The organism is Shimia marina (assembly GCF_001458175.1).
Lineage (GTDB): Bacteria > Pseudomonadota > Alphaproteobacteria > Rhodobacterales > Rhodobacteraceae > Shimia > Shimia marina.
The window spans coordinates 54,256-110,579 of sequence record NZ_CYPW01000027.1 but is presented as its reverse complement, the minus strand read 5'-3'; the positions used below and the strand labels follow the sequence as shown (position 1 = coordinate 110,579).

The 56,324-nt window shown below is 58.4% G+C and carries 57 protein-coding genes, 1 tRNA gene and 1 riboswitch (1 of these 59 running past the window's edge); of the genes, 20 read left to right on the top strand and 38 right to left on the bottom strand.

What is annotated here, in order from left to right; genetic code table 11:
* Positions 1–549: the 5' portion of a DUF6151 family protein gene (locus SHM7688_RS13225; RefSeq protein WP_058240417.1), read on the bottom strand. 57 nt of this gene lie to the left of the window's left edge; only the first 549 of its 606 coding nucleotides appear in the window; it begins with the start codon at positions 547–549; the stop codon falls past the left edge of the window.
* Positions 550–551: 2 nt separating this feature from the next.
* A complete protein-coding gene (locus SHM7688_RS13220; protein WP_058240416.1) occupies positions 552–1,982 on the bottom strand; it encodes a Glu/Leu/Phe/Val family dehydrogenase in 1,431 nt (476 codons plus the stop codon).
* Positions 1,983–2,410: 428 nt separating this feature from the next.
* On the opposite strand from SHM7688_RS13220, the gene SHM7688_RS13215 reads away from it, so the two are divergent.
* From SHM7688_RS13215 to SHM7688_RS13205, 3 genes are read left to right on the top strand one after another with little or no spacing between them, the layout of a single operon-like run.
* A complete protein-coding gene (locus SHM7688_RS13215) occupies positions 2,411–4,120 on the top strand; it encodes a TadE/TadG family type IV pilus assembly protein (RefSeq protein ID WP_058240415.1) in 1,710 nt (569 codons plus the stop codon).
* Positions 4,117–4,653 carry a TadE/TadG family type IV pilus assembly protein gene (locus SHM7688_RS13210; protein WP_058240414.1) on the top strand — a complete coding sequence of 179 codons (537 nt, stop codon included), beginning with the start codon at positions 4,117–4,119 and terminating at the stop codon, positions 4,651–4,653. The genes SHM7688_RS13215 and SHM7688_RS13210 overlap by 4 nt, the downstream gene beginning before the upstream one ends.
* Before the next feature lie 3 nt (positions 4,654–4,656).
* On the top strand, positions 4,657–5,241 hold the full coding sequence (locus SHM7688_RS13205) for a TadE/TadG family type IV pilus assembly protein (RefSeq protein WP_058240413.1): 585 nt from the start codon (positions 4,657–4,659) through the stop codon (positions 5,239–5,241).
* An 8-nt stretch (positions 5,242–5,249) separates the two neighbouring features.
* Here the strand turns inward: SHM7688_RS13205 and SHM7688_RS13200 are convergent, their stop codons facing one another.
* From SHM7688_RS13200 to SHM7688_RS19900, 7 genes are all read right to left on the bottom strand, one after another.
* Positions 5,250–5,759, bottom strand: a complete 510-nt coding sequence (locus tag SHM7688_RS13200) for a hypothetical protein (protein WP_058240412.1) — start codon at positions 5,757–5,759, stop codon at positions 5,250–5,252.
* A gap of 21 nt (positions 5,760–5,780) precedes the next feature.
* Complete coding sequence (locus SHM7688_RS13195) at positions 5,781–6,824, bottom strand: aldo/keto reductase (RefSeq protein WP_058240411.1); 1,044 nt, start codon at positions 6,822–6,824, stop codon at positions 5,781–5,783.
* Between the two features lie 104 nt (positions 6,825–6,928).
* Entirely contained in the window at positions 6,929–7,888 is a 960-nt protein-coding gene (gene speB, locus SHM7688_RS13190) for an agmatinase (protein ID WP_058240410.1), read from the bottom strand.
* Positions 7,889–8,019: 131 nt separating this feature from the next.
* The gene (locus SHM7688_RS13185) at positions 8,020–9,915 is read right to left on the bottom strand and encodes an acyl-CoA synthetase (protein WP_058240409.1); all 1,896 of its coding nucleotides are present in this window, start codon (positions 9,913–9,915) and stop codon (positions 8,020–8,022) included.
* Between the two features lie 226 nt (positions 9,916–10,141).
* Complete coding sequence (locus tag SHM7688_RS13180) at positions 10,142–11,929, bottom strand: ABC transporter transmembrane domain-containing protein (RefSeq protein WP_058240408.1); 1,788 nt, start codon at positions 11,927–11,929, stop codon at positions 10,142–10,144.
* A gap of 217 nt (positions 11,930–12,146) precedes the next feature.
* Positions 12,147–12,220 (bottom strand) — tRNA-Gly (locus SHM7688_RS13175).
* A gap of 126 nt (positions 12,221–12,346) precedes the next feature.
* Complete coding sequence (locus SHM7688_RS19900; protein ID WP_188128101.1) at positions 12,347–12,490, bottom strand: hypothetical protein; 144 nt, start codon at positions 12,488–12,490, stop codon at positions 12,347–12,349.
* 45 nt (positions 12,491–12,535) lie between these two features.
* Here SHM7688_RS19900 and SHM7688_RS13170 point away from each other — a divergent pair, with 45 nt between their 5' ends.
* Positions 12,536–13,441: a GNAT family N-acetyltransferase gene (locus SHM7688_RS13170; protein WP_058240407.1), complete on the top strand. Its 906-nt coding sequence runs from the start codon at positions 12,536–12,538 to the stop codon at positions 13,439–13,441.
* 77 nt (positions 13,442–13,518) lie between these two features.
* Here the strand turns inward: SHM7688_RS13170 and kynU are convergent, their stop codons facing one another.
* The 6 genes from kynU to xdhA form a co-directional block, all read right to left on the bottom strand.
* Positions 13,519–14,712 (bottom strand): kynureninase, encoded by a 1,194-nt coding sequence (kynU, locus tag SHM7688_RS13165; RefSeq protein WP_058240406.1) that lies wholly within the window; start codon positions 14,710–14,712, stop codon positions 13,519–13,521.
* Positions 14,713–14,714: 2 nt separating this feature from the next.
* A complete protein-coding gene (locus SHM7688_RS13160; RefSeq protein ID WP_058240405.1) occupies positions 14,715–15,554 on the bottom strand; it encodes a tryptophan 2,3-dioxygenase in 840 nt (279 codons plus the stop codon).
* A gap of 233 nt (positions 15,555–15,787) precedes the next feature.
* Positions 15,788–17,077, bottom strand: a complete 1,290-nt coding sequence (gene guaD / locus SHM7688_RS13155) for a guanine deaminase (protein WP_058240404.1) — start codon at positions 17,075–17,077, stop codon at positions 15,788–15,790.
* A 30-nt stretch (positions 17,078–17,107) separates the two neighbouring features.
* On the bottom strand, positions 17,108–17,947 hold the full coding sequence (xdhC, locus tag SHM7688_RS13150) for a xanthine dehydrogenase accessory protein XdhC (protein ID WP_058240403.1): 840 nt from the start codon (positions 17,945–17,947) through the stop codon (positions 17,108–17,110).
* Positions 17,944–20,256 carry a xanthine dehydrogenase molybdopterin binding subunit gene (xdhB, locus tag SHM7688_RS13145; RefSeq protein ID WP_058240928.1) on the bottom strand — a complete coding sequence of 771 codons (2,313 nt, stop codon included), beginning with the start codon at positions 20,254–20,256 and terminating at the stop codon, positions 17,944–17,946. The genes xdhC and xdhB overlap by 4 nt, the downstream gene beginning before the upstream one ends.
* 11 nt (positions 20,257–20,267) lie before the next feature.
* Complete coding sequence (gene xdhA / locus SHM7688_RS13140; protein ID WP_058240402.1) at positions 20,268–21,719, bottom strand: xanthine dehydrogenase small subunit; 1,452 nt, start codon at positions 21,717–21,719, stop codon at positions 20,268–20,270.
* Between the two features lie 173 nt (positions 21,720–21,892).
* Here xdhA and SHM7688_RS13135 point away from each other — a divergent pair, with 173 nt between their 5' ends.
* A complete protein-coding gene (locus SHM7688_RS13135; protein WP_058240401.1) occupies positions 21,893–22,798 on the top strand; it encodes a LysR family transcriptional regulator in 906 nt (301 codons plus the stop codon).
* 44 nt (positions 22,799–22,842) lie between these two features.
* On the opposite strand, the gene SHM7688_RS13130 is transcribed toward SHM7688_RS13135, so the two are convergent.
* The 5 genes from SHM7688_RS13130 to SHM7688_RS13110 form a co-directional block, all read right to left on the bottom strand.
* Complete coding sequence (locus SHM7688_RS13130; protein WP_058240400.1) at positions 22,843–23,847, bottom strand: GGDEF domain-containing protein; 1,005 nt, start codon at positions 23,845–23,847, stop codon at positions 22,843–22,845.
* A 5-nt stretch (positions 23,848–23,852) separates the two neighbouring features.
* Positions 23,853–24,440 (bottom strand): heme NO-binding domain-containing protein, encoded by a 588-nt coding sequence (locus SHM7688_RS13125; RefSeq protein WP_058240399.1) that lies wholly within the window; start codon positions 24,438–24,440, stop codon positions 23,853–23,855.
* 61 nt (positions 24,441–24,501) lie between these two features.
* Positions 24,502–26,253: a DUF4153 domain-containing protein gene (locus tag SHM7688_RS13120; RefSeq protein ID WP_058240398.1), complete on the bottom strand. Its 1,752-nt coding sequence runs from the start codon at positions 26,251–26,253 to the stop codon at positions 24,502–24,504.
* 203 nt (positions 26,254–26,456) lie between these two features.
* On the bottom strand, positions 26,457–27,149 hold the full coding sequence (locus SHM7688_RS13115; protein WP_058240397.1) for an HAD family hydrolase: 693 nt from the start codon (positions 27,147–27,149) through the stop codon (positions 26,457–26,459).
* A gap of 123 nt (positions 27,150–27,272) precedes the next feature.
* A complete protein-coding gene (locus SHM7688_RS13110) occupies positions 27,273–27,557 on the bottom strand; it encodes a DUF3572 domain-containing protein (RefSeq protein ID WP_058240396.1) in 285 nt (94 codons plus the stop codon).
* 84 nt (positions 27,558–27,641) lie between these two features.
* Between SHM7688_RS13110 and SHM7688_RS13105 the strand changes: the two genes are divergently transcribed.
* The gene (locus tag SHM7688_RS13105; protein WP_158500700.1) at positions 27,642–29,063 is read left to right on the top strand and encodes a diguanylate cyclase; all 1,422 of its coding nucleotides are present in this window, start codon (positions 27,642–27,644) and stop codon (positions 29,061–29,063) included.
* 132 nt (positions 29,064–29,195) lie between these two features.
* Here the strand turns inward: SHM7688_RS13105 and SHM7688_RS13100 are convergent, their stop codons facing one another.
* From SHM7688_RS13100 to SHM7688_RS13085, 4 genes are all read right to left on the bottom strand, one after another.
* On the bottom strand, positions 29,196–29,711 hold the full coding sequence (locus tag SHM7688_RS13100; protein WP_058240394.1) for a periplasmic heavy metal sensor: 516 nt from the start codon (positions 29,709–29,711) through the stop codon (positions 29,196–29,198).
* Between the two features lies 1 nt (position 29,712).
* Positions 29,713–30,099: a hypothetical protein gene (locus SHM7688_RS13095; protein WP_058240393.1), complete on the bottom strand. Its 387-nt coding sequence runs from the start codon at positions 30,097–30,099 to the stop codon at positions 29,713–29,715.
* Positions 30,092–30,676 carry an RNA polymerase sigma factor gene (locus SHM7688_RS13090; protein WP_058240392.1) on the bottom strand — a complete coding sequence of 195 codons (585 nt, stop codon included), beginning with the start codon at positions 30,674–30,676 and terminating at the stop codon, positions 30,092–30,094. The genes SHM7688_RS13095 and SHM7688_RS13090 overlap by 8 nt, the downstream gene beginning before the upstream one ends.
* A gap of 80 nt (positions 30,677–30,756) precedes the next feature.
* A complete protein-coding gene (locus SHM7688_RS13085; RefSeq protein WP_083499059.1) occupies positions 30,757–31,350 on the bottom strand; it encodes an EF-hand domain-containing protein in 594 nt (197 codons plus the stop codon).
* Positions 31,351–31,607: 257 nt separating this feature from the next.
* Between SHM7688_RS13085 and SHM7688_RS13080 the strand changes: the two genes are divergently transcribed.
* Together SHM7688_RS13080 and SHM7688_RS13075 are read left to right on the top strand one after the other, a co-directional pair.
* Positions 31,608–31,988, top strand: coding sequence for a DUF983 domain-containing protein (locus tag SHM7688_RS13080; RefSeq protein WP_058240927.1), 381 nt, complete (start codon positions 31,608–31,610; stop codon positions 31,986–31,988).
* Positions 31,989–32,028: 40 nt separating this feature from the next.
* Positions 32,029–32,736, top strand: coding sequence for an NUDIX hydrolase (locus SHM7688_RS13075; protein ID WP_058240390.1), 708 nt, complete (start codon positions 32,029–32,031; stop codon positions 32,734–32,736).
* A 17-nt stretch (positions 32,737–32,753) separates the two neighbouring features.
* Here the strand turns inward: SHM7688_RS13075 and SHM7688_RS13070 are convergent, their stop codons facing one another.
* Positions 32,754–33,656 carry an EamA family transporter gene (locus SHM7688_RS13070; protein WP_058240389.1) on the bottom strand — a complete coding sequence of 301 codons (903 nt, stop codon included), beginning with the start codon at positions 33,654–33,656 and terminating at the stop codon, positions 32,754–32,756.
* Positions 33,657–33,747: 91 nt separating this feature from the next.
* On the bottom strand, positions 33,748–33,951 hold the full coding sequence (locus SHM7688_RS13065; protein WP_058240388.1) for a DUF2061 domain-containing protein: 204 nt from the start codon (positions 33,949–33,951) through the stop codon (positions 33,748–33,750).
* A 112-nt stretch (positions 33,952–34,063) separates the two neighbouring features.
* Between SHM7688_RS13065 and SHM7688_RS13060 the strand changes: the two genes are divergently transcribed.
* Positions 34,064–34,921 carry a helix-turn-helix domain-containing protein gene (locus tag SHM7688_RS13060; RefSeq protein ID WP_058240387.1) on the top strand — a complete coding sequence of 286 codons (858 nt, stop codon included), beginning with the start codon at positions 34,064–34,066 and terminating at the stop codon, positions 34,919–34,921.
* 13 nt (positions 34,922–34,934) lie between these two features.
* Here SHM7688_RS13060 and SHM7688_RS13055 read toward each other — a convergent pair whose 3' ends face one another.
* The 6 genes from SHM7688_RS13055 to bcoG all read right to left on the bottom strand — a co-directional run bounded on the left by SHM7688_RS13055 (position 34,935) and on the right by bcoG (position 40,674).
* Positions 34,935–35,288 (bottom strand): DUF5368 domain-containing protein, encoded by a 354-nt coding sequence (locus SHM7688_RS13055; protein WP_058240386.1) that lies wholly within the window; start codon positions 35,286–35,288, stop codon positions 34,935–34,937.
* A gap of 10 nt (positions 35,289–35,298) precedes the next feature.
* Complete coding sequence (locus SHM7688_RS13050) at positions 35,299–36,618, bottom strand: NAD(P)/FAD-dependent oxidoreductase (RefSeq protein ID WP_503167634.1); 1,320 nt, start codon at positions 36,616–36,618, stop codon at positions 35,299–35,301.
* Between the two features lie 88 nt (positions 36,619–36,706).
* On the bottom strand, positions 36,707–37,468 hold the full coding sequence (locus tag SHM7688_RS13045) for an SDR family oxidoreductase (protein WP_058240385.1): 762 nt from the start codon (positions 37,466–37,468) through the stop codon (positions 36,707–36,709).
* Positions 37,465–38,940: a carnitine 3-dehydrogenase gene (locus SHM7688_RS13040; protein WP_058240384.1), complete on the bottom strand. Its 1,476-nt coding sequence runs from the start codon at positions 38,938–38,940 to the stop codon at positions 37,465–37,467. The genes SHM7688_RS13045 and SHM7688_RS13040 overlap by 4 nt, the downstream gene beginning before the upstream one ends.
* Positions 38,941–38,995: 55 nt before the next feature.
* Positions 38,996–39,553, bottom strand: coding sequence for a lipocalin family protein (locus tag SHM7688_RS13035; RefSeq protein ID WP_058240383.1), 558 nt, complete (start codon positions 39,551–39,553; stop codon positions 38,996–38,998).
* A gap of 206 nt (positions 39,554–39,759) precedes the next feature.
* Positions 39,760–40,674, bottom strand: a complete 915-nt coding sequence (gene bcoG / locus SHM7688_RS13030; RefSeq protein ID WP_058240382.1) for a 3-dehydrocarnitine:acetyl-CoA trimethylamine transferase BcoG — start codon at positions 40,672–40,674, stop codon at positions 39,760–39,762.
* A 74-nt stretch (positions 40,675–40,748) separates the two neighbouring features.
* Here bcoG and SHM7688_RS13025 point away from each other — a divergent pair, with 74 nt between their 5' ends.
* Positions 40,749–41,723 (top strand): GlxA family transcriptional regulator, encoded by a 975-nt coding sequence (locus SHM7688_RS13025; protein ID WP_058240381.1) that lies wholly within the window; start codon positions 40,749–40,751, stop codon positions 41,721–41,723.
* A gap of 42 nt (positions 41,724–41,765) precedes the next feature.
* On the opposite strand, the gene SHM7688_RS13020 is transcribed toward SHM7688_RS13025, so the two are convergent.
* The 5 genes from SHM7688_RS13020 to cobO are packed head-to-tail and all read right to left on the bottom strand — an operon-like array spanning position 41,766 to position 44,991.
* Positions 41,766–43,214 (bottom strand): cobyric acid synthase, encoded by a 1,449-nt coding sequence (locus tag SHM7688_RS13020; RefSeq protein ID WP_058240380.1) that lies wholly within the window; start codon positions 43,212–43,214, stop codon positions 41,766–41,768.
* A 1-nt stretch (position 43,215) separates the two neighbouring features.
* Complete coding sequence (locus tag SHM7688_RS13015; RefSeq protein WP_058240379.1) at positions 43,216–43,560, bottom strand: Lin0512 family protein; 345 nt, start codon at positions 43,558–43,560, stop codon at positions 43,216–43,218.
* A complete protein-coding gene (locus SHM7688_RS13010; protein WP_058240378.1) occupies positions 43,557–43,904 on the bottom strand; it encodes a Lin0512 family protein in 348 nt (115 codons plus the stop codon). The genes SHM7688_RS13015 and SHM7688_RS13010 overlap by 4 nt, the downstream gene beginning before the upstream one ends.
* The gene (locus tag SHM7688_RS13005; RefSeq protein ID WP_058240377.1) at positions 43,901–44,371 is read right to left on the bottom strand and encodes a metal-dependent hydrolase; all 471 of its coding nucleotides are present in this window, start codon (positions 44,369–44,371) and stop codon (positions 43,901–43,903) included. The genes SHM7688_RS13010 and SHM7688_RS13005 overlap by 4 nt, the downstream gene beginning before the upstream one ends.
* 2 nt (positions 44,372–44,373) lie before the next feature.
* On the bottom strand, positions 44,374–44,991 hold the full coding sequence (gene cobO / locus SHM7688_RS13000) for a cob(I)yrinic acid a,c-diamide adenosyltransferase (protein WP_058240925.1): 618 nt from the start codon (positions 44,989–44,991) through the stop codon (positions 44,374–44,376).
* Between the two features lie 40 nt (positions 44,992–45,031).
* A riboswitch (cobalamin riboswitch) is annotated at positions 45,032–45,247 on the top strand.
* Positions 45,248–45,325: 78 nt separating this feature from the next.
* Here cobO and SHM7688_RS12995 point away from each other — a divergent pair.
* From SHM7688_RS12995 to cobJ, 7 genes are read left to right on the top strand one after another with little or no spacing between them, the layout of a single operon-like run.
* Positions 45,326–45,709, top strand: a complete 384-nt coding sequence (locus tag SHM7688_RS12995) for a DUF1636 family protein (RefSeq protein WP_058240924.1) — start codon at positions 45,326–45,328, stop codon at positions 45,707–45,709.
* Entirely contained in the window at positions 45,706–46,809 is a 1,104-nt protein-coding gene (cobW, locus tag SHM7688_RS12990; RefSeq protein ID WP_058240376.1) for a cobalamin biosynthesis protein CobW, read from the top strand. Before SHM7688_RS12995 ends, cobW begins: the two co-directional genes overlap by 4 nt.
* A gap of 6 nt (positions 46,810–46,815) precedes the next feature.
* On the top strand, positions 46,816–50,106 hold the full coding sequence (gene cobN, locus SHM7688_RS12985; RefSeq protein WP_058240375.1) for a cobaltochelatase subunit CobN: 3,291 nt from the start codon (positions 46,816–46,818) through the stop codon (positions 50,104–50,106).
* Entirely contained in the window at positions 50,103–51,236 is a 1,134-nt protein-coding gene (locus tag SHM7688_RS12980) for a ferredoxin-like domain-containing protein (protein WP_058240374.1), read from the top strand. Before cobN ends, SHM7688_RS12980 begins: the two co-directional genes overlap by 4 nt.
* The gene (locus SHM7688_RS12975; RefSeq protein WP_058240373.1) at positions 51,236–51,865 is read left to right on the top strand and encodes a precorrin-8X methylmutase; all 630 of its coding nucleotides are present in this window, start codon (positions 51,236–51,238) and stop codon (positions 51,863–51,865) included. Before SHM7688_RS12980 ends, SHM7688_RS12975 begins: the two co-directional genes overlap by 1 nt.
* A complete protein-coding gene (gene cobI / locus SHM7688_RS12970) occupies positions 51,862–52,593 on the top strand; it encodes a precorrin-2 C(20)-methyltransferase (protein WP_058240372.1) in 732 nt (243 codons plus the stop codon). The genes SHM7688_RS12975 and cobI overlap by 4 nt, the downstream gene beginning before the upstream one ends.
* Entirely contained in the window at positions 52,590–53,354 is a 765-nt protein-coding gene (gene cobJ / locus SHM7688_RS12965) for a precorrin-3B C(17)-methyltransferase (RefSeq protein WP_058240371.1), read from the top strand. Before cobI ends, cobJ begins: the two co-directional genes overlap by 4 nt.
* Before the next feature lie 26 nt (positions 53,355–53,380).
* Here cobJ and SHM7688_RS12960 read toward each other — a convergent pair whose 3' ends face one another.
* The gene (locus SHM7688_RS12960; RefSeq protein ID WP_188128102.1) at positions 53,381–54,115 is read right to left on the bottom strand and encodes a cobalt-precorrin-6A reductase; all 735 of its coding nucleotides are present in this window, start codon (positions 54,113–54,115) and stop codon (positions 53,381–53,383) included.
* Here SHM7688_RS12960 and SHM7688_RS12955 point away from each other — a divergent pair.
* The 3 genes from SHM7688_RS12955 to cobM all read left to right on the top strand — a co-directional run.
* Entirely contained in the window at positions 54,114–55,310 is a 1,197-nt protein-coding gene (locus tag SHM7688_RS12955; RefSeq protein WP_058240370.1) for a bifunctional cobalt-precorrin-7 (C(5))-methyltransferase/cobalt-precorrin-6B (C(15))-methyltransferase, read from the top strand. The two genes, SHM7688_RS12960 and SHM7688_RS12955, sit on opposite strands and share 2 nt — an antisense overlap.
* On the top strand, positions 55,307–55,684 hold the full coding sequence (locus SHM7688_RS12950) for a cobalamin biosynthesis protein (protein ID WP_058240922.1): 378 nt from the start codon (positions 55,307–55,309) through the stop codon (positions 55,682–55,684). Before SHM7688_RS12955 ends, SHM7688_RS12950 begins: the two co-directional genes overlap by 4 nt.
* Positions 55,681–56,324 (top strand): precorrin-4 C(11)-methyltransferase (cobM, locus tag SHM7688_RS12945; RefSeq protein ID WP_083499058.1); only part of this gene is annotated, 644 nt, incomplete at its 3' end. The genes SHM7688_RS12950 and cobM, both read left to right, overlap by 4 nt.

The following is a 56,324-nucleotide window of genomic DNA, read 5'->3' as shown; positions in this document are numbered from 1 at the left end:
CGCGCCCTCTGCATCAAACAGCGGGGTCTGACGTGACCGCCCCTGCAAGAGCGCTGACACATGCCGGGCCAGCACATGAAAGCCAGCGCGGTTGAACCCGTACTCCTTCAACGAAGGCGATCCCATTGGCGCATCCTGCGTGCGCACCACCGCGATCACCTTGCCGATCACTTTTGCAAGCTTGGTCTCCGCTGGGGGGGCCATGGAGGGCACCCAAACCCCCATAAAGGCCAATTTGGTATGCGCCATCGTTGCAAACATCGGCGTGTTGCAACAGCCCGCATACCAGCGCATCAATCCGCGCGGAGACAAGCGCAGACAGGCGAGATGCTCCTGTCCTTTGGTCAGGGTCAAATGCGCCGGGGTGGTGTGAAATATATCGCTGCCAGCGCGTGGCAGAAGCTGATCCTCCGCCCCCAGTACCCGTGCCGCTGTCTGGCAGTCCTGACAGTGACAGTGAATATGTGAGCCCGTTCTCGGGCTCACATTTTGGAGTAAGGCCTCAAACGCTCCACAATTACATTTCAGCGGAACGTTTGTGCCTGCCATGTTTACAATCCTTTGGCTCTGTAGCTCGCGGCCACTTTGTCGATGGAGACAAGATAGGCCGCCGTGCGCAGATCTTCCACATCTGCCCGCTCATGCCAGACATCTCGCATGGATTGATAGGCGATCCGCATGGTATCATCCAGCCCCGACCGCACCAGCTCAAGCTCACCAGCCCCTTTCAGGTACTTTTGCTTGAAGCCATCGGTCAGCGTATATTGACCGCCCAGCGCCGCGCTGATTTTCTCCAGCTCATCCACGACCAGCTGGTGGCGCGACTCTTCCTGACGGCGCTGCATCCGGCCAAAGCGAATGTGGCTGAGGTTTTTGACCCACTCAAAATAAGACACGGTCACACCACCGGCGTTGGCATACATATCCGGGATGATCACGGTGCCTTTCTTGCGCAGGATATCATCTGCGCCGGCTGTGATCGGGCCGTTGGCGGCTTCGATGATCAGCGGCGCTTTGACGTTGGCTGCGTTCTGAAGGTTGATGACCCCTTCCAGTGCCGCAGGCACAAGAATATCGCACTCTTCCTCAAGCACCACTGCGCCGTCACGCGTGAAGGTCGCATCCGGGAATCCAGACACGCCACCATGCTTCATCAACCACTGCTGCACCGCATCCACATCAATGCCATTGGCATTATAAAGGGCCCCGTCCCGCTCAATGATGCCGACAATTATGGCCCCATCTTCTTCGCTCAGGAATTTGGCAGCGTGATAGCCCACATTACCAAGCCCCTGCACAATGACGCGCTTGCCGTCCAGCGACCCTGTCAAACCCGCCTTCTCTACATCCCGCGGATCCCGGAAGAATTCACGCAACGCATATTGCACACCACGACCCGTCGCCTCGACGCGCCCGGAAATACCGCCAGCATTGAGCGGCTTGCCGGTCACACAGGCGCGCGCATTGATGTCGGTGGTGTTCATCCGCGCATATTGATCCGCAATCCAGGCCATCTCACGTTCACCGGTGCCCATATCGGGCGCGGGGACGTTCTGGGAGGGGTGGATCAGATCACGCTTGGCCAGCTCATAGGCAAAGCGGCGGGTGATCTGTTCCAGTTCGTGCTCATCATATTTGCGCGGATCAATGCACAGCCCGCCTTTGGAGCCACCAAACGGGGCTTCCACAAGCGCACATTTATAGGTCATCAGCGCCGCCAGCGCTTCCACCTCATCCTGATTTACACTTGGCGCAAAGCGGATCCCACCTTTGACAGGCTCCATATGCTCACTGTGGACAGAGCGATAGCCCGTAAAGGTCTGGATCTGACCCCGCAATCGCACACCAAAACGCACAGTGTAAGTGGCATTGCAAACACGGATCTTTTCCTCCAAGCCCGGCGGCAGATCCATCAGCGCAACCGCACGGTTGAACATCAGATCCACACTTTCACGAAAGCTCGGCTCTTTGATTGGGCTCATCATTTTCCTCCAGATAAGCATCAAACTGCGACTCACCGTCACACACATGACCTTAAGGAACAGTAAGAGCACTTGAGCTCAAGTGACGAAAGGTAAATTAGCGTGATCTCGCCTGTTCCAGTTGTTCACAGACAGGAAACAGAACTCCTCAAGCCCCCTGAACTGTTCACAACCACATATTTTAAAACGATAAAATTTTCCTTAACGTCTAGGTAATCACTTTTTTACGCCTCAATTCCGCCCCAATCACAAAACATACCGAATGATGATGAGGACCGCTCTGACACAAGGATTAAAAGGGCCCTCGTCACAATGAGGTGCGTGAAATGATACTGTCTTCGATCTCTGCTGTAAGCAAATTGCCAACGTCGTGCTTGACATCAGTTAAGGCGCTCAGCGCGCGATTCCGAAAAGAAGATGACGGTGTCATGGTTGGCTTTGCTGTCATCTTGGTGATCATGATGGTGATGCTCGGAGGTCTCGGCGCAGACATCATGCTCGCAGAGATGAAGCGCACGCGCCTGCAACACACTCTGGACCGCGCAGTTCTGGCGGCGGCAGATCTGGATCAGACCCGCCCAGCCGACGAAGTTGTCGAAGATTATTTTGAAAAATCTGGCGTCGAGTACAAATCTGTGGATGTCTCATCCGAAACGACCGCCTCACATACCACCGTGACCCGCCGCAGTGTCACCGCCACCGCCGCCGTTGATGCCTACCTGCGCCACAGTCAGGTGGGTGCCCGGTTCAAAAACCTTTGGAGACCACAACCCTATACAGGCGACCGACGAATTCTGCCCGCCTTCTCCGTGGGTGCCGGAGGTACCGCAGTGGAACAGATCGGCAATGTCGAAATCTCCATGGTGCTGGATGTGTCCGGCTCCATGGATAGAAACAGCCGCCTTTCAAACCTGAAAATCGCCGCCCGCGAGTTCATCGACACGATGGATGACAACACCGAGGATGGCACGCTTTCGATTTCCATCGTGCCCTATGCCACACAGGTCTCACTTCATGAGGATCTGTTTGGTCAATTGCGCACCACAGGCGACAATAAATATTCCAACTGTATCAACTTCAGCGGCAACGACTTCCACAGTACGGGCATCAATATGGACGCAACCTATCAGCGGACCATGCACTTTGACCCGTGGTACCGCTATGACAATCGCGATGCGACACCCGAACCGGTCAATAACATGCCGGTCTGCGAATTTGCCCGCGACCGCGAAATCATGGTCCTTGGTGACGACCGCGAGCAGCTCAAAAACTACATCACGGCGCTTGATGCAGACGGCAACACTTCCATTGACATCGGCATGAAGTGGGGCACGGCTTTGCTTGACCCCTCGTTGCGGCCCGCAATTGAGCAATTGGTCAACGGTGGCATGGTCGCCCGCGAGTTTGAAGACCGCCCCTACGACTATGGCACAAGAGATGCCCTCAAGATTGTCGTGCTCATGACCGACGGTCAAAACACCAGCCAATATTATATCCGCGACGGCTACCGCAGCGGTGACTCCAATGTCTGGTACAATGAACAAGAAGATTTTTACTCGGTCTATGTGGGGCAAGACGAGTGGGATGAAGACAATGATGGCAACTATCAGGAACCCCTATTTTTCTGGCCATCAACACAGCAATGGCGCAACTGGGCTTATGGCGAAGGCTCCTATGACACCACAGAAACCTCTTGGGAGTGCCGTTCCTACCGTCGCAATGGATCCTGCCGCCGCTATCGCAAAGTGACCAAAACCGTCACCGTCAACGAACCAGGACACGCGGAGATCATCACCTACCCCGACCTCTGGGCCTACACGACCAGCTCATGGATCGCCGAATATCTCTACCGCCCTTTCATGGGATCGAATTCCGCCTATAACGACTGGCACTATGGTGTGCGCTCAAGCCATGGGACATCCACCAAAGACGCGCGCACACGCAATATCTGTGATGCCGCAAAACAGGCCGGCATCATCGTCTTCACCATCGGCTTTGAAGCCCCCAGCAGCGGCCAGGCTGTCCTGAAAGACTGTGCCAGCTCTGACAGCCACTATTTTGATGTGGATGGTCTAGAAATCCGTCAGGCCTTTGCAACCATCGCCACCTCAATCCGTCAGCTGAGGTTGACCCAATGATGCGCCGCCTGCTTCAAAAGATCAGATCTTTCCATCTGCGCGATGATGGCACGGTTACGGTTCAATTCGTAATCATGTTCCCCTTCTACATGGGGCTGTTCATGTCCTCCGTTGAACTGGGCCTGATGACCCTGCGCTATTCCTATCTTGAGCGGTCTCTGGATATGGTCGTGCGTGATATTCGCCTGTCTACAGGGGCGCCCATCACCCATGATGCAATCGTTTCAGAAGTCTGCGCCCGCGCGGGTGTGATCCCAAGCTGTTCCGAAAAGCTGAAACTGGAAATGGTCATCCGCGATCCACGCAACTGGGTAGATCTGCCCGCAGAAACTGTCTGCACCGACAGCTCTGAGGAGGCACAGCCTGTGACCGTTTTTGAGGGTGGACGTGAAAATGATATGATGGTGCTGCGCGCCTGTGCCAAAGTCACCACGATCTTCCCGGGCTCGTGGATCGGCTCCGCCCTGCAAAGGGACAACAACGGGGACTATGCCCTTGTGGTATCAAACGCCTTTGTTCAGGAGCCTCGCTAAGCCATGATCACGTCGATCCTTCGCAAAATTCGTGATTTTCGCAAAGACACACGCGGCACCGTGGCCGTCGAGACTGTGGTCATGTGGCCCGGCCTTTTCCTGGCGATGCTGGCGATGGCCGTGCTGTTTGACGCCTATCGCGCGCGCTCAACCACCGAAAAGGCGGCCTTCGCCATTTCCGATATGCTGTCACGTGAAACTGCGGCCGTGAACCACGACTATCTGAATGGTGTGCATTCCCTCTTCGACCAAATCTCGACCCTGCGCAGTGGTCATGATCTGACTGTGAGCCTTGTCACATGGGATGTCATCAATCGCACCCACCAATTGGTGTGGTCACACTCCATTTCCCGCGATGGGGACCGGGATGAAACGTCATGGGATAATGCAGACATGCTCGCCATGAGTCAGGACCTGCCAACGCTGGTGAACGGAGAGAGCCTGATTGTTGTTCAAACCCAAAGCGTCTTCTCCCCACCTGTGATCATGAAACGCTGGTGGGGAGAAAACTGGAACGGCTTTCCGATGAACACCCTTGTGTTCACCCGCCCGCGCTTTGTGTCAAACCTCGCCTGGAGCGATGCCTAACCACGACATCACTGAGCGGCCTGGCCACGCTCCACAAGCAAGGCTTCCAGAATTTGAGCCATGGTTTTGGATTGTGAGCCCGGCGTCACACCGCCAATCCCAACGCGACGCCCCCAGGCCCACCACATGCCCGGCTGCCATCTGCGTGAACGCGCTGTGCTGAGCAACAAGCTGAATCCATTGGAGGGCTTGAGGTCAAACATGCCGCGCTTAACCCCCACGATGGCGTCAAGCTTTGCGATCTCTTCCCCCTGATCGGTGAAGAGCCCTGCATGGGTGAGTTGAATGACCCTTTCTGTCGCCCGCCGGGTCTTTTCTGCCAGCAACAGCACAAGCACCCCAAGCACCAACAGAAACACCTGCCAGAGCGGTGACGGGCTTGTGCTCAGCCCCAGATACAACAGCAAGCCCCCCAAAACAGCCAGTGTCGCAATACCGAACACACGGCGCGGACCAGAAGCGGAAATGGAGGCCAAGACCTCCGGCGTCTCATCATTGGGGGAAGCAGGCTGTGTCATCAGATTGAGGTCTTCGCTCTCTTAGTAAGGCATCGGGTGGGCGCGGTTTGCAGCGTTGATCTCCTTAAGGATCTCATCGCTCAACCGCAAATCAGCCCCTTTGAGGATATGCTCAAGCTGCTCTAGCGTGGTTGCGCCAAAGATGGAAGAACACATGAACGGGCGCTGCACGGTGAAGGCCATAGCCATATGCACCGGATCGATCCCATGTTTGGCCGCGATATCGAGATAGGCCTGTACCGCATCAAACACCCGCACAGAGACGCGCCCGCCAAGATCCCCATTGATCGCCTTGCGCGAGCCTTCTGGAGTCTGGCCATTCTGATACTTCCCGGTCAGAAGCCCGGTGGCCAGCGGTGAAAACGCCAGCAGCCCCACATCTTCGTTGAGGCTCATCTCCGCCATGTCGGTATCATACAGACGGCACAACAGAGAATATTCGTTCTGCACAGAGGCCACCCGTGGCAGACCCCGGTCTTCTGACAGACGCAGCCACTGCGACGTGCCCCAGGCGCTTTCATTAGACAGCCCAATGGCCCCGATGGTGCCGCGATCCACTTCTTTCTGGAGCGCCTCCAGCACCTCCAGCATATTGGCCAATGTCTTCTCTTTGTTTTGCGCGGAGGGATCATAGTCCCAATTCTGGCGGAACATATAAGAGCCACGGTTGGGCCAGTGCAGCTGATAGAGGTCGATGTGATCGGTTTGCAGACGCTTCAGCGACCCTTCAATCGCCTCAGGCACGCTTTGCGCCGTGATCGGCGCACCGTCGCGCACATGTTTCATCCCGACGCCAGAATGTTTGGTGGCCAGCACCCAGTCCTTGCGGCGACCGGTCTTGGCAAACCACGTGCCCAGATATTCTTCTGTCCGCCCCTGGGTTTCTGCACTGATCGGGTTCACCGGATACATCTCAGCGGCATCGATAAAATTGATGCCGTGATCCAGCGCCAGATCCATCTGCGCATGCGCGCCCTCTTCACTTGTCTGGGTGCCAAACGTCATGGTGCCGAGGCAATACTCGGAAACAGTCAGGCCCGTACGGCCCAGCGGGTTCATTTTCATGGAGGTTATCCTGTTGGAAGATGCTTTTGCGCATAATCTAATGGCTGCCAGGCCCGTTGCAAGTGGCCCCCTGTGCGCTCCCATCAGATCGGTTTTGTACCTGTTCAGCGCGCGCCTCTCGCATGGAACACGAAGCCCAGCAAATTAAGAAGCACCTGCGCGGCCAGAATGGCGGTCGATCCTGTGTGATCGTAATCCGGCGCCACCTCAACCAGATCAATCCCAACCACCTCATGATCGCGCGCCACGATCTGCAACACCTCCAACACATCATAATAGAGGAAACCGCCATGGCTTGGCGTGCCCGTCCCGGGCGCAATCGAGGGACAGAAAGCATCAATATCGATGGTGATATAGACACGTGCACCCTTGGGAATATGTGCAACAGTGCCTTGAGGCCCCAGCGCGCGCGCCTGACGCACGCTCAAAATCGTACTGCCCATAGCACGCGCATCGGCGTAACCTTCACGCGCAGTGGAGCTCACATTGCGAATACCAATCTGCGTCAGCCCAGTGACATAAGGTTTTTCCGCCGCGCGCCGCATCGGGTTTCCATGACCATGGCGCACCCCATGGCGCTCATCCACAAAATCCAGATGCGCATCAATCTGCAGAATGTGAATGTCTCCCTGATCGTCAAAGGCGTTGATGCAGGGAATGTTGATCGAGTGATCTCCGCCAATGGTCACCGGCAGCGCCCCGGCCGCCAAAGCGGCGCGCACGCCGGTCTCGATATTGGCGTGGCTCTTCACCGTGTCGGTATGCACGATATCTGCATCCCCCATGTCCACAATGCGCACGCTTGCGGGCAGATAGGTCGCGTCATCCTCGTGATCATAGGCCCCGGCATGACCAAAGCTGAAAAGCGTGGAGGCCTCGCGCACCGCCCTTGGCCCGAACCGCGCACCGCTGCGCCACTGAGTGCCAAAGTCAAACGGCGCGCCCAATACGGCCACATCGGCTTCCAGACAGCTCCAATCCGCCACATAAGGACGTTTGCCAAAGGTTGAAATGCCCACAAATGGCAGATCCAGCCGTCCAGTTTCATACCCATGCCCAGCCATGCCTGTCTCCTTTTGTTACCAGAGGACGGTGACCGGATTTTTGTCACCGGTAAAGCAACAAAAATGAGACACATCAAAAAGGGCGCCCCGGTCAGGGCGCCCTTTCAGAACTTCACGCATCAGAGGCGGCCTCAGGCAGCTTCGTCTTTGGCCCATTCCCATGGGCGCACAAAATCGCCAAGCACCTTGCCCACATCTGCGTCCGTGGCCCCACCGGTGGTTTTCACCTGCGCGATCAGGCCGCGTTTCTTGTCGTCCAGCACGTGATCCACATGCGCATCCACACCAGCCTTGGACAGCGCCGCGTCATAGATCCGTTTGATCGCAGCCTTGCGCAGATCAGGTTTAAAGATCTTACCCACAGCTGTTTTGGGCAGCTCCGGCATAACCTCCACAAACTTCGGATGCGCGGCACGTTCATGCACATGCACCTTGGCGTGGTTCATCAGCTCTTCTTTGGAAACACTCGCGCCTTCCACAAGCTCCACATAGACACAAGGCACCTCGCCCGCGTGAGCATCCGGCTGACCGATGGCCCCGGCAAAGGCCACATCATGGTGCGCCAGCATCGCCTCTTCGATCTCTGCCGGGTCAATGTTGTGACCCCCACGAATGATCAGATCCTTGGCGCGACCGGTGATCCACAGATACCCGTCGCCATCAATCCGGCCCAGATCCCCGGTGCGCAGATATTTCTCGTGGTGATAAAGATCCACATTCTTATCCGCTTCGGTATAGGTATTGCCTGCAAAAACACCCGGATTGGAAATGCAAATTTCGCCAATCTCATCCGCCGCGCATTCCTCCGGGCCTTCCGGCGTATCCTTGAAAATGCGCACATCAGTATAAGGCAAAGGCAGACCAACAGAACCGACCTTCTTATCACCGGTCGGTGGGTTACAGGACACAAGGCAGGTCGCCTCGGTCAAGCCATAGCCTTCCACGATATCCACACCACAGGTGCTCTCAAACCGCTTGAAAAGCTCCATCGGCATGGGGGCAGACCCTGAGAACGCTGTCTTCACAGAGGAGATATCCGCATCCACAGGGCGCTGCATCAGCGCAGAAACCGCCGTAGGCACCGTGATGATGAAGGAAATCTTCCACCGCTCAATCAACTTCCAGAAGTTGTCAAAGACACCATCGCCGCGATAGCCCTGCGGCGTCGGGAACACCACATGCGCCCCAGAAGACAGCGCCGCCTGCATGATCACATGCACCGCAAAAACGTGGAACAGCGGCAGCGGGCACATGATGTTGTCTTCTTCCGTGAAGAGCAGACGATCGCCCAGCCAACCATTATAGATCATGCCGGAATAGAGGTGCTGCGCCACTTTGGGCATGCCCGTGGTGCCACCTGTGTGGAAATAGGCACCAACGCGATCAACCTTGTGATCTTCAAACTGCAAAGTGGTTGGATATTTGGCCAGCTCTTTGTTGAAGTCTTTGAAATCTGCGTGTTTGGGACCGGTCACCTTGGGACGGATCAAAGGCACGATCCAGCTTTTCGGCGGGGTCAGGTATTTGTTCAGATCAATCTCAAGCACCGTATGCACGTGCGGTGCGTGGCGTACCGCTTCGGCCACTTTCTGTGCCACGTCAGTCTTGGGGAAGCCCTTCAGCGAGACAACAACCTTGGCATCCGTCTCCCGCAGGATCGCGCCAATCTGCTCTGGCTCAAGCAGTGGGTTGATCGGGTTCACGATCCCCGCAACCATGCCCCCCAGAAGGGTGACGAGCGTCTCGTTACAGTTGGGCAGCACATAGGCCACCGTGTCTTTCTCGCCAATGCCCATATCGCGGAACATATTGGCCGCCTGTGCTGTTTTGGCATGCAGTTCCGACCAGCTCAGGGTCTCCGCCTTATCCGTTGGACCAGAGAAAATCTGATAGCTCACAGCAGGACGGTTGGGATGTTTTGCCTTGGTGCGCGTGAGCATCTCAAAGATGGTCACAGGTTTGTCGCGCTCCTCCCAGGTTTTCTCCGTTTCAATGGCTCTCAGTTCCGCCAGATTCTCAAAGCTCATATGCTTCCTCCCCCTTTTTCGGCTTGCCCACCTCTGCAAGCGCGCTTTTGCCGCATTACGTTAAGTCCGTACTTAAAGACACCGGCGCACCGGCCTGAGGCCAGTGCAACCTAAGGTCAATCAGCCCGAAAACGTTACGTCAGATTAACCCCATAAATGGGGCCGTCCAGTTGAAAAACCACTCTAGCGCGCAAGAGAGCCGCATGCCCCCCTTCCGTAAAGCGGCTCAACCGGCGGTAAATTGCAGACGTGCCAATTTGGCATAAAGCCCGTCTTGCGCCACAAGATCGTCATGACGCCCCTGCGCCACAATACGCCCTTCATCCATGACAATGATGCGATCCGCCTTTTTCACTGTGGCCAGACGATGCGCCACGATGATGGTGGTACGATCCTGAGACAGCGCATCCACAGCCGCCTGCACCAGACGCTCACTTTCTGCATCAAGTGCGGAAGTCGCCTCATCCAGCAACAGCACCGGTGCATCGCGCAAGATCGCCCGTGCGATGGCGATACGCTGTTTCTGCCCCCCCGAGAGCATCACGCCACGTTCACCCAATGGGCTGTCATAGCCCTCTGGCAAAGCAGAGATGAACTCATGTGCGGCAGCGGTCTTTGCAGCGGCCTCAACCTCAGCATCACTCGCATCAAGGCGGCCAAATCGGATATTGTCACGGGCACTTTGTGCAAAAATCACCGGATCCTGCGGCACCAGCGCCATATGCTGGCGGAAGGCCTCGCGCTGCATCTGTGGCAAAGGCACACCATCCAGACGCACCTCACCGCTGACCGGGTCATAAAACCGCTGCAGCATCTGAATGATTGTGGTCTTGCCCGCCCCCGAAGGACCCACCAAGGCCACGGTTTCCCCCGGCTGAATGGTCAGATCCACATGATCCAGCGCCGGCGCATCCGGCCGCGCAGGGTAGCGGAAAGACACATCCGCAAAGGTGATCTCGCCCTTGACCGGCAAAGCGAGCGCCTTAGGTGCATCAGGATCCAAAACGCTGTCTTCTGCATAGAGGAGCTCCACCAGCCGCTCCGTGGCCCCCGCGGCGCGCTGCAACTCACTCCAGATCTCAGACAGCGCCCCAACAGAGCCCGCCACCATCACCGAGTAGATCACAAACTGCACCAGCACACCGACACTCATGCCACCGGCACGCACATCCCGCGCGCCCATCCACAACACCACAACAACGCCAGTGAAAATCAGAAAGATCACAATCATCGTCAAAACTGCGCGGGTATTGATCCGGCGCATCGCCGCGCTCAGGGACAAGTCTGTGACGCGGTCAAAACCCGCTCTGGTCTGGGCCTCATGGGTAAAGGCCTGCACCGTCTGCACAGACAAAAGCGCCTCCGAGGCATTGCCAGAGCTTTCCGCAATCCAATCCTGATTTTCTCGGCTCAACCGGCGCAGCCGCCGCCCCAAAACCATGATCGGCACAATCACCATCGGCACCACAAGCAACACCATCAAAGTGAGCTTGGTGGAGGTGAACAGCATCAGCGCAAGACCCCCAAAAAACAGCAGGACATTGCGCAGAGCGATGGAAATCGACGAACCAATCACCGACTGAATGACCGTTGTATCCGTGGTGATCCGGCTCAGTACCTCACCCGTCATCAGGGTTTCAAAGAAAGAGGGGCTCATATTGATGACACGGGCAAACACCGCCTTGCGGATATCCGTGACCACCAACTCCCCAAGCTTTGTAACCAAGAGATACCGCAGTGCCGTGCCCACCGCGAGAAGCGCGGCAAATCCTAAAGCGGCCAGAAAATACTTATCCAGCAGCGCATCACTTTCCGTGCCAAAGTTATCCACAACCCGCCGCACTGCCACCGGCAGCATCAAAGAGACGGACGCCGTCAGCGTCAGCGCACAAAGCGCCAGGAAAGCATGGAAACGATATGGTTTCAAAAACGGGCGCAACCCTCTCAGGGCACTAATGTTTTTGCTTTTCTCACGATCCTGTTCGCTGGATGTAAGCTGCGGCTGTCTGGCCATGGGATGCCCTTGCGCTGTCAAGTGAACTTCTTGCCGTTAGTGGCCAAGCCTGCAGCAAGGGTCAAGCGCAGAGCGCAAAAAACGTGAAGTTGCCACAACCGGGACAGGCGGCGCACCACAAAATCTCAGATCAAAACATCAATTAACGGATATAAATCAGTGCAGTAAGCGGCGGAGCTAACTTTAAGTTCAGATCACTATTGGGAGAACATATTCTTGGAGCGGGTAGCGGGAATCGAACCCGCACCTTAAGCTTGGAAGGCTCTTATGATACCATTTCACCATACCCGCCAAGAATGCGCTTTTCCTAATTCAGCGGTCGCGGGACGTCAATAGGGCCACAGCCAACTAACGACAAATTCCGGGGAATTTCTGCGAGCGGGCGCATCGCCATCGAGATGATGCGCGAAAAACGCTTTAAAGAAACAGCCAATCAATCGCTGTCAGCACGACAAACACCGGCACAGAAAGAAGCGTCGCCACAAGCACAGCGGAGGCTTTTGTCCAGCGTTGCGCAGGCAGATTATGCCCAAATACGGAGGTGTGACTCGGTTTTCTCATGACTTCATTAACCATGAATTAGGTTTCTGAGGTGTTAATGAGCTTATGTTTGATGCTCAAATGCCCCTCCCCGCCAAGCCGCTTCAACAAAGCGGCGAATACCGTCAGGCCGTCACCATGGTGGGCGGGCAAAGTGTCACCTTATCTGACGGCACGCTGGTTTTGCAGCGTCGCTTTGGCAAACTCCCTGTCGCCCTGCTGCCGCGCGCACAGCTCTGCCGCGACACCCTAGGCGACAATTTGCGCGCAGCCAATTTACACAAATCGCTTTTGGTGATCAGCCCGGATCATCCCGCACCCTGGCTGGCTTCCCTGGGCGCGGTGGGGTTGATGTCGCCCAGCTATGTGGCGCAACTGTCTCTCACTGGGGATCTGCGCGCCCAAATGCATCAGAAGTGGCGCAACCGCCTGACATTTTCTCAAAGTCAGAACCTGCGCATCACCCGCCAAAACCTGCCCAGCAAACCTGACATCTGGCTGCTGCAAAAGGATCAGGACCAACAAAGCGCCCGCGGCTACAAGACCTGGTCTGAGGAACTGACGCGAGCCTATGGGCGCGCGAACCCCGGCGCTGCGAAACTCTTCACGGCCTTTGATGGCAAACATGAGGTCGCCGCCATGCTGTTTCTCTGTCATGGGCGCAGCGCAAGCTATCACATTGGCCACAGCACCCCCCATGGCCGCAGCCTCTGTGCTCATAACTTATTGCTTTGGGAGGCCATGCAATGGCTATCCGCCAAAGGTGTCACGCAGCTGGAACTGGGTACCATTGATACAGACAAAGCCCCGGGGCTCGCACGCTTCAAACTCGGCACCGGAGCCAAGCCCCGCGCGCTTGGCGGCACTTGGGGATGGTGGCCGCCGCTGGGGCGTCTGATGTCGCCCCTAAATCTGCTGGATCGCAGGCTGATGGCCGTGGCAGCGCAGGCCGACCATTCCTCAGCGCTGTAAGACAACAGAAAGCGTCAAAACTGGGCGGGAGGATCTCCCCCCACCCAATACTATTTTATCTCGCAGAATACCTACGCCTAAGTCACCCGTAAGCGGACATTATATTTCTCTGCGCGCCAAAGCTCCTTGGCCATCACCTCTTCAATGATCTCAGCCGCAGCAATGATGTCTGCATCGTCCAGATAGAGCGGCGTGAAGCCAAAACGCATGATATTGGGCGCCCGAAAATCGCCAATCACCCCGCGATCAATGATCGCCTGCATGGCCAGATAGCCATGCTCAAAAGCAAATGACACTTGCGAGCCACGCGTGGAAGCCTCGCGCGGGCTGGCCAGCGTCAACATCGGGCAGCGCTTTTCCACCTCAGTGATAAACAAATCCGACAGCCTCTGAGAGGCGGCGCGTAGTTCGGCCATGTCCACCCCGTCCCACGCGGTCAGCGCCTCCTGTAGCACAGCAAGTTGCAAAATGGGGGGCGTGCCCACACGCATGCGTTCTGTGGCGGAGGCAGGCCGATAGCTCAACTCCATCGCAAAAGGCGCGTCATGCCCAAGCCAACCCGACAGTGCCGGCTCAATACTCTCCACAATATCAGGCCGCACATAAATAAACGCCGGTGCGCCCGGCCCGCCATTGAGGTATTTATAGCTACAACCAACGGCAAATTCCGCCTTGCTTGCGGCCATGTCGAGCTGAACCGCCCCCGCAGAATGGGCCAGATCCCAGATCATCACTGCGCCAACCTCATGGGCGCGCTGGGTGATGGCCGCCATATCATGCATGCGCCCAGAGCGGTAATCCACCTGCGTCAACATCACCACCGCAACCTCTTCGGTGATCGCCGCCATCACCTCTTCTGGCGCGGGCGTGCGCAGCGTATAGCCCTGATCCAAGGTCTTGATCAGCCCCTCCGCCATATAAAGATCGGAGGGGAAATTGCCATTGTCGCTCAGGATGACTTTGCGATCTGGCCGCATCTTCAACGCGGCTGCAAGCGCCTGATAGACTTTGATCGACAGCGTGTCGCCGGTGGCCACAGAGCCCGCAGGAGCCCCGATCAAATCCGCAATCCGATCTCCCACCACCTGCGGCAACGCCATCCAGCCCGCAGAGTTCCAGGCGCGAATAAGCTGTGCGCCCCATTCCTCTGTGATGGTCTGCTGCGCCCGGGCAGCGGCCCCTTTGGGCAAGACGCCAAGTGAATTGCCGTCGAGATAGATCACGCCCTCTGGAATATCAAAAAGCTCTTTTCTGGGAAGCGAAACGCCCATGCTTACAAGTCTCCGCGCAGATGCCAAAGTTCCGGAAAAAGTTCCACATCCAGCATCCTGCGCAGATACTGAACGCCCGACGTGCCGCCGGTGCCCCGTTTAAAGCCGATCACCCGTTCCACCGTGGTGACATGGTTGAACCGCCACCGCCGGAAGTAATCCTCCAGATCGACCAGTTTTTCAGCCAGCTCATAAAGCCGCCAATGCGTGTCCACATCCTCATAGACGGTTTTCCAGCGCGCCTGAACCGCTGGCTGCGCCTTGTGCGGCTGCGTCAACTGCGGTGCGGGCATTGCGCGCGCATCCCCATCCAGCGAGACAAACAGATAGTGGATCACCTCGTCATAAAAGCTTGGCTGCGCCAGCTCTGACTCCAATGCGGCTTTAGCCTCCGGCACATGCGCGTGGGGTTTCACCATATTGGGGTTGCGGTTGCCCAGAACATATTCAATCAACCGGTATTGATGGCTCTGAAACCCCGAACTCGGCCCCAGAGCATCCCGAAATCGCGTATAATCCGCAGGCGTCATCGTCCGCAGCACATCCCAAGCCGAATTGAGCTGTTCAAAAATCCGACTGAGACGCGCCAGCATTTTGAACATATGGCTCAAATCCCCCTCCCTCAGCGCCTCACGCGCAGCGCCCAACTCATGCAGCGCGAGCTTCATCCACAGCTCTGAGGTCTGATGCTGAATAATAAACAAGAGTTCATCATGCGCATCACTCTGGGGATGTTGCTGTGTCAAAATCCCATCCAGATGCAGATAATCTCCATAGGACATAGCATCTTTAAAGGACATTTTGGCCCCATCCACCGATGGGTCATAGGCTTTGTCAGTCATTCGGTCTTCCCCTCCGCAAAACCGCATTTTTTTGCCACCCTACGCTCTGAGGAAAGACCGACAACCCCAGAAACAGAGCTTTTGGACTGCCAACGCTGCCAACACCAAAATCAACAAACCCAAAGCTCCCGGCCAGCAGTTTCAAAGCGCCCCCGGCTTCTTCTGACCCAAATACTCCGGGGGTGTGGGGGCTGGCCCCCACCAGCGCGCGCCTACAGCCACAAAAGTCCCGCCTATTTCTGCGCTATCCCCGCGACATAGGTCTGCGCCACCGCGCGATCATCCCCCATCATCATTAGAACAAACAGCTCCTCAGCCAGCGTTTTCGAAGCCTCCATCCGCAAGGCCATCGCAGAGGTCGCCGCCGCATCCAGCACCACCACATCCGCCGCGCTGCCTGCGTCGAGCGTGCCAATCTCATGTGCCAAACCAAGCGTCAGTGCATTGCCGCGTGTGATCCAGTGAAACGCCTGATAGGGATGCAGCGCCTGGCCCTGCAATTGCAGCACTTTGTAGCCCTCATTGAGGGTTTGAAGCATCGAATAACTGGTGCCCGCGCCAATATCCGTGGCAATCCCGCTCTGAATGCCCCGCGCTTTCAGACCACCCTGATCAAAAAGCCCGGAGCCAAGGAAAAGATTGGACGTGGGGCAAAACACCGGATGCGCGCCCCGCTCTGCCATGGCTGCAATCTCGCGATCTTCCAAATGAATGGCATGGCCCAAGAACATTTTATCTGTGACCAATCCAGCGGCTTCATAGATGTCCAGATAATCCCGCGCCTCTGGGTAAAGACTGGTAGCAAAGGCAATCTCATCCCGGTTTTCGCTCAGATGCGTCTGCACATAGCACTCCGGATGCTCTGTAACCAAAGCCCCCGCCGCCTCCAATTGCTCAGGCGTTGATGTGATCGCAAAACGCGGCGAAATCGCATAGCGCGCGCGCCCTTGCCCGTGCCATTTTGTTATCAGAGCCTTGCTGGCATCATATCCACTCTGCGGGCTGTCTAGCAGCCCGTCTGGCGCATTGCGGTCCATCATGACCTTGCCACCGATCATGCACATATTGCGCCGTGCGGCCTCCGCAAAATAAGCCTCAGCAGAGGTTTCATGGACAGAGCAAAACGCCATCGCAGAAGTGGTGCCATGGCCGGTCAACTGATCGTAAAATGCCGTTGCCATACGCGTGGCATGGCCCGCATCCGCAAAACTCAACTCCGCAGGGAAGGTGTAATTGTTGAGCCAGTCCAAAAGCTGCGACCCCCAGCTTGCCACCACTTGCACCTGCGGAAAATGCAGATGCAGGTCGATGAATCCCGGCATCAAAAGCTGCGGACGGTGATCCACAACCGCGGCACTCGGCGCCGTTGGCGCAACCTGATCAAACGGCCCCATGGCCAGAATCTTGCCATCCGCAATCAATAGGGCGCCATCTTCGTGATAGACAAAACTATCGGTGTCTTCCGGCCCCTGCGGCTCCGCAACAAAACTCAATACGCGACCGCGCAGTATTTTCTGTGTCATTTTTGACCTCTTGAGTGAGAGCCGCCCGGTTTAGGAGGGGGCGACCACGGGTTGAGCGGCAGTTTCAGAGGTCAATGCAATGATCACCTCGGCCACAACCATGGCCGCAATCACCGCAGGCCGCTTATCGCGGCTACCGCTTGCCCCATCCTTGTTTCCAATGGGGCAGTTAAGGGTGTCTGTCATCAGCCCGGCACAAGTGCTGCGGGCAAAACTCTCAAAATTCCCACGTTTGGTGTTTGATCCAATCATCCCGACCCAACGCGCATCACGCCGTGCAAGCACCTCTGAGGTCAGCAGGAAATCCAGCGCATGATCATGTGTCAGTACAATGAAGGCACTGCCCGCTGGCGCATGGCGCACCTCTGCCTCCGGCAGGGCGGTGAGACGCGTTTCAACCTGTGCCTGACACAGAGCAAGCTCCGCACTGCGACTGTCCACCAGCACGCAGCGCAGCGGCAAATGCTGAAACTGATCCGCTAGGGCCCGGCCCACATGACCTGCCCCAAAGACATAGACATGCGGCATCGCCGCGGCATCCTTTGTCACCTGCGCGATCGCCTCTTCACGCGCCTGCGCGCCCATCAAAGCGAGCGTGATCTCCACACGTCCACCACAGCACTGGCCGATCTCTGGCCCCAGAGGCACATCCATGAAGCCAGACTCTTCGCCAAAATTCAGAAGCTTACGCGCCTGATCTAACGCCATATATTCAAGCTGGCCGCCGCCAATGGTGCCCACCATCTCACCTTTGGCGACAAACATCACAGCACCTTCTTCGCGCGGTGAACTGCCCCGCACACGGGTGATCTCCACCCGCATCACCGCGCGATTGCGGCCCAAGAATGCTATGAGGTCCGCCGCGGTCATCCGCGCATCCGCTCCACCGCCATCAGCACACGCTCCGGCGTGGCCGGTGCATCCAGACGCGGGCATTCGGCGTAATCCGCCACCGAGGCCACCGCCATGCCCAGCGCCTCAAACACACAGATCGGCAGCATAAACGGCGGTTCCCCCACCGCTTTGGAGCGTTTGATTGTCAGCTCGCGGTTTTCCGACCAATCCGCCAGATTGACGTTGAACTCGCGCGGAATATCCCCGGCCAGTGGGATCTTATAGGTGCTTGGCGCATGGGTCTTAAGCTGGCCTTTCTGATCCCACCAAAGTTCTTCGGTGGTGAGCCAGCCCATGCCCTGCACAAAAGCCCCCTCAACCTGCCCCTTGTCCAGCACAGGATTCAGCGACTTGCCCACATCATGCAGCACATCGACGCGATCCACGGTATATTCCCCGGTCAGTATATCCACCGAAACCTCGGCCACTGCCGCACCATAGGCGTAGTAGTAAAACGGTCGCCCCTGTCCCTTTTCGCGATCCCAGTGAATCTTCGGCGTTTTGTAAAACCCTGCGGCCCAAAGCTGCACCCGGCTCATATAGGCCTGTTTGATGAACTCCCCAAAGGGGAACACCTCATCGCCCACATGCACCTCATTGGGCGCAAAATGTATCAACAGCGCCTCGACCTCAAAATGATCACAGGCCCAGCGGATGAGCCGCTCCTTGATCTGCTCACAGGCATTCAGCGCCGCCATCCCGTTCAGATCCGTGCCCGAACTCGCCGCTGTGGCGGAGGTATTTGGCACTTTCTCCGTGGTGGTCTTGGTGATCTTGATCCTGTCCACATCCACCTGAAAGGCTTCGGCCACCACTTGGGCAATCTTGATATTGAGCCCCTGCCCCATCTCGGTGCCGCCGTGATTGAGCATGATGGAGCCGTCATTATAGATATGCACCAGAGCACCGGCCTGATTGTACCAGGTTGCGGTAAAGCTGATCCCGAATTTCACCGGGGTGAGCGAGATACCTTTGCGGATGATCCCACCTTTAGCGTTGTGGTCCAGCACCGCCTGACGGCGCGCCCGATAGTCGGAATTCTGTTCCAGCTCCTCCACCAGCCGCGGCATGACATTGTCCTCCACCGTCTGGTGGTAGGGCGTCACATTGCGATCTGTGGTGCCGTAGAAATTCGCCTTACGCACCTCCAGCGGGTCTTTGCCAAGGCTGTAGGCAATCTCCTCAATCATCCGCTCCGCCGCCACAACACCCTGCGGCCCGCCAAAGCCACGAAACGCGGTGTTGGAGACAGTGTTGGTCTTCATCGGGCGGCTTTGCAGCTTCACATGCGGGTAGAAATACGCGTTGTCGGCGTGAAACAGCGCGCGGTCGGTTACCGGACCAGAGAGATCAGAGGTCCAGCCACAGCGCGCGGCAAAGACATTGTCCACCGCCGCAATCCGGCCTTCCCCATCAAAGGCCACATCATAATCCACGACAAAATCATGGCGCTTGCCGGTGCTTTCCATATCCTGATCGCGGTCAGGACGGATTTTCACAGCCCGGTTCCACCTCTTTGCCGCCATGGCGGCCACGGCAGCAAACTGGTTCATCTGGCTTTCCTTGCCACCAAAACCGCCGCCCATACGGCGCACATTCACAACCACTGCATTGCTCGGCACCCCCAGCACATGCGCCACCATATGCTGCGCCTCGCTTGGGTGCTGAGTGGAGGAATGCACGATCACATCGTCATCCTCGCCGGGCATGGCAAAGGCAATATGCCCCTCCAGATACATATGATCCTGCCCGCCAATACGCATCTGTCCCTGAATACGGTGGGCAGCGCTCGCCTGCCCCACGGCCACATCCCCCCGTTGCAAGGTCATGGGATCGGTCACATGCGGATAGCCACGCGCAATCGCTTCATCCGCCTCAATCACGTGATCCAGCGGCGCATAGTCAATCTCTGCCAGCTCCACCGCGCGGCGGGCAATGTCGCGGCTTTCGGCCACCACAGCAAAGAGCACCTGCCCCCAGAATTCGACCTTCTCGGTGGCAAACAGCGGCTCATCATGCCGCCCCGTAGGGCTCACATCATTCACCCCGGGCACATCCTCTGCGGTCAGCACGCCCACCACACCGGGGGCTGCGCGCACCGCGCTCAGGTCCATAGAGACAATTTTGGCATGGGCCACTTTGGCGGTGCCAAAATAGGCATGCAGCGTGCCCACGGGTTCGGCGATGTCATCACAATACTCGGCCGCCCCCATCACATGTTTAAAGGCGCTGTCGTGGATGTGGTCAGTATGCGCTGCACCGCGTATCGCAACGGTCTGTTTCATCATCTCACTCCTCACGCCCGTTCCAGCCGCGCGTCTGCGCCGGACTGTTCCAGCCAGAAGCGGCGGAACAGGTTCTGCGCCACTTTCATGCGATAATCGGCCGTGGCGCGCATATCGCTCAAAGGCTGGAAATCCTCTGGCAGCTTCTCTGCCGCCGCCAACAGGCTGGCCTCGCTCCAGGACTGGCCAAGCAATGCCGCCTCTGCCGCCGCCGCGCGCGCGGGCACGCCCGCCATACCTCCAAAGGCCAGACGCGCGGCTGTGATCACCCCTGCCTCCACCGTCACCTGCATCCCCACAGCCACCGAGGAAATATCCTCTTCGCGCCGTTTGGAAATCTTGTAGGCCGCATGATAGCCACCTGCGACGCGCGGAATGGTGATACTCTCAACAAACTCTCCCTCGACGCGGTCCTGCTTGCCATAGTCGAGGAAAAACGCTTCAAGTGGCAGCTGCCGTCGCGCATCGCCCTTACGCAGGGTGATCGACGCGCCCAGCGCAATCAATACCGGCGGCGTGTCTCCAATCGGGCTGCCGTTGGCGATATTGCCCCCAATTGTGCCCATATTGCGCACCTGCCAACCCGCGATACGATCCCAATAGGCCACCAGATGCGGATAATGCTGCGCAATCACATCCTGCGCCTCAGTATAGGTCACCCCGGCGCCAAATGTCACCGCATCCTCGGTCACTGTGATCTCTTTCAAGCCGTCCAATTGGCCAATGAACACCGCCGAAGAAATCCGCTTTAAAAACTTGGTCACCCAAAGCCCGACATCGGTGGACCCCGCCACAATGGTTGCCTCTGGCGCAGCTTTCAGAACCGCGGCCAGATCATCCACATCCGCAGGCAGGATTGCGCGGCTATCGCCTTTGGAAATATCGACCCGACGCCCATCACGCATAGCTGTCAGACGCGCAGTCACGCTGTCCCGCTCCGTGGCCAAATGCTCGGCGGAGGCCGTGCCATAGTCCGTCACCGCCTGTGCGGCGCGAATGATCGGCGCATAGCCGGTGCACCGACACAGGTTGCCCTGCAGCGCGCTTTCCACTTGCCGGACAGTGGGCCGTGCATGCGCCATCCACAGCGCATAAAGCGACATCACAATACCTGGCGTACAAAAGCCACATTGGCTGCCATGATACTCCACCATGGCCTGCTGCACCGGCGACAAACGCCCATTTGGGCCGCCAAGATACTCAATGGTCACCACATGACAGCCATCCAGCGAGGCCAGAAAGCGAATACAGGCATTCACCGTTTCATACCGCAGCCCCTCTGGCGTGAGCCGCCCAACCATCACGGTACAAGCGCCACAATCGCCTTCAGCACAGCCTTCCTTACTCCCGGTAAGGCGCTGATCAAGACGCAGAAAATCAAGGAGCGTATCATCTGCGCCCACATCCGAAAGCGCCATATCGCGCCCGTTGAGAAGAAACCGTATTTCGCTGCGGTGCTGCATCCTGACCTCTTGCTGGGAGTCGGCACGTCTTTGGCCACACATCAGTGTAGCAAGGCTCAAGACTTGACCGAAACGTGGGTTTTGGCAAATCTATTTCAATGATTTATTGAAAATGACAAGCGCATTCGCCACTAAATTGGGCAAAAGCGAGATCAGCCACACAAAGGACTGCCATGCCATATCTTGAAAGCCTGCGTGTGTTTGTACGCGTTGTGGAGCTGGGGTCCATCACCTCCGGAGGTCGCGATCTGCGCCTCACACCAGCGGTGGCTTCAAACCGCGTCAAGGAGTTGGAAACACGGCTGGGGGTGCGGCTTTTCAATCGCACAACCCGCCACCTCTCCCCCACCGAAGTGGGCAAGGTGTTTTATGATCACGCCCGCAAGGTGATTGAAACGCTCGATGAGGCCGAAGCGGTGGTGGCAGGATTTTCCGATACCCCTCGGGGGACCATCCGCGTCACCGCCCCTTTGGGCGTGGGGCGGCGCATCATCGCACCTCTGATCCCGACCTTCACCGATCTGCACCCCAATGTGGATGTGCGCCTGCGTCTGTCTGATCGCAAGGTCGACATCTTCGAAGATGGGTTGGATGTGGCCTTCGTGCTGGGCGAGCTGCAAGACAGCAATCTCAAGCTGCGCAAGATTGCAGATTGTGACCGCGTGCTGGTTGCCGCACCCGAGTACCTCGCCCGCGCAGGCATACCGCAGACCCCGGAAGAGCTTCTGGCCAAACACAATTGCCTTTTGTTGCGCTTTCCAAGGTCTCCAGAATATTTTTGGACGCTACAAACACCAAATGGCCCTCAGAAGATTGAGGCCAAAGGCCGGTTTGATGCGGATGATGGGGATGTGCTCACCCAATGGGCGTTGGACGGGGCTGGCGTGGCCAACAAACCCCGCTTTGATGTGGCCGCCCATCTGAAAAGCGGTGCCTTGGTGGAAGTGCTGCCAGATACCCCACCAGTCCCTGCGGCCTTTGGCTGCCTCTACCCACACCGCAAACTGCAAGATCCCAAGGTGCGCCTATTTGTGGACTTCATCACCACCGAAAGCCGACAGGCGATCGCGCGCCTTTGACCGGCCGCGCGCCACGCCACTTGCAGGTAGCAGATATCCGAAACTCAGGAATGCAGCGCCAACGGCCCACTGTCGCGCAGGTCCGGCGTAAACAATGTAAAGGTCGCGCGCCCATCATGCTTGGACGCGTAAAGTGCCGCGTCCGCATCCGCCATCAACTGATCAACCGAGGCCCCAACCTCACCGGTATGGATAGCAATCCCAACACTCGCAGACACCTGACACAGGCTGTCCTTGTAGGGCACAGGACGCTCCACTTCCTTGATGATCCGCTGAGAAATCCGCCCCAGAACATCGGCATCCGTCGTGCCATTGATAACCAGTACAAATTCATCACCGCCGACACGGGCCACCACATCATCGTCCCGGCTGCTGTCCACAAGGACCTTGGCCACATGCTGCAAGACCAGATCCCCCGCCGCATGCCCTTTGGTGTCATTGACCTCTTTAAAGAAATCAAGATCCACATGCAGCAGCCCAAAGGGCGTGGTTTCCTCCACCATCCGCGGCAAGATGTAATCCAGCGCGCGGCGGTTCTTTAGCCCAGTCAACGTATCGGTATAGGCCTGCTCTTCTGCTGCAATCTTCGCACCTTGCAGGCGCTGATTCAGCTTGCGGCTCGCCTCCATCGCAGCGGACTTCGCTTCCACCAGATAGAGCATCTCAATTGTCAAATCGGTCGCGGCAAAATCACGGGCGTTCAATTCATACTCACGCACAGCGTCCAGAATGGAAATGCCAAAGCTCAGATTGACAATGGCCCCGTCGCCATGTGGCATCAGAACCCCCTTAAGCCCGGTCTGAGGATCGCTGCGCTTCTTGAGGTGCAGCTTCTTCCCCTGCACCTGCAACAGGCATTCCATGGAGCTCACACCATGCGGACGGTTGAGTTCAAACGCCTCCAGAAAACGCTGACCAATCAGATCACCATCCGGATATAGCTTCGCCAGCGTCGGACCAGCATGCACAATCCTGCCAACGCAGTCCAAATGCACATGCATCGGACACAGGACATCCATAGTGGCCACAAGATCACCATTCTGATCCATTTCGCTCACCCTGCACGTGCTCCCAATTCAAATTCACGACCGCTTGCAAAAGCGCTTTCCACCAAGGTAATGTCGATCACCTCCGCATCCTGCTGCGCGCCTTGATGCTCCAGAAACACCAAAGCCCCATAGTCATCGGCCATGGTCCGCAAAATACCAATCATCACATGCCCAAAGCCCAACTGATCATGACGACAGGTCAGGCTAAAACACTCTGACGAATGCTCCCGCAGCTCAAGCGATGGCAAAATCAGATCATCAACGGCCAACCGCGCCCGTTCGGGCAGGTCATCCAAGGACTGCAGAAACTCAACAAAATCCAGCCCGCCAAATCGCAGCAACCGTCGCAGTGCCTCAACGTTGGGATGCGTGACCAGATAGGTGCCGATGTCTTCGAGGATGGTTTCACGCGGCGCGCCGATGACTTTAGCGCTAGCCATGATCAGATCATCGGTCACACTATCTTCATAGTGCAGCATCGCCTCAAAGTCCGTGGTCTCCACGCTGGCAAGACGGGTCACCTCAATCCAGCGCGACTGCCCATAGCTGTCGCGGACAAAGCATTGTATTGCTCTGTTGATCAACCCATGCATCAGTACACCTCTTCCGTCATACGCACTATGACACGACCTATCTTAAGATTTCCCCAACACGTCAGAATTCTGGAAACAACTCCAACGCACCAATCCACAAGGAATTGCGGCTGCTGGGGGCAACCTCAAAACGTCCCTCCATTATATGCTCAACATGTCCACGGGTCACCTGCATGGCGCCCTCCGTCGGCACGTTTGCACCTATGAAAAGATCTGCCCCCCGTTCAAACACACTAAAAACGGTAAAATTTCGTCCATTGGTGGGCAAAAACAAAAAACCCTCTCTCCCTAATTGTGTCGGCTGAAAGTCGCCGAGCAGCAAAACACAGCCAGGATCCGACCGTTTTTCGCACAGTTCCGCCCAGTTTCTAAGGCGATACCCGGACCAAGCAAGCAAATTCTGCGCCTGAATATCAGCTTCTGCGGGAATGATGCTCAAAGAATTCAACAACGCCTTGGCATCGCGCAGCTCACGCGTATCCTGCGTCACCTGCTCCAATTCCCATTTGCTCGGCACCTTACTCAAGGCCGCAATCGCCTTTGCGTACTCCGGATGATCATTCCCCATCTGCGCGATCAGAAAATCCAGCCCACGTTGTCCGGCACGCCCCCAGTCATTCTGCAACTCCCAAAGCGGTGCATCGGCGGGTGACAGATCCTCCCGAAGAATGCGCGCAACCTGCGATGCGCTTGAAATCCGCTCTGCATTCAGGAGAGGCGTCAACCACAGCGCTGCAAGCGCCAGAACCAGACCTGCAATCAAAATATTGGCCTGCCGAATGCGCCGCATCCATCCGCGCCCGGTCATAACGGCGATAGCATAAGTGAGCGCATAGATCGCCACGATACCCGCCGAACAGACCGCCGCAAGCCGCGGTGGTGTCCAGCCATGCTGCGCAACACGCAACCACAAAGCATAGCCCGCGAGGGCGGCAATCACCGGCAAGAGCAGCGCCAGCGCACCGGTGGCCCAGCGCATCCACCCGCTTGGCACGGCATCGGCATCCCCACGATCTAGCGCAACACTGACAAGGCTGATCATTGCAACCGCCACCGCCAAAAGGGTTCCGGCCCGGCTCAGGCTGCCAAACAAAGCCCCCGGATCCTGCAACAGGGCAGCGATGACAAAAACCACCACCACCGCCAGGACAACCGGAATGAGGAGGCGCAGGAGCCGAAGCACAAGGAAAGGCGAAAGATAGTCCCGCATTTCATGCACCACCGATAGGCCAAGCCCCAGCGCTACTCCGGTGATCAGATAGGGCACAGCATCAATATCCAGCAGATCGTCAATGACCGTCAGCCCAACGATCTGCAAAAGCGCATCACTCAGAAACACCACCGCCCAGAACACTCCAGCAAAGAGCCAGGCGGCAGAATAGCGCACAAGGATGCCCCAACTCACATCAAACAGATGCACATAGTCCCAAACCATGCGGTGGTCTCGTAAAAGGCTAGCGGCAAATGGCGTGCCAACCGCAAGCAGGATCGCCCAGGCAATCGCCGGGTAGCCTGCATCAAAAAACGTCTCCAACGTGTCAAAGCGCAAACCGGCCGCAAAAAACAACACTGCCGCAACAGCGGAAAGGCACAGAGCGGGCCAGATGGAGCGGGCCACCCGATAGGGACCACTCAACCCAAGAAGCACGGCAAAAAAACCAGACACAAAGCTGAAGACGGCCAGATAGGCATGTGGCTGCGTCACGACCTCGGGGATCTGCTCCACAAGCGCCCAGATAGAAAGGCCGGCAAAGCCGCCAACCAAAGCCATTTCAGCGCGCCCCGCTGCCGTGCGCCCCTCTTGCGTATGCATGGCTCCCCTCCTGCAAATGTCGCGCATTCTCTATCGCTCTTGGCCCAGAAAAACAATGCTTTGACGCTTGACCTTAAGTCAAAACATAGGCCGGCTCGCCCGACAAATAAGGCCACCATTGCACAGGTCACGTTGAATTTCGGGCACAGCCCAGGCCATCACCGTCTCAGAATGAGAGCAGCGCGCTCAAGCGCAACTGCCACTCAGCTGCTCACCCAATCCGGGAGATGCCCAATATTGGTCAGAACCACATCCGCAAGTGGGGCCAACTCTTCCGTCCCGGCCACCCCGGTCAGAACAGCCACGGTCTGCATCCCTGCACGGCGTCCCGCGATCAAATCATGCGTACTGTCGCCCACCATGGCCACGCGGCCCGGTGACAAGGCGGCATGATCCGCAAATGCCAAAAGCGGCGCAGGGTCCGGCTTGGCCCCAAATCCGCTGTCAAACCCGGCAATGAAGCCAAAACGATCCTCAACACCTGCTTCACGCAGATGCGCCCGCGCCCCGTATTCGGTATCATTGGTCATCACGCCAAGCTGCAAGCCATGGCTCAAAAACCCGTCCATCAGCGGCCCAAGCGGGACAGCAGGCGACAAAGGTGCCTCCGCAGCAGCCAGCATCAGATCCGTCTCAATCTGGTCCACATCACCCTGAGGCAGAACACCTGCCACCGCTTCTGCGGCTTCACGATTGGTCCCGGCAATGACAAAACTTTCTGGCAAAAAGGCCTGCGCCTGAAGATCATATTCCAACGCTTGCGCAATGCGCCCTGCCAAAGCCGTGTCTCCCGCGGCAAAGCGCGCAATCATCTGTGCCGCCCAACCGTTCCAGGTGGCTCCGAAATCAAACAACGTACCGTCTTTATCAAACAGAAGTCCGTCAACCCGCATCATATTGCCTTTTGTGATGTCTTCGCTCTTACGCCCGGCAATCCTGCCAGATCTGCGTTCATCGCAGCACCGTGCCCCGCGTCCCCTGCTGACGCAAGCAAAACCACACATGCGCCGCGCAGTGTTTCAGGTCCAATGGGCCCGAGATGCCCCCAGCAGCTGATGTGCGGCCTGCAAAGGCACCTCAAAGGCGAGCTCATTGGCATCGCAAAAGGCCACAACCCAGGCATCATCCATGGTCAGGAATTCCAGCACGGACCCCATAAAGTCAGAATCACCCGCCCGCACGCGCAGGTCTTCAACCGACGCACCAGTAGCCCCAAGAAAGACCGAAACCACCTCATCTTGGGTCACCAACCAGCCCAAAGCCTTCAGCGCAACGGTTTCCGCAAAGTCTTGAGACATGTTCATTTGTCAAAACTTTCGAAAGAGTTTGTTAACCATTGCTCAGCCATTATGACCTTGTCCCTTTTTCCACAGTTTTCAGGTTTTCTTATGGCAGCTCATGTCTTGATCGTCGACAGTATCTCGGCGAACCGTATCTTGTTGAAAGTCAAATTGGCCGGCGCCTTTGTTCAAGTCGAACAGGCCGCCAGCGCTGGCGAGGCTTTGGATCTGCTTCAGGCAGATCTCCCAGACCTTCTGGTTCTGGGCGGAGATCTCGTTGACATGAGCGCGCTCACGCTCTGCGCCAAGATCAAAGAGAACCCCGCATTCGCCCATCTGCCCATCCTGCTTGTGCACACCGATGGCAGCCGCGCGGACCGCATCGCAGCTCTGCGCGCAGGCGCCGATGACGCCTTTGAAATGTCTGTCACCACCGACGCGCTTCTGGCGCGAATCCGCTCGATCATGCGCGCGCGCAACTCCTATGAAGAGCTGCGTCTGCGTGAACAGGCAGGCCGCCTGCCCGGTCTGGCGGACGCCATGCAGGGCTTTGACCGCCCCGCGCAGGTTCTGATTGCCGGCCACTCCACCGCGACGGGCCAGGAATGGTGCCGGCAGTTGCAGCGCATTGTGCCCTATGGTCTGCGCAGCCAGCCGCTGCCTGAAATCATGCGCGACATGTCACAGTTTAGTGCCCCGGATGCGATTGTCATCTCCCTGCAAACGGCCCTTCCAGAAGATGCGCTGCGCCTGCTGGCCGAGGTCCGTGCCCGCGCCACCACGCGTGAAGCCGCCGTGTTGGTCGTGCTGGATGAAAATAACGACTCCGCCCGCGTCAACGCACTCGATCTGGGTGCCAACGATGTGCTGAGCGATGGTTTTGATGCCGAAGAGGCTGCCCTGCGTCTGGACAGTATGATCGCACGCAAACGTCTTGCAGACCGGCTGCGCAAACGGGTGGACGATGGGCTTGCGGCGGCGGTCACGGATCCTCTGACCGGCCTGTTCAACCGCCGCTATGCGATGCCGCATCTGTCCAAAATGGCCCAGCATGCAGACACCCAACGCGCGGACTTCGCTGTCATGCTGGCCGATCTGGATCACTTCAAACGTGTGAACGACCGCTTTGGCCACGCCGCCGGGGATATGGTGCTCGCCGAGGTGGCGCGCCGGATGCGCCGCTGCCTGTCACAAACCGATCTGATTGCCCGCATGGGCGGTGAAGAATTCTTGATCGTAGCACAAACTGACAATGCTGAGGATGCGGCCAAGATTGCTGAGCGCCTGTGCGACGCCGTGCGGACGGAGCCTGTTGCCCTGCGGGGGCGTGACATTCAGATCCCCGTCACGGTCAGCATTGGGGTGGCCATGGGCAGTGAAATGCTCAAGGCCAAGAAAAACGCTCTGCCCAACTGCGCCAAATCACATGAGGCCATCGCCTCCGCATTGATTGATCGCGCAGATCAGGCACTCTATGGCGCCAAGGCCGAGGGCCGCGACAAGGTCACCCTGTCCTTGCCCGCCGCCTAACGCGCGCGCCCGCCTTCCCCACTTCGGCAAACGGTGCTCTCAAATAAGCAAAGCGCGCCCGGGGCGCGCTTTTGTGATCTTCACGGCATTTCAATTGCAAAAACCCTCTGTCACCGAAGGTCAGTTGTGTTTTTAATGGTGTTTTTTGTTCCCGTGTTTGCCATCATGCTTTCCACCCCGATCCTTGCGCGTGATCATCTCCTCAAAACGATCGGCATAGATCAGACGCTCGGCATCACTCATGGCATCAATTCGGCTCAGAAAGCTCTGGCGCGCAAGCATCCGGCGATCCGCGCTTGCCTGATCGAGCGCGCCCACCGTTTCTTGCAGCGCATCCACATCAAAAGGCTGTGCGCGCAACTGCTGCAGCGCGGCTTGATACAGCAACTGATCGCCACTACGATCCACCGAAGCTTCTCGGAAAGACCGCCGGATATCGCGCCCCACCGCGCGCTTGTCCTCATGGCTCAACGCCCGCACAAAGGGGGCGCTGAAGCGTTCACTTCCCCCGTCTGAACCATGGCGTTTGAAACTGAAGATGGCTCCGCCCACAACGCCTACAATCAGCAGGTTAAGCGCCAGCGATCCAATCAAAAGCGCCCGCATCACACCGCGCTTTCTGTTTTTGGTTTTGCTCTCTTCGCTCATTTTATTCCTCCACGTCCAGTTCAAGGGCGTAGCTCACGTCCAGATCGGACAAATAGGTTTGGGCACCCGTCCCAGAAAGATCAAGGCCAAGCGTATTGGTCATCAGCGTAGAGCCGGTCGCCACGCCAATCCAAACACCGGCAACACCGGCCATAGCCACGCCGCTCAAAGAGCCCCATCCCCCCAAAGCGGACAGAATACCCTGCCAGAGACTGGGCGTGCTGGCCTCGGCACAGGCCCCGGCATCATCGCGCGCCCAAGAGGCTTGCACCGCCTCGGCATCCGCCAGCACGCGCGCCATCAAATCCGGGTCGGGTGCCACACGCACGTCGGACCGTGCGGCAGCAAACAGATCATCCAGCATGTCATCGTCAAACTTATCAGCCATCGGTATACCCCAGTGCCTCGCGCTGATCCGCCAAAGCGGCAGCCAGCGCCCGTTTTCCCCGTGCCGTCAGACTTTCCACAGCCTCAACGCTGATCGTCATGACCTCTGCAATCTCCGGATTGCTCAACCCCTGTAAATGGCGCAAGGCCACCGCCTCTCTTTGCCGCTCAGGCAAAGTCGCCAAAGCCCTTTGTAGAGCCTCTGACCGCGCCTGATCCAGCATAGATTGCGCCGCCGTTTTGGCGTCATCCTCAGGCTCGGCAATCACATCAAGCGCCACCCCCTTGGCTTTGCGCAGCCGATCCGTACACAGATTGGCCGTGACGCGATATAACCATGTGGTGACCTTGGCTTCCCCTTGTCGCCACTCCGGTGCCTGGCGAAACAGGCGGATCATGGCCTCCTGCGCCACATCCTCTGCCTCTGCCCGATCTCCCAACATGCGAAACGCATGCGAAAACACTCGAGGCGTCAGCCTCAGCGTCAGCGCGCGCGCCGCCGTGTCGTCCCCATTGGCATAAAGCACCAACAAGGTATCATCAGGGACATCATCCTGTTGATCGTAGGGCATCGTCATAGTCTCGATGGCTAGCGTCTCTTCATGCGGGTTGCAATCTCGGGCAACCGCTGCCGCCCGAGGTCTGCCTGTCTCAAGGATCAGTTGCTCTGCGCATCTGCCCCACGGACTTTGCTGCCGCGCGCCTCTTTCGCGGCATCCCATTCCTCTTGGCTGATGGTGCCATCGCCATTGGTATCCAGCTTTTTGAACATCTCTGCCTTATGGGCCGCGCGCTTGCTCTGACGGTCTGCGGTGACAGCCTCATATTCTGCGATGGAGATTTTTCCGTCACCATCCGTGTCAAACTTGCCAAGCATCTTGGCCTGACGCTCTGTACTGGGCATCATTTCCTCCGGGCTCAATGTGCCATCCCCATTCGCATCTTTGCGCGAAAACATCCGCTCCGCGCCTTTCACCATACGGTCTTTGCCGTTTGCTTCGGCATGCGCCTTGAGCTCTTCCAGCGTGAGGCCGCCATCTTTGTCCGCATCCATTGCGTCAAACCGTGCTTGTGCCTGTGCCGCCAGTTCCTCGGGGGTGACAAAGCCATCCGCATTTGTATCCAACTGCTCAAAGTTAAGCATGTGGCCCCGATGGTGGCGCATCTTGCCGCCTTCTTTCGCAGCGGCTCCCACCGCAGTCACGCCCAGGGCTGCAACAACAACGGCTCCGATGATCATAGTGCTCTTCATCTCAATACTCTCCTGGTTAAGGGCCGTTTCCGGCGCCGGCTCATCGCCTGTTCAGTGATCCTAAAACGCCCGCGCTCCGCAGTTCCGTCGCATTTTCTGCATCTTTTTTTCTAACCGACTGAAAAGAGACAAAAAGAAATGCTACCGTGCCGACGCTGCCCAGCCGGATTTGCGACATCGCGACGCAAGTCCTTTTGACCTCTTTCATGTTTGCGCGAACGGGCACATCTTGGCGCAGCGAACAGCGAGGACCCGAGATGACCGATTCCACAGTGACCATCGAAGAAAGACCCATGAAACAGGCGCTTTTGCGCGGCTTTCGGTGCAAGTGCCCGAATTGCGGCGAAGGCCCGATGCTCAAAGGCTATCTGAAAGTGCGTGACCACTGCCCGGTCTGCAAAGAAGAATTTCACCACCACCGCGCCGATGATGGCCCGGCCTATCTGACCATTCTGATCGTGGGCCACCTTCTGGCACCGCTGCTTCATGTGGCCTTCGTGCACTGGCGCCCAGATCCTTGGATCCTTTTTACCGTTTTTGCGGTTGGCTGTGTCGGCCTCTCCCTCTACCTTCTCCCCAGAATGAAGGGGTGTGTGGTTGCGTTCCAATGGGCGCGCCGGATGCACGGGTTCGAATAAGACCCGGCGCCACCCCGCGACGCGAGGGGAGCACATCACAATGAGCATCGACAAAACCGCCATTCGCAATGCCGCAACGGTGATTGTGGTGCGTGACCGCGACACCAACCCAGCCATCCTGATGGGACAGCGCGGTGCCAAAGCGGCGTTCATGCCCAACAAAGTGGTGTTCCCCGGCGGTGCCGTGGATCCCGGGGATGCCCACATCCCTCTGGCTGCCCCCATTTCGGACTTTTGCGGCACACGCCTGCTTGAGGATTTGCGCGCAGATACCAATGCCAGCATCCTCCCCGCGCTGGCCGCTGCGGCAATCCGGGAACTCTGGGAAGAAACCGGGCTCATTCTGGGCCGCCCCGGCACCTGGGCGGTTACCCCCCCAGCAGATTGGGAAAGCTACGCCGCCACCGGCCATGTGCCGGATGCGCAGGCGCTGCAATTTGTCTTCCGCGCCATCACGCCTCCGGGCCGTCCGCGCCGCTTTGATGCGCGTTTCTTCCTGCTGGATGCAGAGGAGATTGTCAGCGATCTGGATGATTTTTCCGCCGCCTGCGAAGAACTCTCCCACCTTCAGTGGATCCCCATCAAAGACGTGCGCGGCTTTGATCTGCCCTTCATCACCGAGGTGGTTCTGGCCGAAATCGAAGCCCGCATCACCGATCGCACCCCGCCAGAGGCTGTGCCCTTCTTCCGGAACGATGACGAAGAGAGCCTCTTCATGCGCCTACACGGCCGCACACAGGATCACTGAACCGCGGCAGGTCCGGTTCAGCCCAATAGGATCAGTGCCAAAATCGACGCGGCCAGCAGCCCCATCCCCAGATATTCCCGGCGGCTGATGGTTTCACGGAAGATCAACACCGTGCCCAAAATGCCAAAGACCAACTCGATCTGCCCAACGGTTTTCACATATGCCGCGTTTTGCAGCGTAAAGGCGGTGAACCAACAGAAGCTGCCCGCCATGCTGGTCACGCCAACGAAACTCGCGCTGCGCCAGGCCCCCAGCACACGGCGCGCTTCTCCCGGCTCACGCATCCTCAGCCAGAGCCACATGCCCAGCATCTGCATCATGGTCACCGCCGCAAGGGTGATCAGCGCGCGCGCCATGGGCGCATCCACCGCCACCTGCAATGACGCCCCGCGATAACACACTGCCGAGACCCCAAAAAGCGCGCCAGCACTGAGACCCAGCGCAGCGGAAGGCGTCAAAATCCGCCGCCAGCCCTGCTGCCCACTTTCAATCGGCCCAGACAGGATCAACACACCACAGACCCCCAGCACAATCGCCAACAACCCGGTCAGGCTCACGCTTTCCCCAAGCACCAGCAACCCAACCAGCACCGTCAAAAGCACTTCGGTCTTGATAAACGCCATACCCACGGCAAAGTTGCGGCGCCCAAACAGCATGACAGTACAGACCGTCGCCGTAATCTGCGCTGCGCCGCCCACAATACCATATCCCCAGAACGCCAGCGGCAAAGGCGGCAGGCTCACCCGCCCGCTCAGCACCAGCGCAAGTAAAAGCCCAAAGGCCAGCGGCGCAGAATAGACAAACCGCGCAAACGTGGCGCCAGCGGCCGAAAGCGACACCTGCGCCAGATGTTTCTGCAACATGAAGCGTACGGTCTGAAAACCCGCAGCGGCGAGAGAGGCAATGATCCACAATTCCATGCCGCCTTCATGCCCTGCCCCCCTGACATTGTCACGTCCCGTTCGCCCTCCGGCCGGTTCGTCCCTCAGTACGGCGATCTTAGACGGGCAATCACCCGCGCCGCCCCCAATGGATATTGGACCAGACCCGCTCATAAATCAGGTAACAGCCAAAACCGATCACCGTGTTGATCAGCGCCATCTTCCCCCCAAGGCTGGCCGAGCCCGTGGCCAGCACCCCCACCAAGGTCATGGACACAATGCCAATCACATTCCAGATCACAGCTTTCACAAGCGAGCGGCGGCGTGTTTCCATAAATTCAGCCCATATGTCTTTGGTTTTTCACAAAAGCAGTAGCACCCCAAAGCATGTTGCGGCATTCTGGATGTAATTAACAAAAATCTGCATTGGGGATATTTATCATCATATGATAGAAATTATCGACAAACGCTTGCGCGCGGATCGGTTCCGCCAGCGCCTTGCCACGGCCATGCAGGACCGCGCCATGACACAGGCCGCGCTGGCTCGTCATATTGGCGTGGATCGCTCCACCATCAGCCAGCTTTTGAAAGACAGCGGCGCGCGGCTGCCCAATGCACAGGTCGTGGGTGAATGTGCTGCGGCGCTGGGCGTGTCTGCCGACTGGCTTCTGTCGCTCACCGATCGGCCGGAAAACACTGCTGATATACTGGCCAACGCGCTCACGGTGACCAAAGCGCCCCGCGCGCTGGTGGATGAACAGATCTTTGCCTGGCACAAAGAGGCGGCGGGCTACAAAATCCGCCATGTGCCAGCGGGCCTGCCCGATATGCTCAAAATTGATGAGATGCTGGTCTGGGAATACTCCGCCCATCTGGGGCGCACGACGGAACAGGCCATCAATGCCTCCCGTGACCGTCTTGATTGGATGCGATCCTCGCCTTCAGATTACGAAATTGCCTTGCCGCGCCATGAGCTTGCGGCCTTTGCACGCGGCGAAGGCTACTATACGGGCCTGCCCGAAGAGATCCGTACGCGTCAGCTTGCACATTTCGCCACGCTCAGCGCTCAGCTCTACCCCCGCATGCGGCTCTATCTGTTTGATGCGCACCGGCTGTTCTCAAGCCCGATCACGGTCTTTGGCCCGCTCTTGGCGGTGCTCTATCTGGGGCGGAACTATCTGGCCTTTCGCGACACCGAACGGGTCACAAGCTTCACCGAGCATTTTGATGATCTGGTACGCCAGGCCGATATCCCGGCGCGCCAGTTTGCTGATCACGTCTCAGCCCTCAAAACAGATGGCTGAAACCGCGCCTCTTTTATTCGCTGGCGCGCCGCACCAGAAGTGCCTCCAGCGTATAGACCAGAATGGCCAGACCGATGGCGCCCACGGCGGCCACCATCAACATGACAATCACATCAATGGGCCCGCCCAAATCGGCAAAGCTTGATTTTGTGGCCCATTGCACAAACAGCACCGCGCCCAGCGCCCCAAACGGCATGGACATCTGCGCCCAAAGGAACTTGCGCCAACTCACCGCACGATCCCGGATCAGCACAAAAAGATAGGCCAGCGTCACCACCACAGCAGCCAGCACCATGGCCCAGAATAGTCCTTTACCAAAGACTTCCTCAAACACCGCCCAAAGAGTTTCAAACGTCAGATCTTTCATCGCACCCTCCTCAGGCCTTGCCGCGCAGCATTGCATTGTAGGTCGCCTTCAGAGCCACCTCTTTCATCAACCAACTGATCCAAAGTTCTTCGAGCGGAGCAATCACTCCGGGGAAGCTCGGAACCAGATTGTCGTTATAGTCAAACTCGATCAGCATCGCGCGCCCAACCCGCGTGATCAGCGGACAGGAGGTATAGCCGTGATAGCTGGTCTCTGCAGTATCTCCGGCAATCTGCGCCACCAGATGATCCTCCACAACAGGGACCTGCCATTTGACGGAGGCCGCCGTCTTGCCCTTGGGCACGCCCGCCACATCGCCCAGCGCAAAGATTTCGGGATAACGACGATGGCGCAGATTGTGTTTATCCACTTCAACCCAGCCCTGATCGACCCATTTATCCGCCCAGCTGAGACCAGATTGACGCACCACATCTGGCGCACGTTGCGGCGGGATCACATGCAGATAATCATAGTCTCGCTCAACGCGCCCCTCTGGCGTGTCAAAAATCGCACGCTTCGCGCCGGGTTCAATGGCGCGCAGCACATGCGCGTATTGCGCATCAATGCCCCTGTCCCCAAACAGCATGCGCACCTTCTCGGCCACAATCGGCACCCCAAACAGGCTGTTGTTGTTGGCGGCATAAGTGAGGTCCATTTTGCCTCGTGTGCCGGCATCCCGCGCAATGTCGTCAATCAGAAACGTATGTTTGAGCGGCGCACCGGCGCATTTCATTTCGGTGGCTGGCCGCGTGAAAATCCCGACGCCGCCCTGCTCCACAAAAGCAGAGGCCGCCTGCCATGTACGTGCCGCGTACTCTGGTCCAGCGTAAAGCGCGCCAATCCCGTCTTTGCCCACAAGGTCCAACGAAAAACCTTCAATCGCCGCATGATCCAGCGTGAGCCCGGTGGCCACGATCAAATAGTCATAGGTCAGCGTCTCACCAGCCTGTAGGCGCAGCTTGCGCGCTTCCGGGTCGATTTCCGCCGCCCAGTCCGCCTTCAGCGTGACACCCTTGGGCAACCAATCCGTGGTTTGGCTCACGGAATAGCTGGCAGGTTTGAGCCCGGCAGCAATCAGACTGAAACCGGGCTGATACCAATGCTCAGCCCGCCCATCCACAATCGTGATCTGCGCCCCATCCAGCCGCTCCGTCAGGCGGTTGGCCAGCGCGGCACCTGCCGCACCCGCACCCAAAATAACGATATGCGCCTTGGTCTGAACCTGCGCCCGCGCCGCGCGCGCCCCGCCGGTTGCAGCCACGGCTCCCGCACCCGCCGCCATGCTCAAAAACGCGCGCCGACTGTGCGCCTCCTTCAAAATGTCTCTCAAGTCTTTGTCTCCCTAAACACATTCCATTAATGGAATGAGATTCAAAAGATGACTTTGACTTAGATCAATTGAAGACCCCGGCGCGCCTCTAGAGTTGAGGGTCCGGGTTGATGGTAAACCCATCCACCGCGATCACCTGCCCGCTGATCATCCGCGCCTTGTCAGAGGCCAGAAACGCGGCCATATCCGCCACATCCCGGCCCTCCACAAACGCCCCCAGCGCCGTGCCAGAGGCATAACCCTCATAGACCTGATCGCGCGTCATGCCCTTGGCCGCCGCTTCCCGCGCCAGCACGCCTTCCATGCGCGCCCCTTCCACCGCACCGGGGCAAATCACATTCGCCCGCACCCCATGCGGCCCAAGCTCCATCGCCAGCGTCTTGGTCAATCCAACTACCGCCCATTTGGCCGCCGCATAGGGCGCACGATAGGGATAGCCATATTGCCCCGCCGTAGAGCTGGTGACCACAATCGCACCCCGGCCCGCCGCCTTCATCATCGGCGCCGCATATTTTGCCGCAAGAAACGCCCCTTCCAGATTGACCGCCACACAGGCCTGCCAGTCCTGCAGATTTATATCCTCCACTGCCGCAGTAGGCCCCGCAACACCGGCATTTGCGCAAAGCGCATCCAAACCGCCCCAAGTCGCGTCAATCTCAGAAAACAACGCAGAAACAGCGCTTTCGTCGGTGACACTCATCTCAGTTTTGCGCCAATTCTCTGGCGCGGCAGCCAAGGCCGCACCATCCACATCTGCAATCCACACCTGCCAGCCATCACGCGCAAAAGCCTCCGCCATGGCAAAGCCAACCCCAGAGGCTCCCGCCGTGATCAGAACCCGCCCACTCATCGCGGCTGCCCCACATAGCGCCCAGCCCCCTCCGGAGCGGGCAACTTCGCCTGCGCTTCACAGATCATCTTCAGATTGGCGGCGATTTCTTCGCTAAACGGCGCTGGCCTACGGGTCTCTAGGCTCACATGGATCAGGATATGCTCCCCCGTCGCCAAAAGTTTTTCGCCCGCATACATCTCATGGAAGACATGCATCTTCTTGCCTTCCCCCATCAGCACGCGGGTATGTACCTCGATCACACTGCCCAGATGTGTCTCATCTATGTGCCGGATATGGGTCTCCGCGGTGAAAAAGCTCCCACCCGTGGCGATATAGGCCTGATCACAGCCAATGATCTCCATCAGCCGATCGGTGGCATCGGCAAAGGCATGCAGATAGCGGCTCTCGGTCATATGCCCGTTGTAATCCAGCCAGTCGATCGGCACCGCCCGGCGCACGGTCACAATCGGCTGGCTCGGGTCCGCAATCTCGCGGGCTGTGCGCACCATACCCGCCTCGGCAGAGAGCTTGGCATCATGCTGGTTCAACACCGCACCGGAGGCAAAATCCTGCGCCTTCAAGGCCCGCATCATCGCCACCAGATTGTTGTCGCGAATGCGCTCCATCTCACGAATGCTCATATGGCCGGATTGCGCGTCAGACTGCCCCGCAATCAGATCCACCAGCTCCTCGGTGAACTCGGGCACATCCATCAGCTTGGTCCAGGGCCATTCCAACGCAGGGCCAAACTGCGCCATGAAATGCTTCATCCCGGCCTCACCACCCGCCACGCGATAGGTGTCAAACAGCCCCATCTGCGCCCAGCGAATGCCAAAGCCCATACGGATCGCCTCATCAATCTCCTCGGTCGTGGCAATCCCGTCTTTCACCAGCCACAGCGCCTCACGCCACACGGCCTCCAAAAAACGATCCGCAATATGGGCATCAATCTCCTTGCGCACATGCAGCGGGAACATGCCCACCCCGGTCAGGATCTCCTTTACCCGCGCCACCATCTCCGGTGGGTTCTTCTCGGTGGGCACCACCTCAATCAACGGCATCAGGTAGACAGGATTAAACGGATGGGTCACCACGATCTGCTCAGGCCGCGAGGCGCAGCCCTGCAATTCGCTTGGCTTAAACCCACTGGTGGAGCTGCCGATGATGGCATCCTCGGCGCAATGCTCCTGCAAGGTCTGATAAACCTTCCGCTTCAGCTCCAGCCGCTCCGGTACGCTCTCCTGAATCCAAGCCGCGCCGTGCACAGCCTCAGACATGGTCTCATGAAAACTCAGCGCGCCTTCCGCTGGCAAAGCCGTGTCGCTCAACCCCGGCAGGCTCACCCGCGCATTGGCAATCACCTCGCCAATCTTGCGCTCCGCTTCCGGGTCCGGGTCAAACACCCGCACATCCCAGCCATTGAGCAGAAACCGCGCCGCCCATCCGCCGCCAATCACCCCGCCGCCGATAATCGCTGCTGTCTTTGTCACTGCACTCTCCTCCTGCCTGTCTGTGCGGTCTTACCGACCGCTCCGGCGCCCTGCCTCAGAGAGGCGGTTGCGCCACGTCATATAGTTTGTCGATGTCATATCCGTTCTGGGCCAACGCAGCCTCTGCCGCCGCGCGCTGACTCTCAGAGATCACCGGGTCACGTGCCAGAATCCAGCCGGTGCGTCCCGCCGGATTGCCAATCGCCACCACCGAATAGGCCTCATCAATCCACAGCACCCAATAATCACCACGCGCAAAAGGCAGCCAAGGCACAAAGGTCACTTTCAACTGACCACCCTCAACAACCCAGGCTTTGCCCTCCGCCGTGCTGAGCGGCCCATCCGGAGCCCCTTCGCGACAGCTGTTGAGCACTGAGATGTTACCGTCTTCACGCAGGCTGTATTCGGCGGTAACGCCTTCACAGCCCTTTTCAAATCGATTGGGAAAGCGTGCAATCTCGTGCCAACACCCCAAATACCGCTCCAGATCCAGCGTCTCTACCGCTTCAATCGGCACCTGCCTATCACGGTAGCGCTCCGCACTTGCCAAAGTCGCCCCAAGGCCAAACGCGGCAATGGCCGCTATGGAAGCTGTCCAAATTAAGCGTGTCATAGGCTGTCCTTTCTCAATCTCACCTGTGACAAATCTTAATCCCATGGGACGAAATCAACCTTTAGGCGTGCGATTTTCACACCGAAAATCGCACCGCCGCGATACCGTTGGAAAACCGACGCAATACAGACACGCCGTGTGTTGCGCACCAAATCCGATTTGAGCGCAAACCTAGTGCCACCGTCCGCTGCCGTTGCCGCAACACCTCAGCCCTTCGGCGCGCGTTTCACCAGACCCAACTTTTCACGCACTTCAGCCGGGCCAATCACCCGAGTCCCCATGTTCTCAATGATGGTGCCTGCGCGTTCCACCAGCTGCCAGTTTTCAGCCAGCACACCTTTGTCGAGCCACAGGTTGTCCTCAAGCCCAACGCGCACATTGCCCCCCGCCAGCACAGAGGCCGCCACATAAGCCATCTGATCCCGGCCCAGCGAGAAGGCCGACCAATCCCAATCAGAGGGCACATTGTTGACCATCGCCATAAAGGTGTTGAGATCATTTGGTGCGCCCCACGGCACCCCCATGCACAGTTGCACCAACGCCGGGGAGGTCAGAACGCCCTCTTTTACCAGCTGAGTAGCGAACCACAGATGCCCCGTGTCAAAGGCCTCAATCTCTGGCTTCACCCCCAGATCAGTCATCATCTGCCCCATCGCACGCAGCATGCCCGGCGTGTTGGTCATCACATAATCAGCTTCGGCAAAGTTCATCGTGCCGCAATCCAGCGTACAGATTTCTGGCAAACACTCCACCACATGCGCCATCCGCTCCGTGGCCCCCACCATGTCGGTGCCATTCTCATTGACCGGAAGCGGGTTTTCAGTGTCACCAAACACCATATCACCGCCCATGCCAGCGGTCAGGTTCAGCACCATATCCACCTCGCTGTCGCGAATGCGGTCCGTCACCTCACGGTAGAGATTAAGATCGCGGCTCGGCGCGCCGGTGTCCGGGTCGCGCACATGACAATGCACCACCGCCGCGCCTGCTTTCGCTGCGGCAATCGCACTCTCGGCAATCTGCTTCGGGCTACGCGGCACATGCGGGCTGCGATCCTGCGTCCCGCCCGAACCGGTCACGGCACAGGTGATGAAAACCTCACGATTCATTTGCAGCGGCATGGTGATTCCTTTCTGACATCTGACCCAACCGTACCGCGCTTGCCACGCAACACTTTTCATTTTACGCAGGTGATATGTCAAAATCCGCAGAAACCAATATTTTTCATCCCAACCCGACGCCATTGAACACCGCCATTCTGGTACTGGATGAGTGCAACACGCTGAGCTTTGCCGCCACAGTAGACCCGATGCGCGCCGCCAACCGCCGCGCCGGAAAAACGCTCTTTCGCTGGCAGTTCTACACCGCCACAGAGGCCCCGGCGACATTGACAAGTGGATTGCAGATCAACGGCTTAGCCATCGAACAACTGCTCTCCTGCGATCTGCTTCTGGTGGTTGCGGGCTTTCGCCTCAAAGAGCAAGCCACGCCGCGCCTGCTCGCCTCATTGCGCCGCCTCTATGACAGCGGTGCCTCTATCGCCGCCATCGATGGCGGCCCCTGGTTTCTCGCGCAGGCCGGACTTCTAGACGGCCACACGGCCACCACACACTGGGAAGACATAGAAGAATTCTCTATTAAATTTCCGAATGTTACCACAATCCGCGATCGCTTTTGCCTCTCCGGCCGCTTCGCCACATCCGGCGGTGCCAGCCCCTGTATCGACATGATGCTCTACCTGATCGAAACCCGCTACGGTGCCGATCTGGCCCGCCGTGTCAGCAGCGCCTTTCTCTATGATCCAATGCCCGCCAGCGCCCAGCGCCCGATCTCTTTGCCACGTGCAATCCACCACCACCCTCAGATGACTAAGGCGTTGGACATAATGAGCCAATCCCTTGATGCACCGAAGAAAATCACAGAAGTCGCTCAGCTTCTGGGTCTCTCCACACGCACATTGGAACTGACGTTCCAATCCCATCTTCAGGCCACACCACAAGCCGTCTACCTGCGCATGCGACTGGAAGAGGCTCTGCGCCTGGCCACGGACACCACCCTTCCTGTCCGCGACATCGCCCTGCTGACCGGTTTTTCCAGCCCTACTAGCTTCGCCCGCGCCTTCAAATCTGCCCACGCCACGTCTGTGCGCGCCCTAAGAGAAGACCGCTAAACACTTCATTTGACTATAAATATCCCCGCCGGAGGCAAGAAGTTATCGTGCCACGCGCAGCAAAGCCTCCACATCCAGATGGCGCTCCATATGCGCCGCCAGATCGTCCAAAACAGCCTCCACAGTGGCATCATATCCAGCTTGGCCCGCTTCTGCCCCAAGTGCAGACAGCCAAGCCGCGCGGAACCCGTCATCGCGAAACATCCCATGCAGATAGCTGCCGCTGATCCGCCCATTCGCAGACACCGCCCCTTCATCACGCCCAGCCACCCGCGCAAAGGGGCGCGCGCGGTCCTCTCCATCGGTTCGTCCAATGTGGATTTCATAGCCACAAAAACTCTGCCCGGAGGCAACATGCACTGCCTCTGTTTCGGTCAGCCGCTTGTCTGCAGTCATCTCCGTGACCACATTTAAGAGCCCCAGCCCTTCGGTCTCCCCAGCAGGGCCCTCAATCCCATCCGGATCCTGCACAGAAACGCCAAGCATTTGATACCCACCACAAATCCCAAGCACATGCCCGCCACGACGCACATGCGCGGCAAGATCGATATCCCACCCCTGCGCACGCAGAAACGCCAGATCGCCACGGGTGGATTTGCTGCCCGGAATGATCACCACATCGGCATCGCCGGGGATCGGCGCGCCTGCGCGCAGCATGGTCAACGACACGCCGGGCTCCTGTGCCAGCGGATCAAGATCGTCAAAATTGGCAATCCGCGACAGGCCAAGGCACACCACCTTGAGCCCCCCGTCGCGCTTGGCGTTTTTGATGTCCAGCGCATCCTCTGCGGGCAGTTTCCACGCATCCCCAAAATAGGGCAACACGCCAAACCCAGGCCATCCAGTCCGTTGTTTGATGAAGTCATAGCCGTCATCAAACAAACTGGGATCGCCCCGAAATTTGTTGATCATAAACCCGGCAACCTTGGCTGCATCTTCCTGAGAGATTACCGCCTGCGTGCCAATGACCTGTGCAATCACGCCGCCCCGGTCGATGTCTCCGGCCAGCACAACAGGCACATCCGCGGCTTGCGCAAAGCCCATATTGGCAATGTCTCCCCGGCGCAGGTTCACCTCTGCCGGGCTGCCTGCACCCTCGACAATCACCAGATCATTCTGTGCTTTCAATCGGTTGAAGCTTTCTAGCACCGCCTCCATCAACTGCGGTTTCAGCTTGGCGTAATCGCGCGCCTTTGCCGTGGTCAGCCGCTTACCCTGCACCACAACCTGGGCACCCACATCTGTCTCAGGCTTTAGCAGAACCGGGTTCATATCCACCGTCAGCGCCTTGCCACAGGCCATCGCTTGCAGCGCCTGCGCCCGCCCGATCTCCCCGCCGTCAGAGGTCACCGCCGCATTGTTGGACATGTTCTGAGGCTTAAACGGTGCCACCGACAGCCCGCGTTTCACCGCAGCCCGACACAGCCCCGCGACCAGCATTGACTTGCCCACATTGGAGCCAGTGCCTTGAATCATAAGCGCTTTGGTCACATCACACCTGTTTGGGTAAAAAAGCCTCAACGGCTGCTGAGGCGATGACCAGCACATTGCCATCATCTGGATTGGTCACATTCATCCCACCAAACACGGCCTTCACTTCGGCCCGGCCTCGCGGCAGTTTTTCCACAAGCGCGGCGCAATCCACTTGCTCTGGTGCTTGTACTCCCACGGTCACCTGCACCCGCATCTCTTTGGGATCCTTGCCCAAAGCCGCGAACAGCGGAATCGAAGAATGCCGGATGGCATCCTCAATCGCCCGCGCAGCCGCTTTGGTGTAATCTTGACCATATTGGTCGTTGCCCATGCCTATTTCGATGATGAAACGCTGCTCGCTCATGCCACATCCTCCACATCAAGCGCCACGGAAATGGCCACATTGGCCATCACGGTCGGATTGCCGCCATCCGTGCGCGGCACATCCAGCCCACCTTTCACCGCCTTTACAGTGACTTGGCCATAAGGAAAGATCGCCGCGATCACCTCTGTGTCGAGCTGTTCCGGCTGCTGCACCGCGACCTCAACAGTGATGATCATCTCCGCTTTGTCTTTGCCAAACAGCTCCGCAAGATTGATCGAATTGTGCCACAACGCATCTTTCACCGCGCGACTTGCCGCCTCGGTATAATCCTGACGGCGCAGCGAAGTCCCCATGCCAAATTCGGTCAGAAGGCGTTTTATCATTCTGATTTTCCTTTAAAAGTTGACCGTAAAAACACTGCCACAGCAACAAGCACGATCAGACATTCCACCTTAAAAGTCCAATGGGCCATGAAGGATTTTATCCAATGACCATGCGTCGCCTGCACCGTCACAAGCGTCGTCGCTCCCTCAAAAAACGGCCAGCCCCAGCTTACCTTACCAGCAATACTATCAAGCATCAGATGGAACAGTGCGCCACACCCCACCGCGATCAGAAACGGACGCCGGAGTAGAAGCCCAAACAAGAGCAAACCCGCCCAAAGTATCGGCCTGTGGGTCAGGTAGTCGTGATGATGTGTGCTTTGGCTATCCACAAAAAAGAACCAAAGCATGTCAAAATCCGGCGCGATACTGCCCAGCAAAATGCCCCAGAAAATGGCTTTTGACGCGCCAGCACCCTGCGCTCCCTTGGCCGCAAGATATCCTGCGGGGAGATGCGCGATCAGCACTGCTAGAACTCCACCCCCGCCTGCGCTTTGATGCCATCGCGGAAGGGGTGTTTCAGCAAAGTCATCTCTGTCACCAGATCCGCCGCCTCAATCAGCTCCGGCTTGGCATTGCGCCCGGTCAAAAGAACGTGAGTCATCTCAGGCTTTTCGCTCAACAGAAAATCCACCACATCGTCGATATTGAGATAGTCATTGCGCAGCGCGATGTTGATTTCATCGAGCATCACAAAGCGGATCTCCGGGTTGCGGATCAGCTCCTTGGCCAGCTCCCAGCCGGCTTCTGCTTTGGCAATGTCACGTTCGCGATCCTGCGTTTCCCAGGTAAACCCTTCCCCTGACACATGAAATTGCACCTCATCGGGGAAATGTTCCTCCAGAAAGGCCCGTTCTCCCGTCGCCATAGCACCTTTGATAAACTGCACCACAGCCACCGGCATGCCATGGGCGACACAGCGCATCACCATGCCAAATCCCGAAGAACTTTTGCCTTTTCCGGGTCCCGTGTGCACGATGATCAAGCCTTTTTCTTCGGTCTTGGTGGCCATCATACGGTCTCGTGCCGCTTTGATTTTTGCCATCTTGGCCTTGTGACGCTCGTTCTGATCCGTGTTTTCAGACATGCTGCCTCTCCGTTCGCGCTTGACACAGCCGCGATCATTGCCCATTCGGAATGTCGCTGGTTTCTGCTCGTTTTGAGCAGGTGAAAAGGGAATGTGAAACGAGCCTGACGTCAAGGCCCAAAGCGCAGCCGCCCCCGCGACCGTGACCGGAGAGGTCCGCCACAGCCACTGGAGCACTCCGGGAAGGCCGGCGGCCCGTCAGGGCATGTCCCTGAAATCCGCAAGCCGGGAGACCTGCCAGCGGAAATGACATGAACCGGACGGGGTGTTTCGGTGTCGGGCTCTGAAGAAAGGTGTCCCGTGTGCCCCCGTTCCTGAAAAGGGACTGATGACCATGGCTGATGCAACCGCTCCAGTCGACCTGCTTGTCTGCACCACCTGCCGTGCGGGCCAGCCCACCGACATTGAAGGGCCCCGCCCCGGCACACAGCTGTTTGAAGCGCTACAGGCCTCAGATTTGCCGGAAAACGTGACCGTGAAAGGCGTTGCCTGCTTTTCCAACTGCGATTCCGGCTGCTCGGTCACCATTCGCGGCGGCGATGAGCGCTGGACCTACGTCTATGGCAATTTCACTGGCGCAGATGACGCGGAACTGGTCGCAGAAGGCGTGACCAAATACGCTGAAACCGTCGATGGTCTGGTTCCGTGGCGCGAACGCTCCACCCACTTCCGCAAAAACTGCATAGCCCGCATTCCCCCACTGGAGATCCCCGAATGAGCACGCTTGAAAAACTTCCCGTTACCGTCATAACCGGCTTTCTTGGGTCTGGTAAAACCACGCTTGTGCGGGAGTTGATGCAAAACCCACAGGGCAAGCGCCTCGCCGTCATCGTCAATGAATTTGGCGATGTTGGTGTAGACGGAGAAATTCTGAAATCCTGCGCCATCCCGGATTGCCCTGCTGAAAACATTCTGGAACTGGCCAATGGGTGCATCTGCTGCACAGTGGCGGATGATTTCATTCCCACCATCGAAGCCCTGATGGCGCTGGAGCCGCGCCCAGAGCACATTCTTATCGAAACCTCCGGTCTGGCGCTGCCCAAACCCCTGCTCAAAGCTTTTGACTGGCCTGATATCCGCTCCAAGATCACCGTGGACGGTGTGATTGCGCTGGCCGATGCTGAAGCGGTTGCAGATGGTCGGTTTGCAAGCAACGTCGCCGCGGTGGATGCCCAGCGTGAGGCAGATGAAGGTCTGGACCACGAAACGCCCCTGTCGGAAGTGTTTCAGGATCAGATCAACTGCGCTGACATCGTGCTTTTGACCAAACCGGATCTTGCTGGCCCGGAAGGCACGGCCAAGGCGAAAGACATCGTTTTGAAAGCCGCGCCGCGCACCCTGCCTGTGGTGGAAGTGGCAGAAGGCGTGGTGGATCCACGCGTGATTCTGGGATTGGAAGCGGCCGCAGAGGATGACATCGACGCGCGCCCGTCACACCACGAAGACCATCATCACCATCACGACCATGACCATGACCATGACCATGACCATGACGATAATCACCATCATCATGATCACGACCACGATCATGACGCGTTCAACAGCATTGTCGTGGATGTGCCTGAGCAGTCTGATCCGGCCAAATTTGCCACTAAAATCGAAAAAATGGCCAAAGACCAGAATATCTTGCGCGTGAAAGGCTATGCAGCGGTTGCAGGCAAACCAATGCGCCTGCTGGTGCAGGCGGTTGGCGCACGCGTGCGGCATCAGTATGATCGCCCTTGGAAACAAGAGGAAGGTCGTCAGGGGCGCATGGTCGTGATTGCGGAACAGGGTGACGTAAATGTCGAAGCGATCCGCGCAGCTCTGATAGACTAAACCGCCATGCATGTAGTCTTTCGCGAAAGCCATGGCCTTGATGAGGCCGACACCCCGATGGATCTGGGTCAAACCCCGGCCGATCTTGTCGTGCTGTCTTTCTCAGACAGTGATCTGGGGGCTTTCGCGGCGGGCTGGCACCGCAGCAACGGGGATTTGCCTACGCTGCGGCTGGCCAATCTGACAGCCTTGAAACACCCTCTGTCTGTCGACACTTACGTGGAACAGACACTGTCAGGTGCCAAGGCCATTCTGATCCGCCTCATTGGCGGCATCTCTTATTGGCAATATGGCATTCAGCAGGTGTGCGCGCTGGCGCAGGAAAAAGGCATTGCGCTGGCCGTTTTGCCTGCTGATGGGCGCCCTGATGAACGTTTGGACGAGGCCTCAACACTGCCCGTCTCCACCCTGCATCGGCTGACACATCTCTGTGACACGGGCGGCGCAATTGCCGCGCAGGCGGCGCTGGCACAGCTTGCGCTGGCAGCCGGTCTTTATGCCAAGCCGGTCATGGGCTCAAAAACGCTGCCACCCCACGGCGGCTGGACACCAGAACAAGGGCTGTCCGATCCGCTGCAAGCGCGGGATCCCAGCAAGCCTCTGGTGGCCATTACATTCTATCGCGCTTATGTCAGCTCTGCCGATACGGCCCCGATTGAGGCGATGTTTGCAGAGTTTCGCGCGCGCGGCTTTGATGTCATCGGGCTCTTTGCCCCGTCGCTCAAGGTGCCTGATAGCGCGAAATGGCTGGCGCAGACCCTACAAGATTTGCAGCCCGCTGCGATCGTCAACGCCACCTCCTTTTCCGGCAAGGGCGATAGCGGCACCTCGCCTCTGGATGCCACCGAGGCCCCGGTTTTTCAGGTGGCGCTTGCCACATCTCGTAAAAAAGCTTGGGCAGAGTCAGAACGCGGCCTCGCGCCCTCTGATCTGGCGATGCATGTGGTTTTGCCAGAAGTGGACGGGCGGCTCTTCGCGGGAGTCAGCTCCTTCAAAGAGCCGGGCAAAAAAGACCCGGCGCTGGAATACTCCCGCTTTGCCCACCACGCGCAGCCCGAACGCATCCGCGCCGTTGCCGACAAGGTGGAACGCTGGATTGCCCTTGGCGCAAAAGACAATCAAAACAAACAGATTGCCTGTGTGCTGAGTACCTATCCCGGCAAAGACTGGAACATGGCCCACGCGGTAGGACTGGATCCCTTGGCAAGCGTTGATGCCATAATCCAAGATCTGGACGAGGCCGGTTTTGATGTCTCACAGGAGGCACAGCCAGCGCTGCAAGACGCCCTGTTGCACGACACCCTTTCATGGCCGCTCGAAGACTATGTTAGCGCACTGGAAAAACTTCCAGCCTCTTTGCAGGGTAATCTGACCGCCGCATGGGGCACACCAAGCGACGATCCTTCCTTTGCGGACGGGTCCTTCCATTTCAAAGCCGTGCGCCGTGGCAAGCTGCTGATTGCGCTGCAACCAGAGCGCGGCAGCGATCACCTGCGCGAAGATGAATACCACGATCTCTCCCGTGTCCCGCGCCACAGCTATGTCGCCTTTTATCTTTGGCTGCGCGAGATGATCGCCGCCGATGCTCTGATCCACGTCGGCGCGCATGGCACGTTGGAATGGCTGCCGGGCAAATCCGTTGCGCTTTCAGAAACCTGCTGGCCCGAAGCGCTGATCGGGGATCTGCCTGTGGTCTACCCGTTTATCGTCAATGACCCAGGCGAAGCCGCACAGGCCAAGCGCCGCATCAATGCGCTGACTCTCGGCCATGTGCCACCACCGCTCAAAACCAGCGCCACACCGCAAAGATTTGCGCGGTTGGAAACGCTGCTGGATGAGTTTTCAAATGCGGATGGTCTGGATCCCAAACGCCGGGATCGTTTGCAGAGTGACATTCGCGACGAAGCTGACGCACTTGGCCTGCAGGCTGAGCTGGGACTGGATGAGGCCACCTGTCTGGCTGAGGCCATCACCCGCATTGATACGTTTGTCTGTGACATCAAAGAAAGTCAGTTTGGCGACGGCCTGCATGTCTATGGCCGCCCACCCAAAGAGGCAGGCAGCTTTGACGCCGCGCCATCCGCGAAAGCAGAACGCAGCGCATTGTTGCGCGCGCTTAGTGGCAAACGGATCGAGGCTGGCCCCTCCGGCTCCCCTTATCGGGGCCGCAATGATGTTTTGCCCACCGGCCGCAACCTTTTCACAACCGACCCGCGCTCCGTGCCGTCGCGTTCCGCTTATGCGCAGGGCGTGAAGCTGGCCGAAGAACTGGTGCGCCGCCATCTTCAGGAAGAAGGCGATTATCCCAAAAACCTGATCGTGGATCTATGGGGCAGCGCGACCATGCGCACCGCAGGCGAAGAATTCGCCATGGCGTTGCATCTCTTGGGCGCGAAACCTGTCTGGGACGAAGGCTCTGAGCGTGTGTCTGGCGTGGAAATTCTGCCCATCGCCCTTCTTGATCGGCCCCGCGTTGACGTCACACTGCGGGTCTCTGGCCTGTTTCGCGACGTCTTCCCCACGCTCTCGACCCTGTTTGGTCAGGCGGTCAAAGCATTGGCCGAACGCGATGAAGCCGCCGATTGGAACCCTTTTGCAGGCCGCATCACAGCGCCGCGCGTCTACGGCCCGGCCCCCGGCAGCTATGGGCTCGGCATGGGCAGCGATATTGAAAACTACTCTGATGAGGGTCGCAAAGCTGCAGGTGAGGCTTGGCTCAACGCCTCCTCCTATGCGTTTGATGGCGACAAGATCACGAGAGACGCCGCTGGCATTCGCGATCGCGTCAGCGCCGCAGACAGCTTTGTGCACCTACAGGATCTGCCGGAAACAGATGTGCTTGTCGCCTCTGACTACGCGGCTCACGAAGCTGGCTTTGCAGCCGCACAGAAAATCACAGGTGGGCAAGCCAATCTCTATCACGTGGACAACACCAATCCAGAAGCCCCGCGCGCGCGCAGCCTGACCGAAGAAATCGCCCGGGTGGTACACGCCCGCGCCACCAACCCCGATTGGCTGGCCGGCATGATGCGCCATGGCTTCCGCGGCGGAGCGGAGATTGCGGCAACGCTGGATCACATGGGGGCTTTTGCCAATCTGGCCGGAGCCGTCCCCCCGCAGCTGTTTGACGCCTATCATGATGCCACACTAGGCAATGAAGACATCGTGGCCTTTCTGGAGCGCGAAAATCCACAGGCCCTCGCCGCAATGCGCGACCGCTTTGCCGCACTACATGCCGCTGGCCTCTGGGTCACCCGCCGCAATTCCATTCTGGCGAATCTGGAACAGGCTTCATGAGCCGTCCAGAGGCAAAAGGCTGGTGCCCCGGTGCCTACAGACCGATGATGTCGGGTGATGGATTGGTCGTCCGCGTGCGCCCGGTCTTGGCACGTTTGACCGCAGATCAAGTGACCGGCCTGTGTGACACCGCACTCTCCTTTGGTTCCGGACTGATTGACCTCACAAGCCGTGCAAACCTGCAAATTCGGGGCGTGACTGAGGCAAATCACACAGCTGTGCTTGAGCGCTTGGCAGCCTTGGATTTGCTTCCGGATGACCCACTTCTGGAAAGCCGTCGCAATATCTTGATACCCCCGCTTTGGACCGAAGGCGACAGCACCACACAGATCGCGCATGCGCTTATGCGTCGCTTGGCAGATTTGCCAGAACTGCCAGCCAAAGTGGGCTATGCCATCGACATTGATGGCGCGCCGCAGTTCACAAAAAATTCCGCAGACTTCCGCTTTGAGCGCGACAGCAACGGTGCCCTGCTTCTGCGCGCAGATGGCGCGTCACGCGGTCGCGCGATCAATGCAGACAACGCGGTAGATGCGCTGATTGAAATGGCACACTGGTTTATCGACACCGGCGGCATCAAAAGCCGCCGCATGGCGCAACATACGGCATGCAATCCTCTGCCCGCAGATTGGCAAGCCGTGCTGCCCGCCGCCCCTGCACCCGCTTTGACGCCCGGAGACAGACCACTTGGTGCCGTCTTGGGCGCCGCTTTTGGTCAGATCGAAGCGCGCGTTCTGAAACATGTCATGCAGGCCAGCAAAGCAACCGCCCTGCGGGCCACGCCATGGCGTCTGTTCTTGCTGGAGAGCGCAGAGGCCATTGAGACCGACGCATTTATCACCCGTGCAAATGACCCGCTGCTGCATACTGATGCCTGCCCCGGCGCGCCGCTTTGCACATCATCCACTGTGGAAACCCGCGATCTCGCGCGCGCGCTCGCTTCTGAAATCAAAGGCCCGCTGCATGTGTCCGGTTGCGCCAAAGGCTGTGCGCATCCACAACCCTGCAGCACCACACTTGTGGGCCGCGACGGCGTCTTTGATCTTGTCAAAAATGGCCGCGCATGGGATTCCCCCCAAAAATATGGCCTTGCGCCGCGCACCCTCATGAAAGCCCGAGGAGAGCTTTAGTGCCCTACGAATATGAAAAAAATGGTCAGGCCATTTATGATGAGAGCTTTGCAACCATCCGGCGCGAAGCGGAACTCTCTGAATTTGACAAAGACGAAGAACAAGTTGTTGTGCGCATGATCCACGCCGCAGGCATGGTGGGCTTGGAGAAATTCGTGAAATTCACCCCCGGCATGGTCGCAGCCGCCCGCACGGCGATGGAAAATGGCGCGCCGATCTTTTGCGATGCCCGCATGGTGTCTGAAGGAGTCACCCGCCCCCGGTTGCCAGCCAACAACGAGGTGATCTGCACCCTGCATGCTGACGGGATCTACGATCTGGCCAAGGAAATGGGCAACACGCGCTCTGCGGCTGCGCTTGAACATTGGCGCGATCGTCTTGGCGGCGCGATCGTGGCCATCGGCAATGCCCCAACGGCGCTGTTTCACCTGCTCAACATGCTCGAAGATCCAGAGTGCCCGCGCCCAGCTGCCATCATCGGTTGTCCTGTGGGCTTTATCGGTGCCAAGGAAAGCAAAGATGCGCTCTTTGCCGATCAACCCGTCCCCTGCATGATTGTTGAAGGCCGCCTTGGCGGCTCTGCCATGACCGTGGCCGCGATCAACGCCATTGCGAGCCGCAAAGAATGAGCGCGGTTGGCACAATCCATGGCGTCGGCCTTGGCCCCGGCGACCCGGACCTGATGAGCGTGCGCGCGCATCGGTTGTTGACCGAGGCCAAACATGTGGCGTTTTTCCGCAAAGCAGGCCGCAAAGGTCAGGCGCGCCAGATTGTGGAAGGGCTTTTGCCAGACACTGTGGTGGAATTTCCAATGGAATATCCCGTCACGACGGAAATCCCTCTGTCTGATCCGCGCTACAATGAAATGCTCTCTGAGTTCTACGAAGAGGTCACACAGCACTTGATCACGCTCGCCCAGCGCGGCGATGACGTGGTTGTACTTTGCGAAGGTGATCCGTTTTTCTACGGGTCGTTCATGCATATCTATGAACGCGTGCGCAACGTGGTGCCTGTGAAAGTGGTGCCTGCCATCACCGGCATGTCGGGCGCGTGGACAGCAACCGCCGCTCCCATCACCTGGGGAGATGACGTTCTAACCGTGCTGACAGGCACCCTGCCCGAAGACACGCTCACCGACTATATCGCCCGCACCGACGCACTGGTGGTGATGAAGATCGGCACAAATTTTGAGAAAGTCATCTCCGCGCTCAAATCCGCAGGCCGCTATGGCGATGCATGGATTGTGCAATACGCCACCATGCCCAATCAAAACGTCCTGAAACTTTCGGAAATGACCGAAGATGTGACCCCTTATTTCTCCATCATCGTTGTGCACGGACAGGGACGCCGCCCATGAGCGCTGGATCAAAAGGCTGGGTGCAGATTGTGGGCATTGGCCCCGGTGACGACGCACTCGTAACACCACAGGTGCAAGCTGCTCTGGCAGAGGCAACAGATGCTGTCGGCTATATTCCCTATGTGGAACGCGTGGCGCAAAACCCGAACCTCACTCTGCACCCATCGGATAACCGTGTGGAAATTGACAGGTCGCAACATGCGCTGGAGATGGCCAGTGAAGGCAGACGCGTGGTGGTTGTGTCTTCCGGTGACCCGGGAGTCTTTGCCATGGCCGCCGCTGTCTACGAAGCGGTGGAGCACGGTGCCCCTGAATGGCGCAATCTGGACATTCGCGTGCTGCCCGGCATCACAGCAATGCTCGCAGCATCCGCCGCCTGTGGCGCGCCTCTGGGCCATGACTTCTGTGCCATCAATCTCAGCGACAACCTCAAGCCCTGGGCCCTGATCGAAAAGCGCCTGCGCCTTGCCGCCGAGGCCGATTTTGCGATGGCGTTTTACAATCCACGTTCCAAGTCTCGCCCAGAAGGTTTTGAAAAAGCGCTTGTGGCGCTCAAAGAAGCCTGTGGTGACAACCGCCCCATGATTTTTGCGCGCAATGTCTCACGTCCGGATCAAACCATAAAAATCGTGCCACTTCAGGACACCACGCCCGATATGGCAGACATGCGCACCGTGGTGCTGTTAGGGTCCAGCCAGACACGAACTATTGAGAGGGACGGCGCGCCCTTCGTTTACACGCCGCGCTCTGCCGAAAAATGATCCCGCGACGCCGGATAATACAACCGTCACAGCCCCAAGTGCTGCAAAACTGCTTCTGCCGAACTGATTTCAGACCGAGGCGGCAGCGCGGGGCGGTCAATCATGACCACCGGCAATCCAAGCTCGCGCGCCGCGTGCAGCTTGGCCTCGGCACCGATACCGCCCGCGTTTTTGCACACCACCACGTCGATATCATGGCTTTGCATGAGCGCGCGATCTCCGGCCAGATCAAACGGGCCTCGGGCCACGATCACTATGTGGTGGGGCAAAGGCGGCGCCACGTCTGGCGTATCTACAAGGCGCAAGACATAGTGATGCTGCGGCTGCGCCACAAAGGCGGGCAGGTTCAGCTTGCCCAGCGCCAGAAGGACACGTTTGGGCACGCCCTGCAGCGAGGCCACAGCCCCCTGAATATCCTCCACATGCTGCCAACGGTCTCCCTCCACCGCTTGCCACGCCGGTCGAGTCAGCGCACAGAGCGCCACCCCCAATTGCCCACAGGCCTCATAAGCATTCCAGCTCATCTGCGCGGCAAAAGGATGCGTGGCGTCCACCACATGGGTGATGCTATGCTCGCGCAGATACTGCACAAGCCCAGCCACACCTCCAAAACCGCCCACCCGCGTGGGCAACGGCTGTGCCTTGGGGCTGGCCACACGCCCCGCATAAGAATACACCGCATCTGCGCCTTGATCGGCCAAAAGGCGGGCCAGCTGGCTGGCCTCGGTTGTGCCACCGAGAAGAAGGAGTTTGGCTGTCATGTCTGATAATCCGTGGCTGACCATTGTCGGGCTCGGCGAAGATGGCCCAGATGGGCTGGCACCTGCAAGCCTCAAAGCTCTGTCTGAGGCAGAAGTGGTGATGGGAGCTGCGCGCCATCTGTCGCTGTTGCCGGATCTGAGGTGTGAGACCATTGTCTGGCCGGTGCCTTTTGCCGATGGTGTGCCGATCCTCATGCAGCAGCGCGGGCGCAAAACGGTGGTTCTGGCCTCAGGCGATCCCTTCTGGCATGGCGCAGGCGGCAGTCTGACCAAACTTCTGGACGCAGGTGAATGGCGCAGCCTGCCGGCCCCCTCAACCATGGCTCTGGCCGCTGCGGTCTTGGGCTGGCCCCTGGAGCAGACCCTCACGATGGGGTTACATGCCGCGCCTTTCGCGCGGCTGCGCCCCCATCTTGCCACCGGGGAGCGCGCCATTGTCACACTACGCGACGGGGCCGCTGTCGCCGATTTTGCCGCTTGGCTAAGCGACATTGGCTTTGGTCCCAGCGATCTCACTGTGTTGGAAGCCTTGGGCGGTCCGCGTGCACGCATTCGACACACTACGGCCAACGCTATGACATTGACAGAAATCGCACATCCCGTGTCAGTCGCGCTTGACGCCAAAGGCACCGACGCGCTGCCGCAGGCTTCCGGACGCCCAGATCAGTTTTTTGACAACGACGGGCAGATCACCAAACGCCCGATCCGCGCATTGACGCTTTCTGCTCTGGCCCCCTTGCCCGGAGAGCACCTCTGGGACATCGGTGGCGGCTCTGGCTCCATCGCCATTGAGTGGCTGCTCGCCCATCCGCGCACAGAGGCTACCAGCGTCGAAATCAACCCGGAGCGCGCCGCGCGCATCCGCACAAATGCCGCAAACCTTGGTGTGGACCGCCTCACCGTGGTCACCGGTGCTGCCCCGGAAGCCCTCGAAGGGCTTGCACAGCCCGATGCTGTTTTCATCGGTGGCGGGGTCAGTGAAGGGATGCTGCAAACGGTTTGGCAAAACATGCCCCAAGGTGCCCGCCTTGTGGCCAATGCAGTGACTTTGGAGGCCGAAGTCTTACTGGCCAATTGGCACAGCGCACATGGCGGCGAGCTCTTGCGTATTGAGCTCGCCCATGCAAATCCTCTGGGCCGCAAACGGGGCTGGAAGTCCAGCTATCCCATTGTGCAATGGAGCGTGATCAAATGAATGTCGCCGGTTTTGGCTTTCGGCAATCAGCCACTCTAGACAGTCTGCGCAGCGCGCTGGCGGCTTGTGCCGGGGGCCATGGCGTCCCAGCGTTGGCCGCGCTTGCTACTCCGCAGGACAAAGCAGAAACAGAGCTTTTCAAACGCTTCGCCGCAGAGCTTGCCCTGCCTGTGATCGCCCTCGCACCCGACACGCTACATGCCATGGAAACACCCACACAATCCGCCACCGTGCAAACCCTGCGCGGCACCGGCTCAATTGCCGAGGCCAGCGCGCTGGCGGCCATTGGCACCCATGCCAAACTTACCCACAGGCGCGTGGTTTCAGAGGACCGCTGCGCCACCTGTGCCATCGCACAAGGAGACAGCCTATGACCGTTCATTTCATTGGCGCAGGCCCCGGTGCCGCCGATCTGCTCACGCTGCGTGGGCGCGACCTGATCGCCGCCTGCCCTGTGTGCCTTTACGCAGGCTCTCTGGTGCCCGATGCCATCCTTTCCCATTGCCCGCCTGAGGCGCGCGTGATCAACACCGCCCCGCTGGATCTGGACGCCATCGTGGCCGAATGCAAAGCGGCCCATGCAAAGGGGCGGGATGTGGCACGCCTGCATTCTGGTGATCTTTCAGTCTGGTCCGCCATGGGGGAACAGATCCGCCGCCTGCGGGCCGAAGGCATTCCCGTCTCCGTGACACCGGGCGTGCCAAGCTTCGCCGCGGCCGCCGCAGCTTTGCAAACCGAGCTCACCCTGCCCGGCCTTGCCCAATCCGTGGTGCTGACCCGCACCCCGGGGCGCGCCTCCTCCATGCCAGAAGGCGAAACGCTCAAGAACTTCGCCGCCACCGGCGCAACGCTCGCCATTCATCTGTCTATTGGCAATCTGGATCAGGTGATTTCCGATCTCGCCCCGGCCTATGGCACAGACTGCCCAGTGGCTGTGGTCTACCGCGCCAGCTGGCCCGATCAGCAGATCATCCGCACCACGCTCGCCACCCTGAAGGCCGATGTGACCGAAAA

Excerpts from the sequence above, each read along its gene's own strand:
- SHM7688_RS13220 (WP_058240416.1), bottom strand. The coding sequence starts at position 1,982 with ATGAGCCCAATCAAAGAGCCGAGCTTTCGTGAAAGTGTGGATCTGATG.
- SHM7688_RS13215 (WP_058240415.1), top strand. The coding sequence starts at position 2,411 with ATGGTTGGCTTTGCTGTCATCTTGGTGATCATGATGGTGATGCTCGGA.
- SHM7688_RS13210 (WP_058240414.1), top strand. The coding sequence starts at position 4,117 with ATGATGCGCCGCCTGCTTCAAAAGATCAGATCTTTCCATCTGCGCGAT.
- SHM7688_RS13205 (WP_058240413.1), top strand. The coding sequence starts at position 4,657 with ATGATCACGTCGATCCTTCGCAAAATTCGTGATTTTCGCAAAGACACA.
- SHM7688_RS13200 (WP_058240412.1), bottom strand. The coding sequence starts at position 5,759 with ATGACACAGCCTGCTTCCCCCAATGATGAGACGCCGGAGGTCTTGGCC.
- SHM7688_RS13195 (WP_058240411.1), bottom strand. The coding sequence starts at position 6,824 with ATGAAAATGAACCCGCTGGGCCGTACGGGCCTGACTGTTTCCGAGTAT.
- speB (WP_058240410.1), bottom strand. The coding sequence starts at position 7,888 with ATGGCTGGGCATGGGTATGAAACTGGACGGCTGGATCTGCCATTTGTG.
- SHM7688_RS13185 (WP_058240409.1), bottom strand. The coding sequence starts at position 9,915 with ATGAGCTTTGAGAATCTGGCGGAACTGAGAGCCATTGAAACGGAGAAA.
- SHM7688_RS13180 (WP_058240408.1), bottom strand. The coding sequence starts at position 11,929 with ATGGCCAGACAGCCGCAGCTTACATCCAGCGAACAGGATCGTGAGAAA.
- SHM7688_RS19900 (WP_188128101.1), bottom strand. The coding sequence starts at position 12,490 with ATGAGAAAACCGAGTCACACCTCCGTATTTGGGCATAATCTGCCTGCG.
- SHM7688_RS13170 (WP_058240407.1), top strand. The coding sequence starts at position 12,536 with ATGTTTGATGCTCAAATGCCCCTCCCCGCCAAGCCGCTTCAACAAAGC.
- kynU (WP_058240406.1), bottom strand. The coding sequence starts at position 14,712 with ATGGGCGTTTCGCTTCCCAGAAAAGAGCTTTTTGATATTCCAGAGGGC.
- SHM7688_RS13160 (WP_058240405.1), bottom strand. The coding sequence starts at position 15,554 with ATGACTGACAAAGCCTATGACCCATCGGTGGATGGGGCCAAAATGTCC.
- guaD (WP_058240404.1), bottom strand. The coding sequence starts at position 17,077 with ATGACACAGAAAATACTGCGCGGTCGCGTATTGAGTTTTGTTGCGGAG.
- xdhC (WP_058240403.1), bottom strand. The coding sequence starts at position 17,947 with ATGACCGCGGCGGACCTCATAGCATTCTTGGGCCGCAATCGCGCGGTG.
- xdhB (WP_058240928.1), bottom strand. The coding sequence starts at position 20,256 with ATGAAACAGACCGTTGCGATACGCGGTGCAGCGCATACTGACCACATC.
- xdhA (WP_058240402.1), bottom strand. The coding sequence starts at position 21,719 with ATGCAGCACCGCAGCGAAATACGGTTTCTTCTCAACGGGCGCGATATG.
- SHM7688_RS13135 (WP_058240401.1), top strand. The coding sequence starts at position 21,893 with ATGCCATATCTTGAAAGCCTGCGTGTGTTTGTACGCGTTGTGGAGCTG.
- SHM7688_RS13130 (WP_058240400.1), bottom strand. The coding sequence starts at position 23,847 with ATGGATCAGAATGGTGATCTTGTGGCCACTATGGATGTCCTGTGTCCG.
- SHM7688_RS13125 (WP_058240399.1), bottom strand. The coding sequence starts at position 24,440 with ATGCATGGGTTGATCAACAGAGCAATACAATGCTTTGTCCGCGACAGC.
- SHM7688_RS13120 (WP_058240398.1), bottom strand. The coding sequence starts at position 26,253 with ATGCATACGCAAGAGGGGCGCACGGCAGCGGGGCGCGCTGAAATGGCT.
- SHM7688_RS13115 (WP_058240397.1), bottom strand. The coding sequence starts at position 27,149 with ATGATGCGGGTTGACGGACTTCTGTTTGATAAAGACGGTACGTTGTTT.
- SHM7688_RS13110 (WP_058240396.1), bottom strand. The coding sequence starts at position 27,557 with ATGAACATGTCTCAAGACTTTGCGGAAACCGTTGCGCTGAAGGCTTTG.
- SHM7688_RS13105 (WP_158500700.1), top strand. The coding sequence starts at position 27,642 with ATGGCAGCTCATGTCTTGATCGTCGACAGTATCTCGGCGAACCGTATC.
- SHM7688_RS13100 (WP_058240394.1), bottom strand. The coding sequence starts at position 29,711 with ATGAGCGAAGAGAGCAAAACCAAAAACAGAAAGCGCGGTGTGATGCGG.
- SHM7688_RS13095 (WP_058240393.1), bottom strand. The coding sequence starts at position 30,099 with ATGGCTGATAAGTTTGACGATGACATGCTGGATGATCTGTTTGCTGCC.
- SHM7688_RS13090 (WP_058240392.1), bottom strand. The coding sequence starts at position 30,676 with ATGACGATGCCCTACGATCAACAGGATGATGTCCCTGATGATACCTTG.
- SHM7688_RS13085 (WP_083499059.1), bottom strand. The coding sequence starts at position 31,350 with ATGAAGAGCACTATGATCATCGGAGCCGTTGTTGTTGCAGCCCTGGGC.
- SHM7688_RS13080 (WP_058240927.1), top strand. The coding sequence starts at position 31,608 with ATGACCGATTCCACAGTGACCATCGAAGAAAGACCCATGAAACAGGCG.
- SHM7688_RS13075 (WP_058240390.1), top strand. The coding sequence starts at position 32,029 with ATGAGCATCGACAAAACCGCCATTCGCAATGCCGCAACGGTGATTGTG.
- SHM7688_RS13070 (WP_058240389.1), bottom strand. The coding sequence starts at position 33,656 with ATGGAATTGTGGATCATTGCCTCTCTCGCCGCTGCGGGTTTTCAGACC.
- SHM7688_RS13065 (WP_058240388.1), bottom strand. The coding sequence starts at position 33,951 with ATGGAAACACGCCGCCGCTCGCTTGTGAAAGCTGTGATCTGGAATGTG.
- SHM7688_RS13060 (WP_058240387.1), top strand. The coding sequence starts at position 34,064 with ATGATAGAAATTATCGACAAACGCTTGCGCGCGGATCGGTTCCGCCAG.
- SHM7688_RS13055 (WP_058240386.1), bottom strand. The coding sequence starts at position 35,288 with ATGAAAGATCTGACGTTTGAAACTCTTTGGGCGGTGTTTGAGGAAGTC.
- SHM7688_RS13045 (WP_058240385.1), bottom strand. The coding sequence starts at position 37,468 with ATGAGTGGGCGGGTTCTGATCACGGCGGGAGCCTCTGGGGTTGGCTTT.
- SHM7688_RS13035 (WP_058240383.1), bottom strand. The coding sequence starts at position 39,553 with ATGACACGCTTAATTTGGACAGCTTCCATAGCGGCCATTGCCGCGTTT.
- bcoG (WP_058240382.1), bottom strand. The coding sequence starts at position 40,674 with ATGCCGCTGCAAATGAATCGTGAGGTTTTCATCACCTGTGCCGTGACC.
- SHM7688_RS13025 (WP_058240381.1), top strand. The coding sequence starts at position 40,749 with ATGTCAAAATCCGCAGAAACCAATATTTTTCATCCCAACCCGACGCCA.
- SHM7688_RS13015 (WP_058240379.1), bottom strand. The coding sequence starts at position 43,560 with ATGAGCGAGCAGCGTTTCATCATCGAAATAGGCATGGGCAACGACCAA.
- SHM7688_RS13010 (WP_058240378.1), bottom strand. The coding sequence starts at position 43,904 with ATGATAAAACGCCTTCTGACCGAATTTGGCATGGGGACTTCGCTGCGC.
- cobO (WP_058240925.1), bottom strand. The coding sequence starts at position 44,991 with ATGTCTGAAAACACGGATCAGAACGAGCGTCACAAGGCCAAGATGGCA.
- SHM7688_RS12995 (WP_058240924.1), top strand. The coding sequence starts at position 45,326 with ATGGCTGATGCAACCGCTCCAGTCGACCTGCTTGTCTGCACCACCTGC.
- cobW (WP_058240376.1), top strand. The coding sequence starts at position 45,706 with ATGAGCACGCTTGAAAAACTTCCCGTTACCGTCATAACCGGCTTTCTT.
- cobN (WP_058240375.1), top strand. The coding sequence starts at position 46,816 with ATGCATGTAGTCTTTCGCGAAAGCCATGGCCTTGATGAGGCCGACACC.
- SHM7688_RS12980 (WP_058240374.1), top strand. The coding sequence starts at position 50,103 with ATGAGCCGTCCAGAGGCAAAAGGCTGGTGCCCCGGTGCCTACAGACCG.
- cobI (WP_058240372.1), top strand. The coding sequence starts at position 51,862 with ATGAGCGCGGTTGGCACAATCCATGGCGTCGGCCTTGGCCCCGGCGAC.
- cobJ (WP_058240371.1), top strand. The coding sequence starts at position 52,590 with ATGAGCGCTGGATCAAAAGGCTGGGTGCAGATTGTGGGCATTGGCCCC.
- SHM7688_RS12955 (WP_058240370.1), top strand. The coding sequence starts at position 54,114 with ATGTCTGATAATCCGTGGCTGACCATTGTCGGGCTCGGCGAAGATGGC.
- SHM7688_RS12960 (WP_188128102.1), bottom strand. The coding sequence starts at position 54,115 with ATGACAGCCAAACTCCTTCTTCTCGGTGGCACAACCGAGGCCAGCCAG.
- SHM7688_RS12950 (WP_058240922.1), top strand. The coding sequence starts at position 55,307 with ATGAATGTCGCCGGTTTTGGCTTTCGGCAATCAGCCACTCTAGACAGT.